The sequence below is a fragment of the Gluconobacter oxydans DSM 3504 genome (assembly GCF_000583855.1).
In the GTDB taxonomy this organism is placed as follows: Bacteria; Pseudomonadota; Alphaproteobacteria; order Acetobacterales; family Acetobacteraceae; genus Gluconobacter; species Gluconobacter oxydans.
Window position 1 is genome coordinate 1,304,087 of sequence record NZ_CP004373.1, and the last position, 55,942, is coordinate 1,360,028.

General features: G+C 60.4%; 54 protein-coding genes, 2 tRNA genes and 2 riboswitches (2 of these 58 cut by a window edge). Of the genes, 30 read left to right on the plus strand and 26 right to left on the minus strand.

Translation table 11 applies throughout. The features are described 5' to 3' along the window. The 3 genes from GLS_RS05810 to GLS_RS05820 form a co-directional block, all read right to left on the minus strand. On the minus strand, positions 1–861 hold the 5' portion of the coding sequence (locus tag GLS_RS05810; protein ID WP_041111546.1) for an alpha-keto acid decarboxylase family protein. Its footprint begins 831 nt before the window's first position; the window shows 861 of its 1,692 coding nt (coding positions 1–861); the start codon lies at positions 859–861; its stop codon lies beyond the left edge, outside the window. 661 nt (positions 862–1,522) lie between these two features. Then, positions 1,523–2,167, minus strand: coding sequence for a hypothetical protein (locus tag GLS_RS05815; protein ID WP_052327489.1), 645 nt, complete (start codon positions 2,165–2,167; stop codon positions 1,523–1,525). Further along, positions 2,164–3,225 carry an A/G-specific adenine glycosylase gene (locus GLS_RS05820; protein ID WP_041111547.1) on the minus strand — a complete coding sequence of 354 codons (1,062 nt, stop codon included), beginning with the start codon at positions 3,223–3,225 and terminating at the stop codon, positions 2,164–2,166. The genes GLS_RS05815 and GLS_RS05820 overlap by 4 nt, the downstream gene beginning before the upstream one ends. Before the next feature lie 10 nt (positions 3,226–3,235). On the opposite strand from GLS_RS05820, the gene GLS_RS05825 reads away from it, so the two are divergent. Together GLS_RS05825 and GLS_RS05830 are read left to right on the plus strand one after the other, a co-directional pair. Beyond that, positions 3,236–3,778, plus strand: coding sequence for a DUF721 domain-containing protein (locus tag GLS_RS05825; protein WP_052327490.1), 543 nt, complete (start codon positions 3,236–3,238; stop codon positions 3,776–3,778). A 112-nt stretch (positions 3,779–3,890) separates the two neighbouring features. Further along, the gene (locus tag GLS_RS05830) at positions 3,891–4,472 is read left to right on the plus strand and encodes a hypothetical protein (protein WP_052327491.1); all 582 of its coding nucleotides are present in this window, start codon (positions 3,891–3,893) and stop codon (positions 4,470–4,472) included. 66 nt (positions 4,473–4,538) lie between these two features. On the opposite strand, the gene serB is transcribed toward GLS_RS05830, so the two are convergent. Beyond that, the gene (gene serB, locus GLS_RS05835; RefSeq protein ID WP_041111548.1) at positions 4,539–5,432 is read right to left on the minus strand and encodes a phosphoserine phosphatase SerB; all 894 of its coding nucleotides are present in this window, start codon (positions 5,430–5,432) and stop codon (positions 4,539–4,541) included. A gap of 42 nt (positions 5,433–5,474) precedes the next feature. Here serB and miaA point away from each other — a divergent pair, with 42 nt between their 5' ends. The 6 genes from miaA (at position 5,475) to speE (ending at position 11,602) form a co-directional block, all read left to right on the plus strand. Further along, on the plus strand, positions 5,475–6,473 hold the full coding sequence (gene miaA / locus GLS_RS05840; protein ID WP_041111549.1) for a tRNA (adenosine(37)-N6)-dimethylallyltransferase MiaA: 999 nt from the start codon (positions 5,475–5,477) through the stop codon (positions 6,471–6,473). 30 nt (positions 6,474–6,503) lie between these two features. Continuing rightward, positions 6,504–8,297 (plus strand): biosynthetic-type acetolactate synthase large subunit, encoded by a 1,794-nt coding sequence (gene ilvB / locus GLS_RS05845; RefSeq protein WP_041111550.1) that lies wholly within the window; start codon positions 6,504–6,506, stop codon positions 8,295–8,297. Continuing rightward, the gene (gene ilvN / locus GLS_RS05850) at positions 8,297–8,824 is read left to right on the plus strand and encodes an acetolactate synthase small subunit (protein WP_011252649.1); all 528 of its coding nucleotides are present in this window, start codon (positions 8,297–8,299) and stop codon (positions 8,822–8,824) included. The genes ilvB and ilvN overlap by 1 nt, the downstream gene beginning before the upstream one ends. After that, positions 8,824–9,843, plus strand: coding sequence for a ketol-acid reductoisomerase (ilvC, locus tag GLS_RS05855; protein WP_011252650.1), 1,020 nt, complete (start codon positions 8,824–8,826; stop codon positions 9,841–9,843). The genes ilvN and ilvC overlap by 1 nt, the downstream gene beginning before the upstream one ends. Before the next feature lie 340 nt (positions 9,844–10,183). Further along, a complete protein-coding gene (gene speD / locus GLS_RS05860; protein WP_011252651.1) occupies positions 10,184–10,663 on the plus strand; it encodes an adenosylmethionine decarboxylase in 480 nt (159 codons plus the stop codon). 66 nt (positions 10,664–10,729) lie between these two features. After that, positions 10,730–11,602, plus strand: coding sequence for a polyamine aminopropyltransferase (speE, locus tag GLS_RS05865; RefSeq protein WP_011252652.1), 873 nt, complete (start codon positions 10,730–10,732; stop codon positions 11,600–11,602). 35 nt (positions 11,603–11,637) lie between these two features. Here speE and GLS_RS05870 read toward each other — a convergent pair whose 3' ends face one another. The 3 genes from GLS_RS05870 to GLS_RS05880 form a co-directional block, all read right to left on the minus strand. Further along, a complete protein-coding gene (locus tag GLS_RS05870; RefSeq protein WP_052327493.1) occupies positions 11,638–12,066 on the minus strand; it encodes a MarR family winged helix-turn-helix transcriptional regulator in 429 nt (142 codons plus the stop codon). Positions 12,067–12,165: 99 nt separating this feature from the next. After that, entirely contained in the window at positions 12,166–12,432 is a 267-nt protein-coding gene (locus GLS_RS05875; protein ID WP_226986652.1) for a putative hemolysin, read from the minus strand. Positions 12,433–12,450: 18 nt separating this feature from the next. Continuing rightward, a complete protein-coding gene (locus tag GLS_RS05880) occupies positions 12,451–12,753 on the minus strand; it encodes a putative quinol monooxygenase (protein WP_011252655.1) in 303 nt (100 codons plus the stop codon). Between the two features lie 91 nt (positions 12,754–12,844). Then, positions 12,845–12,934: riboswitch (glycine riboswitch) on the plus strand. Then, positions 12,935–13,010, plus strand: a riboswitch (glycine riboswitch). Between the two features lie 79 nt (positions 13,011–13,089). Between GLS_RS05880 and gcvT the strand changes: the two genes are divergently transcribed. From gcvT to GLS_RS05905, 5 genes are all read left to right on the plus strand, one after another. Beyond that, positions 13,090–14,223: a glycine cleavage system aminomethyltransferase GcvT gene (gene gcvT, locus GLS_RS05885; protein WP_041111552.1), complete on the plus strand. Its 1,134-nt coding sequence runs from the start codon at positions 13,090–13,092 to the stop codon at positions 14,221–14,223. 36 nt (positions 14,224–14,259) lie between these two features. Beyond that, positions 14,260–14,619: a glycine cleavage system protein GcvH gene (gene gcvH / locus GLS_RS05890; protein WP_041111553.1), complete on the plus strand. Its 360-nt coding sequence runs from the start codon at positions 14,260–14,262 to the stop codon at positions 14,617–14,619. A 63-nt stretch (positions 14,620–14,682) separates the two neighbouring features. Then, complete coding sequence (gene gcvP / locus GLS_RS05895; protein ID WP_041111554.1) at positions 14,683–17,538, plus strand: aminomethyl-transferring glycine dehydrogenase; 2,856 nt, start codon at positions 14,683–14,685, stop codon at positions 17,536–17,538. A gap of 195 nt (positions 17,539–17,733) precedes the next feature. Continuing rightward, positions 17,734–18,045 carry a putative quinol monooxygenase gene (locus tag GLS_RS05900; RefSeq protein WP_052327494.1) on the plus strand — a complete coding sequence of 104 codons (312 nt, stop codon included), beginning with the start codon at positions 17,734–17,736 and terminating at the stop codon, positions 18,043–18,045. An 88-nt stretch (positions 18,046–18,133) separates the two neighbouring features. After that, a complete protein-coding gene (locus GLS_RS05905; protein ID WP_011252660.1) occupies positions 18,134–18,346 on the plus strand; it encodes a heavy-metal-associated domain-containing protein in 213 nt (70 codons plus the stop codon). A gap of 23 nt (positions 18,347–18,369) precedes the next feature. Here GLS_RS05905 and GLS_RS05910 read toward each other — a convergent pair whose 3' ends face one another. Then, on the minus strand, positions 18,370–18,999 hold the full coding sequence (locus GLS_RS05910; RefSeq protein ID WP_041111556.1) for a trimeric intracellular cation channel family protein: 630 nt from the start codon (positions 18,997–18,999) through the stop codon (positions 18,370–18,372). 84 nt (positions 19,000–19,083) lie between these two features. Further along, entirely contained in the window at positions 19,084–20,466 is a 1,383-nt protein-coding gene (glnA, locus tag GLS_RS05915; RefSeq protein WP_041112713.1) for a type I glutamate--ammonia ligase, read from the minus strand. 343 nt (positions 20,467–20,809) lie between these two features. Here glnA and GLS_RS13355 point away from each other — a divergent pair, with 343 nt between their 5' ends. From GLS_RS13355 to GLS_RS05935, 4 genes are all read left to right on the plus strand, one after another. Then, positions 20,810–21,436, plus strand: coding sequence for an HAAS signaling domain-containing protein (locus GLS_RS13355; RefSeq protein ID WP_155721033.1), 627 nt, complete (start codon positions 20,810–20,812; stop codon positions 21,434–21,436). Positions 21,437–21,555: 119 nt separating this feature from the next. Continuing rightward, the gene (locus tag GLS_RS05925; RefSeq protein ID WP_041111558.1) at positions 21,556–22,719 is read left to right on the plus strand and encodes an aminotransferase; all 1,164 of its coding nucleotides are present in this window, start codon (positions 21,556–21,558) and stop codon (positions 22,717–22,719) included. A gap of 76 nt (positions 22,720–22,795) precedes the next feature. Then, positions 22,796–24,259 carry a metalloprotease TldD gene (tldD, locus tag GLS_RS05930; protein WP_041111559.1) on the plus strand — a complete coding sequence of 488 codons (1,464 nt, stop codon included), beginning with the start codon at positions 22,796–22,798 and terminating at the stop codon, positions 24,257–24,259. Positions 24,260–24,301: 42 nt separating this feature from the next. Continuing rightward, on the plus strand, positions 24,302–24,511 hold the full coding sequence (locus GLS_RS05935) for a hypothetical protein (protein WP_041111560.1): 210 nt from the start codon (positions 24,302–24,304) through the stop codon (positions 24,509–24,511). A 7-nt stretch (positions 24,512–24,518) separates the two neighbouring features. On the opposite strand, the gene GLS_RS05940 is transcribed toward GLS_RS05935, so the two are convergent. Next, the gene (locus GLS_RS05940; protein ID WP_041111561.1) at positions 24,519–24,824 is read right to left on the minus strand and encodes a YggT family protein; all 306 of its coding nucleotides are present in this window, start codon (positions 24,822–24,824) and stop codon (positions 24,519–24,521) included. Between the two features lie 142 nt (positions 24,825–24,966). Between GLS_RS05940 and GLS_RS05945 the strand changes: the two genes are divergently transcribed. Both GLS_RS05945 and GLS_RS05950 read left to right on the plus strand, forming a co-directional pair. Continuing rightward, positions 24,967–25,042: transfer RNA gene (locus GLS_RS05945), tRNA-Ala, on the plus strand. 458 nt (positions 25,043–25,500) lie between these two features. Beyond that, positions 25,501–28,008, plus strand: coding sequence for a glycosyltransferase family 2 protein (locus GLS_RS05950; protein WP_041111562.1), 2,508 nt, complete (start codon positions 25,501–25,503; stop codon positions 28,006–28,008). Positions 28,009–28,564: 556 nt separating this feature from the next. Here GLS_RS05950 and GLS_RS05955 read toward each other — a convergent pair. The 8 genes from GLS_RS05955 to GLS_RS05990 form a co-directional block, all read right to left on the minus strand. Beyond that, complete coding sequence (locus GLS_RS05955; protein WP_041111563.1) at positions 28,565–30,217, minus strand: ArnT family glycosyltransferase; 1,653 nt, start codon at positions 30,215–30,217, stop codon at positions 28,565–28,567. 73 nt (positions 30,218–30,290) lie between these two features. Continuing rightward, positions 30,291–31,058: a glycosyltransferase family 2 protein gene (locus tag GLS_RS05960; RefSeq protein WP_011252669.1), complete on the minus strand. Its 768-nt coding sequence runs from the start codon at positions 31,056–31,058 to the stop codon at positions 30,291–30,293. Positions 31,059–31,062: 4 nt separating this feature from the next. Then, complete coding sequence (locus GLS_RS05965) at positions 31,063–31,563, minus strand: F0F1 ATP synthase subunit B family protein (RefSeq protein WP_041111564.1); 501 nt, start codon at positions 31,561–31,563, stop codon at positions 31,063–31,065. 10 nt (positions 31,564–31,573) lie between these two features. Next, entirely contained in the window at positions 31,574–32,134 is a 561-nt protein-coding gene (locus GLS_RS05970; RefSeq protein WP_011252671.1) for a F0F1 ATP synthase subunit B family protein, read from the minus strand. 8 nt (positions 32,135–32,142) lie between these two features. After that, positions 32,143–32,370 (minus strand): ATP synthase subunit C family protein, encoded by a 228-nt coding sequence (locus GLS_RS05975; protein ID WP_024717170.1) that lies wholly within the window; start codon positions 32,368–32,370, stop codon positions 32,143–32,145. An 82-nt stretch (positions 32,371–32,452) separates the two neighbouring features. After that, positions 32,453–33,202, minus strand: a complete 750-nt coding sequence (locus tag GLS_RS05980) for a F0F1 ATP synthase subunit A (protein ID WP_011252673.1) — start codon at positions 33,200–33,202, stop codon at positions 32,453–32,455. Then, complete coding sequence (locus GLS_RS05985) at positions 33,180–33,548, minus strand: AtpZ/AtpI family protein (RefSeq protein WP_024717171.1); 369 nt, start codon at positions 33,546–33,548, stop codon at positions 33,180–33,182. Before GLS_RS05985 ends, GLS_RS05980 begins: the two co-directional genes overlap by 23 nt. 143 nt (positions 33,549–33,691) lie before the next feature. Continuing rightward, positions 33,692–35,215: a TSCPD domain-containing protein gene (locus tag GLS_RS05990; RefSeq protein WP_041111565.1), complete on the minus strand. Its 1,524-nt coding sequence runs from the start codon at positions 35,213–35,215 to the stop codon at positions 33,692–33,694. Positions 35,216–35,413: 198 nt separating this feature from the next. Between GLS_RS05990 and mlaD the strand changes: the two genes are divergently transcribed. The 6 genes from mlaD to GLS_RS06025 are packed head-to-tail and all read left to right on the plus strand — an operon-like array spanning position 35,414 to position 39,479. Next, positions 35,414–35,938: an outer membrane lipid asymmetry maintenance protein MlaD gene (gene mlaD / locus GLS_RS06000; protein WP_011252675.1), complete on the plus strand. Its 525-nt coding sequence runs from the start codon at positions 35,414–35,416 to the stop codon at positions 35,936–35,938. A gap of 3 nt (positions 35,939–35,941) precedes the next feature. Then, positions 35,942–36,184 (plus strand): hypothetical protein, encoded by a 243-nt coding sequence (locus GLS_RS06005; RefSeq protein ID WP_011252676.1) that lies wholly within the window; start codon positions 35,942–35,944, stop codon positions 36,182–36,184. Further along, positions 36,181–36,870, plus strand: coding sequence for a DUF2155 domain-containing protein (locus GLS_RS06010; protein ID WP_052327495.1), 690 nt, complete (start codon positions 36,181–36,183; stop codon positions 36,868–36,870). Before GLS_RS06005 ends, GLS_RS06010 begins: the two co-directional genes overlap by 4 nt. Positions 36,871–36,919: 49 nt before the next feature. Next, positions 36,920–37,642, plus strand: a complete 723-nt coding sequence (gene otsB, locus GLS_RS06015; protein ID WP_041111567.1) for a trehalose-phosphatase — start codon at positions 36,920–36,922, stop codon at positions 37,640–37,642. Further along, the gene (locus GLS_RS06020) at positions 37,630–38,973 is read left to right on the plus strand and encodes an alpha,alpha-trehalose-phosphate synthase (UDP-forming) (protein ID WP_041111568.1); all 1,344 of its coding nucleotides are present in this window, start codon (positions 37,630–37,632) and stop codon (positions 38,971–38,973) included. The genes otsB and GLS_RS06020 overlap by 13 nt, the downstream gene beginning before the upstream one ends. Further along, entirely contained in the window at positions 38,964–39,479 is a 516-nt protein-coding gene (locus GLS_RS06025; protein WP_011252680.1) for a disulfide bond formation protein B, read from the plus strand. Before GLS_RS06020 ends, GLS_RS06025 begins: the two co-directional genes overlap by 10 nt. A gap of 9 nt (positions 39,480–39,488) precedes the next feature. Here the strand turns inward: GLS_RS06025 and GLS_RS13095 are convergent, their stop codons facing one another. Next, positions 39,489–39,665: a DUF1328 domain-containing protein gene (locus GLS_RS13095; RefSeq protein ID WP_024717175.1), complete on the minus strand. Its 177-nt coding sequence runs from the start codon at positions 39,663–39,665 to the stop codon at positions 39,489–39,491. A gap of 192 nt (positions 39,666–39,857) precedes the next feature. Here GLS_RS13095 and GLS_RS06035 point away from each other — a divergent pair, with 192 nt between their 5' ends. Together GLS_RS06035 and GLS_RS06040 are read left to right on the plus strand one after the other, a co-directional pair. Continuing rightward, entirely contained in the window at positions 39,858–41,894 is a 2,037-nt protein-coding gene (locus GLS_RS06035; protein ID WP_041111569.1) for an NAD(+) synthase, read from the plus strand. 92 nt (positions 41,895–41,986) lie between these two features. Then, positions 41,987–43,378 (plus strand): NAD-dependent succinate-semialdehyde dehydrogenase, encoded by a 1,392-nt coding sequence (locus GLS_RS06040; RefSeq protein ID WP_011252682.1) that lies wholly within the window; start codon positions 41,987–41,989, stop codon positions 43,376–43,378. 115 nt (positions 43,379–43,493) lie between these two features. Here GLS_RS06040 and GLS_RS06045 read toward each other — a convergent pair whose 3' ends face one another. Beyond that, positions 43,494–46,289, minus strand: coding sequence for a glycosyltransferase (locus GLS_RS06045; protein WP_226986653.1), 2,796 nt, complete (start codon positions 46,287–46,289; stop codon positions 43,494–43,496). 510 nt (positions 46,290–46,799) lie between these two features. On the opposite strand from GLS_RS06045, the gene GLS_RS06050 reads away from it, so the two are divergent. Then, positions 46,800–48,179, plus strand: coding sequence for a beta strand repeat-containing protein (locus tag GLS_RS06050; protein WP_041111570.1), 1,380 nt, complete (start codon positions 46,800–46,802; stop codon positions 48,177–48,179). Between the two features lie 114 nt (positions 48,180–48,293). Continuing rightward, the gene (locus GLS_RS06055) at positions 48,294–50,999 is read left to right on the plus strand and encodes a glycosyltransferase (RefSeq protein ID WP_041111571.1); all 2,706 of its coding nucleotides are present in this window, start codon (positions 48,294–48,296) and stop codon (positions 50,997–50,999) included. Here the strand turns inward: GLS_RS06055 and GLS_RS06060 are convergent. Then, a complete protein-coding gene (locus GLS_RS06060; RefSeq protein ID WP_041111572.1) occupies positions 50,974–51,864 on the minus strand; it encodes a rhamnan synthesis F family protein in 891 nt (296 codons plus the stop codon). The genes GLS_RS06055 and GLS_RS06060 overlap by 26 nt on opposite strands. A 179-nt stretch (positions 51,865–52,043) precedes the next feature. Between GLS_RS06060 and GLS_RS06065 the strand changes: the two genes are divergently transcribed. Continuing rightward, positions 52,044–52,313, plus strand: a complete 270-nt coding sequence (locus GLS_RS06065; protein WP_011252687.1) for an HU family DNA-binding protein — start codon at positions 52,044–52,046, stop codon at positions 52,311–52,313. 77 nt (positions 52,314–52,390) lie between these two features. Here GLS_RS06065 and GLS_RS12960 read toward each other — a convergent pair whose 3' ends face one another. The 5 genes from GLS_RS12960 to GLS_RS06090 form a co-directional block, all read right to left on the minus strand. Continuing rightward, complete coding sequence (locus GLS_RS12960) at positions 52,391–53,842, minus strand: glycosyltransferase family 2 protein (protein WP_148295896.1); 1,452 nt, start codon at positions 53,840–53,842, stop codon at positions 52,391–52,393. A gap of 137 nt (positions 53,843–53,979) precedes the next feature. Further along, positions 53,980–54,054: transfer RNA gene (locus tag GLS_RS06075), tRNA-Gln, on the minus strand. A gap of 71 nt (positions 54,055–54,125) precedes the next feature. Beyond that, entirely contained in the window at positions 54,126–54,815 is a 690-nt protein-coding gene (locus GLS_RS06080; protein ID WP_041111573.1) for a TetR family transcriptional regulator, read from the minus strand. An 81-nt stretch (positions 54,816–54,896) separates the two neighbouring features. After that, positions 54,897–55,718, minus strand: coding sequence for a pyrroline-5-carboxylate reductase (proC, locus tag GLS_RS06085; protein WP_024717177.1), 822 nt, complete (start codon positions 55,716–55,718; stop codon positions 54,897–54,899). Between the two features lie 2 nt (positions 55,719–55,720). After that, positions 55,721–55,942, minus strand: the 3' end of a protein-coding gene (locus GLS_RS06090) for a type III secretion system chaperone family protein (RefSeq protein ID WP_011252691.1). 285 nt of this gene lie beyond the right edge of the window; only the last 222 of its 507 coding nucleotides appear in the window; its start codon lies off the right edge, out of view — the gene reads right to left on this strand; the stop codon is at positions 55,721–55,723.

The window sequence follows — 55,942 nt, forward strand, 5'->3', positions numbered from 1 at the left end:
CCAGACTGGTGCCAGGCAGATGACGGCATCGGCGCCTTCGATGATTTCCTGGGCGCCCGGGCTGCTGACGTCGCCCCAGTACACGCCACGGAAGCCGGGGTGCGTCTCGGGGAAGTAGCTCTTTGCAGCGGCCATGACCGTAACGGGGCAACCGAGCTTGTCAGCCAGTTCGACCGTTTCCTTGAGGGCTTCGGCTGCGCGCAGCTTGGTGCCGACCAGGATGGCGACCTTGTTGGCCTTGTTGAGGAAGCTCAGGCTCTCGTCCAGAGCGGCCTTCAGGCTGGCTTCGTCCGGACGCGGATGGGCGTGCAGGGACGAGACCGGGCCCGGACGGACGCAGGGTGCGGCCGAGATGTTGCAGGCGATTTCGAGATAGGCCGGCTTCTTCTCACGCAGCATCGTGCGGATGACGTGGTCGATCTTGGCCGGGGCGGTTTCAGCAGAGGTGATGCTTTCGGCGGCACAGGTAACGTGCTTCGCCATTTCCATCTGGTAGCTGTAGTCCGTCGTGCCGATCGTGTGGTGCAGGACGTGGCCCGAACCGTGATCGTTGGAGTTCGGAGCGCCCGAAATCACGAGGATCGGCAGGTTCTCGGCATAGGCGCCGCCGAGGCCGTTCATGGCGGAGATGGCGCCGACGCTGAAGGTGATGACGGCAGCGGCTGCACCGTTGGCGCGGGCATAACCTTCGGCGGCGAAGCTGCAGTTCAGCTCGTTGCAGTCATAGATCTGCTTCGTGCCGCCCTGTTCGATCAGCTGGTCGAGCAGAACGAGGTTGTAGTCGCCGGCAACGGCGAAATGATGCTTCAGGCCGATCTGTGTCAGTCGTTCGGCAAGATAATGTCCGACAGTATAAGTCATGATTTCAGTACCTCAGGAGCCATAGGGACGGTCAGATGACTGGATGATCTGCCTTGCTGACAGGACCATGCAGTCATCTGACCGAAAAAGGCAGGTGACAGGTCACGGGTATCCGGAAGGACCGCGTAGCCATTGGGACAACAGTGGTGTCGGGAAGGAACCTGGACCTGTCCGGGAAAAGCGTATGAGGCCATCCGGAGTTCGGGGGCAGGTGTCTGGAGCAGGACGCTGAAAGGTGACGTGCCGTCAGGGGCGTTGGAAAAACCGGGAACTATAGGTGTGCGATTTTCTGTCGTTAAATAATGGGTAGTATAACAGAAGAGACGGCCCGTTCCGTCATGACGGGCCCCAGAAACGGCAAGAAAAGAACCTCTAGATGACATATCTTCCCATGACAGCCGGAAAACAGACCGGCTTCGTATGAAATACCTGTCTGCTCCAGACACAGGAATGTTTAGAACAAAAATCCCGCATGTGAAGGACATCAATCAAACATTACAATTAATTGAAAAAACCCTTTCTCATGAGGGGGAATTGAATACAGCCGGAAGGCTTCCGTGAAACGGATGAGGACCACAAAGGTCTGGTTCCGGTATTTCAGGCTGGAAATAGCGTCGAGACGTCCCGGATGACTCTTCCGGGACTGGCTGTGTCTCTGGTTTTACAGTGTTTCCGGTGCTGACGTCGGGGCCGTCTGATGGTGAACGGTGACAGCGGTCGGGGCGGTATCGATCTGCCATGTCAGCTCGATTGAGGCGCTTGTGCCGGGCATGATCTGGCCGATCCGGGTCAGGGCATCGGTGTTCAGGAACAGGGGAAGGTTTCTTTCGCCGAACCGGAGGGTCATCTGCTCGTGCAGGGCCGGAGTCGGCAGCTCTTCGCCGGTGTCGTCTTCCAGCTTCAGGGCAGCGGGCGTTACGAGCAGGGAAAGTCCGCGCAGCATTTCCAGAGTCAGGGGAAGAAAGGTTTCCCACTCTTTTTGCGACGGGGAATAGTAATCCACGAGGCCGGAACCAAAAGGAACGCTGATCAGGTAGGTCTCATGCCTGGGCAGGAAGAATGCGACCCGGTTATGGGGCAGTTCCTGCATTTCCATTTCCGGGAAAGCCCGGGGCATGGACACGCGTTTTTCCATGAAGGGGCGGCAGGGGAACTGGAAGGCTGCCGGAACAAGGGCGCAGAGTCCCGGAAGGCGGCCTGGCTGGAAAGGGGTGCGGGTCGGAGCATCTTTCAGTGGATCGTGGTCGAGCATCCAGCCATGCCAGTCCATGAACCACAGGCGCAGTGTCGGGGATGTTTCAGTCATCGTGTCTCCGGGGTCTGCTTGGTGAGGGCCAGGCATTTCTTCATGACGCCGGGCAGGGCGGCGCGCTTTGCTGAGCGGAACGTGCCGAAAGAGGAATCGATCCCTGCATTATGGCTCTGCGGAAGGCAAGCCTCGTAGACCGTGAGGTACAGGGTGAAATGGGTGAAGACATGGCGGATCTCGCCTCTGCGGACCCAGTGGGTCAGGCAGGGGGCGTGGGTGAGGGCTTCTTCGTCCCTCCAGGGCGTGCTGCGCCAGTCGGTTCCGGGGAGCTCGTCCATGCTGCCGAGCAGGCCGGTGGGGGGGCGTGTGCGCAGGAGGATCTGGCCGTAGTTGTCATGCAGGAGGAAATGCGCGCCGTAACGGGTGGGACGAGCCTGTTTGGGCTGTTTGGCCGGGAGTTGTGCTGCGATGCCACGGGCATGGGCGATGCAGGATGTCTGCCAGGGGCAGGTCAGGCAGGCGGGACTGCGCGGAGTGCAGATCGTGGCGCCGAGATCAAACAGGGCCTGTGCGAAATCGGAGGGGCGGCTTTGGGCCACAGGATCGTCATTCAGAAGCGCGGCCTGTCGGGCCAGGAGCGGGCGTGAAGCCGGGAGGGGATCTTCGATGGCGTTCAGGCGGGCTGTGACCCGCTCGACATTGCCGTCAACGGGGACGACGGGGCGGCCGAAGGCGATGGCGGCGATGGCGCGGGCCGTATAGGCGCCAATTCCGGGGAGTGTCAGCAGCTCTTCGACCGTATCGGGGAAACCGCCGCGTTCGGAGACGCGTTTTGCACAGGCATGGAGATTGCGGGCGCGGGCATAATAGCCAAGGCCGGCCCAGAGGTGCAGGACGTCTTCGAGCGGGGCCGCCGCGAGATCCTGAACTGTCGGGTAATGCGTGAGAAAGCGCTCGTAATAGGCTATGACGGCCTTGACGGTTGTCTGCTGGAGCATGATTTCGCTCAGCCAGACGGCGTACGGGTCCGGGCGATGGCCGGGGAGGCTGCGCCACGGCAGGACGCGGCGGTGGTGGTCGTACCAGCGCAGCAGGGCGGATGCATCAGGAGTCACGGGAACGGATATGACGAAGGATTGCGGTTCGGACAAGCGCCCCACACGAAACACGTCCCGAAAGAAGGCCGCACCGGAGCCCGATGGCTGGGTGCCGTCAGACCGGAACTGGAAGCCGCGCCGCTCGGGGGCGAAGCAGATCGGGTCTTTCGTGCAGGCGCTGACGCAGCCGGTCTTCAAGAAGAAGCCGCCCGTTCTGGCGCGACTGATGATGGACTGGGTGGATTTTGTCGGGCCGCGTCTGGCAAAGCAGACCGAGCCGCGCCGTCTTTCTGCGGGGACGCTGACGCTGGCGTGTTCGGGACCGATCGCCATGGAGCTTCAGCATCTGGCGCCACAGATCATCGAACGCATCAATGTCGCCTGCGGGTTGCGGGGGGAATATGGAATCGAGCGTCTGAAGATCGTTCAGGATCTGGTCGCGTTCGAGCGGCCGACGCCGAAGCGTCCGAAACCGCTGCAGATCGAGGTGCCGGATATCGAGGATGAGGAGCTTCGACTGGCGCTGGAGAGCCTTGGTGGACATCTGGGCGCGCGGCGCCGGCGAAGGTGACGGAAATGTTTCACGTGAAACAAGTTGTTTCGTCATGGGAAAGCCACCTTCCCACGCGATCTGATAATGCCGATATGGGAAAATGATCAGGCTTTCCCACAGGAGACTTGCCATGACCTTTGCACACAGACCCGCTGCCGCACTGATGCTGGCCCTGCTGGCGTCCTCGATTTCTCTCCCTGCCTTTGCCCAGCATGGTGGCGGCGGAGGTGGCGGCCATGGCGGTGGTGGAGGCGGTGGCTTCCATGGCGGCGGTGGCATGGGTGGTGGCGGTTTCCATGGAGGGGGACCCGGCGGCATGGGCGGCGGCGGATTCCGTGGTGGTCCCGGTGGTGGCTGGGGTGGCGGTTATGGCGGCGGCCGTCCGGGTTGGGGTTTCCGTGGCGGCGGCTGGGGCGGTGGCTGGGGTGGCCCGCGCTTTGGTGGCTGGGGTTATCCGGGCTGGGGTGGCTGGAACGGATGGGGCGGTCCCGGGTGGTTCGGTTATGGCTGGGGCATGCCGGGCTGGGGCGGCGGCTGGGGCTGGGGCGGTTGGGGCCTTGGCGTCGGTCTTGGCATGGCAGCCGGAATGGCTGTGGCCTCGCCTTATGGCTATGGCGCCTACAGCGGTTATGGATATGCACCGGGCTATGCTCCCGGTTATTACGCCGCACCGTCCTATTCCGGGGTGCCGCCCTACACCTGGGGATACTGATCGAAAAAAGCCGCCGGAGTCCGGGACTTCGGCGGCTTTTTCATATCCGGAGCTTTGACGTTCCGGTCAGTCCGTCACGAAATCCTTCGCGTGATAGCCCTGCGCAAAGAGATGCGCGCGCAGGCTGGCGAAGTTGATCTGCGTGGAAATGATGCGGCGGACATTGGGCTTGGCGTGGAAGGCCAGACCGAGTCCGGCGCTGGCCAGCATCGGAATGTCGTTGGCGCCATCGCCGGTCGTCAGGGCAGCACGAAGCTGCACGCCGCGCTCTGCGGTCAGGCGTTCGAGGTGGTCGCGCTTGGCGTCGGGGCCGAGGATCGGGCCGGCGAGGCGGCCGGTGATTTTGCCATCCTCGATTTCCAGCGCATTGCCGTAATTCTCATCGAAGCCGCAGAGTTCGGCCACGCGTTGGGTGAACCATGTGAAACCGCCCGATACGAGCGCCGTGCGGCCGTTGTGTTTGCGCATGGTCTGCACGAGTTCGCGCGCACCTTCGGTCAGTGTGACGGAAGCCCAGACGTTTTCAAGGACGGAGGCCGGTTTTCCGGCCAGAAGCGCCACGCGCTGCTCAAGGGCTGTTTCGAAATCCAGCTCACCGTTCATCGAGGCACGGGTAATGGCGGCGACGTCTTCGCCACAACCCAGCAGATCCGCCAGTTCGTCGAGCGTCTCGCCCGTGACGATGGTGCTGTCCATGTCGGCGACGAGGACGGCCCGGCGGCGGCCGCGCGTTTTCAGAAGCAGGGCATCGACGCGATAGGGCGCGAGGGTTGCGCGGATGGTGGCGGCGCTGGCCGAGCCGGGACGCGGCGGCGGGCAGGGAATATCCACCGCTTCGCCCGGGGACAGGACGATGGGGGCATTGCCCTTGACGAGCGTCCGGGCCACGTCGATGGCCTCGGGTTTGAGGGGGCCGGATTTCCGGTCAGCGATAAGGGTCAGGACGGCAGGAAGGGACATGGGATCTCGTAACGGTCCGGCACGTGTGGCAGGAGGGGAGGAATGAACGCCCCGAAGACGACAGAAGCAAAAACTGCGATCATTGTGGCTGGACCGACGTGCTCCGGCAAGTCGGCACTGGCGCTCGACCTTGCCCGGACCTTTGGCGGCACGGTCATCAATGCGGATTCCATGCAGGTCTATCGTGATCTGCACATCCTCACAGCCCGGCCCGACGCGGCGGATGAAGCGGCGGTGCCGCATAGGCTTTACGGCGTTCTGGACGCGGCCGTGCCGGGGAGTGTGGCCTGGTGGCGGTCCAAGGCGCTGCGGGAAATGGATGTGGCCTGGGCCGAGGGGCGTATGCCGATCCTGTGTGGCGGGACGGGCATGTATCTGCGGGCGCTGACGGATGGTCTGGTGGAAGTGCCGGACCCTGGCGATGCGGCACGCACCGAAGCGCGGGATCTGGCGGAGGAAATCGGGCCGGAGGCGCTGCATGCGCGGCTGATGCAGGTTGATCCGGAAACGGCATCGGGTCTGCGTCCGAACGATACGCAGCGGATTTCGCGGGCCTGGGAGGTCTGGACGGGGACGGGGCGTGGGCTGGCCTGGTGGCGGTCGCAGCCGGGGCTGCCGCCTGCTCCGTGCCGGTTCGTGTCCGTGCAGCTTGATCCCGAACGGGAAGGGCTGCGCCGGGCGATCGATTCCAGATTCGGGCAGATGCTGGAGGCCGGGGCTCTTGAAGAAGTGTCTTCTTTGCTGGCGCGGGGGCTCGATCCGGTTCTGCCTGCCATGCGTGCGCACGGGGTGCCGGAGCTGGCGGCCGTTCTGCGGGGGGAGGTCCCGCTTGAGGAAGCGCGGAAATCCGCCGTCCTGGCCATTGGACGCTATACGCGGCGGCAGGCGACCTGGTTCCGGCATCATGCGCTGGGAAAGGGTAATGACGGGATGATTTCGTTGCGCAGATATACCCATTCTGCGCAAGAATCGGAAAGTCAGTATGAAAAAATAGAGAACTTTATATCTGAACGAGTTGACGCCGCTGCGCGGGCGTCCTAAATCCCGCCGCTCATACCTTGGGAGGAAACGGTGACGGCTGCTGAAAGAGACGCAGGAACAGGCAACGAGGCGCTGAATGGCGCGGAGGTGCTTCTGCGCGTTCTCGATGAAGAGGGTGTGGAGGTCATATTCGGATATCCGGGTGGGGCTGTCCTTCCGATTTACGATGCTCTCTTCAAGCAGGACCGTATCCGCCATGTGCTTGTCCGCCATGAGCAGGCTGCCGTTCACGCGGCCGAGGCCTATGCGCGTTCGACGGGCAAGGTTGGTGTAGTGCTGGTGACGTCGGGGCCGGGTGCGACCAATGCCGTGACCGGGCTGGTGGATGCGCTGATGGATTCCATCCCGCTCGTCTGCCTGTCGGGTCAGGTGCCGACGAAGCTGATCGGCAATGATGCGTTCCAGGAAGCCGACACCACAGGCATCACGCGGCCTGCAACCAAGCACAACTATCTCGTGCGGGAGCCGGGCACGCTGGCGCAGACCGTGCGTGAGGCGTTCGAGGTTGCGCGTTCGGGCCGTCCGGGGCCGGTTCTGGTGGATCTGCCCAAGGACATCACGGTCGGCAAGGCGCCTCTGACGAAGCCTGCGCTGTCACGCCTGCAGCGTCTGAGCCATCAGGGCGGTCCGGATGCGGAGGCGATCGCGCGGACCGTCGAGGCGATGAAGACGGCCAAGCGCCCGCTTTTCTATACGGGCGGTGGCATCATCAATTCCGGGCCGGAAGCGTCGGAACTGCTGCGTCGTCTGGCGCGCAAGACCGGTTTTCCGGTGACGTCCACGCTGATGGGCCTGGGTGCGTTTCCATCTCCCGATCCGCAGTTCCTCGGCATGCTTGGCATGCACGGCTCGGTTGAGGCGAACATGGCCACGCATGGCTGTGACCTGCTGATCGCGCTGGGCTCACGCTTCGATGACCGTGTGACGGGACGTGTGGATGCGTTCTCGCCCAATTCGTTCAAGGTCCATGCTGATATCGACCCGAGCCAGATCGACAAGATCGTGCCGGTGGATGTGCGGATCGAAGGCGATGTGCGCGATACGCTCGAAGCACTGCTGGAAGCCTGGGGTGATACGCCGGCGCCGGATCTGTCCACCTGGTGGAACCAGATCGCGTCCTGGCGCAGCGTGGATGGCTTCGGCTTCACGCAGGACATGGACCCGTCGGCCATTATCCGTCCGCAGCATGCTATCCGCCGTCTGTATGAGCTGGCCAAGGAGACGGGGCGTGACACGTTCGTGTCCACCGAGGTCGGGCAGCATCAGATGTGGGCAGCCCAGCACTTCCAGTTCGACAAGCCGAATCGCTGGCTGACGTCGGGTGGTCTGGGGACGATGGGCTATGGTCTGCCGGCCGCCGTGGGTGCGCAGGTGGCGCATCCGGATGCGCTGGTGATCGATATCGCCGGTGAGGCGTCCACGCTCATGAACATCCAGGAACTGGGGACGATCGCGCAGTATCGCCTGCCGGTGAAGATCTTCATCCTGAACAACCACTATATGGGCATGGTCCGTCAGTGGCAGGAGCTGCTTCACGGGTCGCGCTATTCGCAGTCCTACAGCGAGGCGCTGCCGGACTTCGTAAAGCTGGCCGAAGCCTTCCATGCGACCGGAATGCGGGCGACGCATGTGGGTGAGCTGGATGACGTGATCCGCCGGATGCTGGAGCATGACGGTCCGGTCGTGGCTGATATCTGCGTGGCGGAAGGCGAGAACTGCTATCCGATGATCCCATCGGGTGCGGCCCATAACCAGATGCTGCTGGGTCCGGATCAGGATTCCGAAGCGGCGGGACTGACCGAAGAAGGAAAGATGCTGGTCTGATGACGGAGACTATCCAACATTCGGTCATCTCGGTTCTGATCGAGGACGAGAGTGGCGCGCTGGCCCGCGTGGTGGGCCTGTTTTCCGGCCGTGGTTACAACATCGAGAGCCTGACGGTGGCGCTGGTGGATGCGGAGCAGAAGCTCTCGCGCATCACGGTCCTGACGTCGGGCACGCCGATGGTGATCCGGCAGATCAAGGCGCAGCTCAAGCGCCTGATCCCGGTGCATGATGTCTGCGACCTGACGGAAGAAGGGCCCTATGTGGGGCGTGAGCTTGCGCTGGTGAAGGTCGTCTCGTCCGGTGATCGCCGGACGGAGGCCCTGCGCATTGCGGATTCGTTCCGTGCGCGGCCCGTGGATACGACGGCCATGAGTTTCGTGTTCGAGCTGACGGGGTCTCCCGAGAAGATCGACGCGTTCATCGAGTTGATGCGCCCCCTTGGCCTGGCCGAGGTTTCGCGCACCGGGATTGCCGCCATCGGGCGCGGTCCTTCAGTGTTTCATCTTAAAAAGGAGCCTGTCTGATGCGGGTGTATTACGATCGCGATGCCGATCTGAATCTGATCAAGAGCAAGAAAGTCGCGATCATTGGCTATGGCAGCCAGGGTCACGCACACGCCAACAACCTCAAGGACAGCGGCGTTTCCGACATCGTCATCGGCCTGCGTCCGACCTCTTCCGCCGTGAAGAAGGCTGAGGAAGCCGGTTTCAAGGTGATGGAGCCGGGTGAGGCTGCGGCCTGGGCCGACGTTGTCATGGTCCTGACCCCTGATGAAGGCCAGGGCGCGCTGTACAAGGAAAGCCTTGAGAAGAACCTGAAGCCGGGCGCTGCCCTGGCTTTCGCTCATGGTCTGTCCATCCACTTCCGCATCATCGAAGCCCGTCCGGATCTGGACGTGTTCCTGATCGCGCCGAAGGGCCCGGGCCACACGGTCCGTTCCGAATACCTGCGTGGTGGTGGCGTGCCGTCCCTCGTGGCCGTGGCACAGAACGCTTCGGGCAATGCGCTTGAGATCGCCCTGTCCTACGCTTCCGCAAACGGTGGTGGCCGTGCAGGCATCATCGAGACGACGTTCAAGGAAGAAGTCGAAACCGATCTGTTCGGTGAGCAGGCTGTCCTGTGCGGTGGTCTCGTTGACCTGATCCGCGCCGGCTTCGAGACGCTGGTCGAAGGCGGTTATGCGCCGGAGATGGCCTATTTCGAGTGCCTGCACGAAATGAAGCTGATCGTGGACCTGATCTACGAAGGCGGCATTGCGAACATGAACTACTCCATCTCCAACACCGCCGAATACGGCGAGTATGTCACGGGTCCGCGCATCATCACGCCGGAAACGAAGGCCGAGATGAAGCGCGTTCTGACGGACATCCAGGACGGCACGTTCGTTCGCAACTTCATCCTTGAGAACCAGTCCGGCGGCGTTGGCTTCAAGGCCATCCGCGCCCGCAACGACGCTCATCCGATCGAGAAGACCGGTGAGAAGCTGCGTGCGATGATGCCGTGGATTGCCAAGGGCAAGCTGGTCGACAAGGCCAAGAACTGATCAGACCAATCCGAAGGGCCGGATTCGGCTCTTCGGAACGGGGAAGCCTCGGCTTCTTTCGGGCGTCGGGATTTCCGGGATTCGTTTCCCGGCGATCCGGCGCCCGAACTGTATTTGCCGTGGGATATTCAGGAAAGTTCCGTGTCTCAGCCCTGTGTGCAGGAAAGGGAAAACCCGTTTCTCATGCAGTGGGAACATGGGCCGGCAGAGATATGTGACATATTGGGGAATTACCCCATAAAGTGCTTGCATCAGGGGGGAGGGGCCGCTAACTAGCGCGCTTCCTGGCCCAAGGGGGCAATTTTGCCCAACAGGCTGTCTACTGGTTTGGGGGTACGTGATGAACGCACTTGCTCAACTGGGGATGGTATCGGAACTCCCGAGAGATATCCAGAACGGCGCAGCTCACCTCGTTGAGGAGGAGCGCAAGGATTACTTCATTGAGCGTGATGGCGAGCGTTATGCTGGCAATCACCTGCTGATCGATTTCTGGGACGCCCGGAATCTCGATGATCCCATGCGGATCGATGAAACGCTGTGCGAAGCTGCGGTGGCGGCTGGCGCAACGATCCTGCACAGCCATTTTCACCACTTCACGCCCAATGGTGGCGTGTCCGGCGTGATCGTGCTGGCGGAAAGCCATATCTCGATCCATACGTGGCCGGAACGGAATTATGCGGCCGTGGACGTGTTCATGTGCGGTGCATGTGACCCGAACCTGTCGATCCCGGTGATGCAGCGCCTGTTCCAGGCCGGCCGGATCGAGGTCGATGCCGTGCGGCGTGGCCGCGTGCAGGACAAGGCCGCGAAAGCAGCCTGAACTGATGAAAGGACCGGGTAAAAACCGGTCCTTTTCCAATACAATCCGACAAGGAAACGATGATCCATGGCTGAAACATGGCTCAACGAGACCCTGTACCCGGACTGGGGACAGCGCTTTCTCGTTACGCGTGAGCTCGCACGGGTAAAATCCGACTTCCAGGATGTGGTGGTGTTTGAAAGCTCCAGCCACGGCCGCGTGCTGGTTCTGGACGGTGTCATCCAGATCACCGAGCGTGACGAGTTCGTCTATCAGGAAATGCTGACGCATGTGCCGCTTCTGGCGCATCCCTGTGCGAAGCGCGTGCTGATCATCGGTGCGGGTGACGGTGGCGTTCTGCGTCGCGTCCTGCAGCATGATACGGTCGAGAAGGCTGTCATGGTCGAGATCGACGGTGCGGTGATCGAGCTGTCCAAGCAGTATCTGCCGGACATTGCCGGGGATGCGTGGAACGACCCGCGGGCCGAAGTCATTGTCGGTGACGGCATCGACTATGTTGCCAAGGCGGCTGATGGTTCGTTCGACGTGATCATCGTCGACAGCACCGATCCGATCGGTGTGGGCGAAGTGCTGTTCACGGACGAGTTCTACAGCAACTGCGCACGCATCCTTTCGGCTGAAGGGCTGATCGTGAACCAGTGCGGCGTGCCGTTCATGCAGGCTGATGAGCTGTATGAGACAAGCCTGCGTCGCGCGAAGTTCTTCCCGCATGTTGGCGCGTATGTGGCCGCTGTTCCGACCTATGTCGGCGGGTTCATGACGCTGGGTGTGGCCTCCAAGGGGCAGGCGCCGAACACGCAGACGGTCGAGCAGATCCGTACCCGTGCGGAAGCCGCGAAGATCCTGGGGACGACGCGTTACTGGACGCCGGAGATCCATGTCGGATCGTTCAACCTGCCGCCCTATATTGCCGAGCATCTTCCGAAAACCGGAAAATGATCGTGTGCCTGCCCCTTCATTAAAGGGGCGGGCCGCTACAGCTGGCTTTTCAGGCTGCTGTTTATCCGTTCCAGAAGTGTTACGAGAATATCGCGTTCGAGGGGTGTGAACCCCTGGAGTGCTGTGCTGGTCAAGTGTTCCATTATCGGAACGATATTCCGGCTTTTCCGCTGGCCGTCCGGTGTCAGCGTGACCAGTGTGCTGCGGCGGTCTGTCGGGTCTGGTTCGCGCCGGATCAGGCCGTCGCGTTCCATCCGGGCGAGAAGTTTTGTCATGCCCGGCTGTTCGATATCTGCAAAATCCGCGAGGGCTTTCTGATTGAGGGTTTTTCCGTCCTGCAAAGCCTGCAGCACGGGGAGCTGACCGCTTCGGAGGCCTGTCTTTTTGAGTTCGCGTTCCAGCAGGAGCGTGAAGAGCCTGTTGTTGCGCGTGGTCAGGGCGCTTAGCTGCGAAGGGGTGGTCATTCGGATTCCGGGGATCATGTGGATGGAATACATAACATGTTATGTATTGAGAAAATGAAAAAACCCGGCTGGCCTTTTCAGGCTGGCCGGGCTGGAAAATCAGGGCGTCATCTTGGCCAGGGGCGCGACGCAGCGGTGCTCGCGATAGAGCGTCCATTCATCGCAGACCTGATTGGGCGGGAAGGTGCAGATACCCGTTTCGCCGCCGGCAGTCCGGACGTCACCGTGGCGGCCGCCCTGCTGCGTGCAGTAGACGCTGGCGGGGTTGGGGATGCCGATCAGGCGCTGGCGCGGATTGTGCTGCGGGTGTGAGGCGCAGGCGGAAACCGTGCCGCACAGAAGAGTGATGGTCAGAAGGCGTTTCATGTTCGACAGATGCATTGTTCAGGGGGCTCTCTTCTTCAGGAAGCGGACACTGCGTTCCTTGATCTCCAGGTCTTTTACAGCTTTTGCAAACACCCCGAAATGCGGGGTCTTGAGGTGCTCTTCGAAGGCGGCGCGGTCGGTATAGACTTCCACGAGGATGACCGTGTCGGCTTCCGTCTCGGGAGAAAGAACCGTGAAGCTGTGGCAGCCGGATTCGTCGGCGACGGAGCGCTCGCTGTCATAGGCGCAGGCTTCGAGGAACTTCTCATAGGTCGCGGGTGTGGTCTCGAATTCGGCAATGACCGTCAGTTCGCCAGCCATGATGTTCTCCTTTGCGTGTTGCAGGGCAAAAGACACAACGCATGAGCGATCGTAACGATTGCGGAGTTTTTCGGAAACTGGCAGGATCGAACTGACCGACACGGGAGAGACCAGCCGTCAGGCTGGCGCCGAAGGAGCAACCGCCCCGGAAACTCTCAGGCCAAAGGACCGAGGCGGTCAGGACATTCTGGAGAGAGGTGCGGTTTCGCATCCGCCGACGGGATAGCGATCTCAGGCGAAAGGACAGAAGGGGCGACGTTTTTCCGGCTGCGTCAGCATGGAGCCGGGGGCGTCTGCATCTTCACGTCTTGAGATAGAATGGACCGGGCTTTCCCCATGAGCGATTCCCTCCAGCGTACTCCCCTTTATGATCTGAATCTGGAACTTGGCGCGAAGATGGTGCCGTTCGCGGGCTTCGAGATGCCGATCCAGTTCCCGGCCGGGCTGATGACCGAGCATCTGCATACGCGCGAAAAGGCCGGTCTGTTTGACGTGTCCCACATGGGGCAGATCCGCATTGCTGCGAAGAGCGGGGACGTGAAGGACGCCGCTGCGGCTCTGGAGACGCTGGTTCCGGCTGATTTCGTCGGACTTGCCGCCGGGCGTCAGCGTTACGGGCTGCTGACCAATGAGAAGGGCGGAATTCTAGATGACCTGATGGTCGCCAATATGGGCAAGGACCTGCTGGTTGTCGTCAATGCGGGCTGCAAGGTTCAGGATGCGGACCGGATCGAGAAGGCGCTGTCCGATCGCTGTGTCGTGACGCGCCAGTTCGACCGTGCGCTCATGGCGCTTCAGGGCCCGGCGGCGGAAGCGGCTCTGGCGCCGCTTTGCCCGGCCGTGAAGAACATGCGCTTCATGGATGTGATCGAGACCGAGCTGGCCGGTGTGCCCGTGACGGTGTCGCGTTCCGGCTATACGGGCGAGGACGGATTTGAGATCGGCTGTGCCGGCGCGGATGCCGAAAAGGTCGCACGCGCGATCCTGGCGCAGCCGGATGTGCTGCCGATCGGTCTGGGCGCGCGGGATTCGCTGCGTCTGGAAGCCGGGCTGTGCCTGTATGGCAATGACATTGATGTCACGACCACGCCGGTTGAGGCGTCGCTGGGCTGGGCGATCCAGAAGGCGCGTCGTGAAGGCGGTGTGCGTGAGGGCGGCTATCCGGGTGCGGATGTTGTGCTGAAGCAGACGCGTGATGGCGTGACGCGCAAGCGCGTCGGGCTGGTTGCGGATGGCCGGGCTCCGGTGCGGGCGGGGGCGAAGCTCTTTGCCGATGCCGAGGGGCAGAAGGAAATCGGGGTGGTCACGTCCGGGGCGTTTGGCCCGAGCGTGAAGGCTCCTGTTGCGATGGGATATGTCACGCCGGATCACGCGGCGGTGGATACGCCCGTCTTTGCAGAACTGCGGGGCAAGTATGTGCCGCTGCATGTGCGGGCGATGCCGTTCGTGGCACCCGGCTTCAAGCGCTGAACTTACAGTTGAACTTCAGATCAGGAAAAAGCAGCAATGACGACCTATTACACGAAGTCCCATGAATGGATCCGCGTCGATGGCGACCAGGGCACTGTCGGCATCACGGCACATGCCTCCGAAGAGCTGGGCGAGCTGGTGTTCGTCGAAGCCAAGGATGAGGGCACGGAAGTTGTCGCCGGTGATGCTGCGGCTGTCGTCGAGTCCGTGAAGGCGGCGTCCGACATCTATGCGCCGGTTGCGGGCACGCTGGCCGGCTTCAATGACGCGCTGTCCGATGATCCGACGCTGGTGGGCAAGGATCCGGAAGGTGAGGGCTGGATCTTCCGCATGACGGTGGCCAACCCGGACGACCTCAAGGGCCTGCTGACGGCCGAACAGTACAAGAGCCTCTGAGGGGATGCGGGGTCTGCGCTGGCAGGCCCCGTTTTTTCTTCAGCCCGCCACTGCTTTCATGAAATGCCAGAGAACCTGCCTGTGACGACCTTGTGGCCTGCCCAGACCGAAGATTTCAGCTCCCGCCATATTGGCCCGCGCCCTTCCGAAATCGGAGAGATGCTGCGTGTCGTAGGGGCTTCCAGCCTTGATGACCTGATCGATAAGACCATTCCGGCCGCCATTCTCGATCGCGGGGATCATGGGATTGGTGCTGCCCTGACCGAGCAGGATGCACTGGCGCGTCTGCGGCAGATCGCCTCGCGCAATCAGATTCTGACGTCCATGATCGGGCAGGGCTATTACGATACGGTGCTGCCGCCGGTTATCCAGCGGAATATCCTGGAAAATCCGGCCTGGTACACGGCTTACACGCCGTATCAGCCCGAAATCAGCCAGGGACGCCTTGAGGCGCTGCTGAACTTCCAGACGCTGGTGGCGGATCTGACGGGACTCGACATCGCCAATGCGTCCCTGCTGGACGAGGGCACGGCCTGTGCGGAAGCCATGGCGCTGGCGCAGCGCGTGGGCAAGTCAAAGGCGACGGCGTTCTTCGTGGATGCCGATACGCACCCGCAGACGATTGCCGTGATCCGCACGCGGGCCGAGCCGCTGGGCTGGGACGTTGTGGTCGGTAATCCGGAAACGGATCTGGATGCGTCCTCCGTGTTTGGAGCGCTCCTGTCCTATCCGGGGTCTTCGGGGCAGGTTCGGGATCCACGCAAGGTGATCGCGGCGCTGCACGAAAAGGGTGCGATTGCGGCTCTGGCCTGTGATCCGCTGGCTCTGGTTCTGCTGGAAAGCCCGGGCGCGCTGGGTGCGGATATCGCGATCGGCTCGATGCAGCGCTATGGCGTGCCGATGGGCGCCGGTGGGCCGCATGCAGCGTTCATGGCGACGCGCGATGCGTTCAAGCGGCATATGCCGGGGCGTCTGGTGGGTGTGTCGCGCGACAGTGCGGGCAAGCCGGCCTATCGTCTGGCGCTTCAGACGCGCGAGCAGCATATCCGCCGCGAGAAGGCGACGTCCAACATCTGCACGGCGCAGGCGCTGCTGGCGATTATCGCGTCCATGTATGCGGTCTATCACGGCCCGGAAGGTCTGAAAGCGATTGCCGCACGCACGCATCGGATGGCGGCGATCCTGTCCGCCGGGCTGAAGGCTCTGGGTGCGACGGTCGAGACGGATGTATTCTTCGACACCATCACCGTTCAGGCGGGCGCGTCCGCGCCGCAGGTTCTGACGCGCGCCGTGGCTTCTGGCATCAATCTGCGCGATGCAGGGGATGGCCGGATCGGCATGTCCTGTGACGAGACCACGACCCCGGAGACGATCCGCGCGGTCTGGGCAGCGTTCGCGGGCGAAGGGGCGGATCTATCGGCCATCGAACAGGCGCTCGATGTGGCTGATGCGCTGCCGGAAGCCCTGTCGCGGACGGCACCGCTGCTGACGCATCCGGTGTTCCATGCGCACCGCTCCGAGACGGATCTGCTGCGCTACATGCGCGCGCTGGCTGACAAGGATCTGGCGCTGGACCGGACGATGATTCCGCTGGGCTCCTGCACGATGAAGCTCAATGCGACGGCGGAGATGATCCCCATCACCTGGCCGGAATTCGCGCGGATTCATCCGTTTGCGCCTGCGGATCAGGTTCAGGGCTATGCCGAACTGTTCACGTATCTGGAGCGCACGCTTTGCGCGATTTCGGGCTATGATGCCGTGTCGCTTCAGCCGAATTCCGGCGCGCAGGGCGAATATGCCGGGCTTCTGGCTATTCGTGGCTATCACCGCGCGCGTGGGGATGAGAACCGCGACGTCTGCCTGATTCCGGCCTCCGCACACGGGACCAATCCGGCGTCGGCCCAGATGGCCGGGATGCGGGTTGTTGTCGTGGCCTGCGATGAGAACGGCAATGTGGATGTCGAGGATCTGAAGGCGAAGATCGCGCAGCATGACGGGCGCGTGGCGGCCATCATGATCACCTATCCGTCTACGCATGGTGTGTTCGAGGAGCGGATCGTCGAGATCTGCGAATTGGTTCACGCTGCGGGTGGGCAGGTCTATCTGGACGGTGCGAACCTCAATGCGCAGGTTGGTCTGGCGCGGCCGGGGCTGTATGGCGCCGATGTCTCGCATTTCAATCTGCACAAGACGTTCTGCATTCCGCATGGCGGCGGCGGGCCGGGCATGGGACCGATCGGTGTGGGCAAGCACCTCGCGCCGTATCTGCCGGGACAGCATGGCATTGCGGTGTCTGCGGCGCCTTTTGGATCGGCGTCCATTCTGCCGATTTCTGCCGCTTACATCATGATGATGGGTGATGAAGGGCTGCGTCAGGCGACCACGATGGCGATCCTGAATGCGAACTACATCGCATCGCGTCTGGGTGAGCACTACCCGGTTCTGTATCGCGGGACGAACGGCTTTACGGCGCATGAATGCATCGTGGATCTGCGGCCGCTGAAGGATGCGGTCGGCGTGACAGTGGACGATATTGCCAAGCGTCTGATCGATCACGGCTTCCATGCGCCAACGGTCAGCTTCCCGGTGGCGGGAACGTTCATGATCGAGCCGACGGAATCCGAAGGGAAGGGCGAACTGGATCGCTTCTGCGATGCGATGATCGCCATCCGTGCGGAAATTGCGGAGGTTGAAGCCGGGCGTGTGGCGATGGAAGAGAGCCCGCTGCGCTTTGCGCCGCATACGACGGCGGATCTGGCGGGGGACTGGGGCCGCTCCTACAGCCGCGAGGCCGGGTGCTTCCCCGGTGGTGTGGATACGGCGAAATACTGGTCGCCGGTCGGGCGTCTGGACAATGCCTGGGGGGACCGGAACCTTGTCTGTTCCTGCCCGGATATTTCGAGCTACGTCGAAGGCTGAACGGGTTTTTCAGTTCGGTGTTTTGGCAAAGGCGTCTTCTTTCGGGGAGGCGCCTTTCTGCTGTCCGGTCCTTTCAGGTCGGATACCCGGCATGGGTTCTTTATCACAAAGGGGTGAGGTATGGTTTCACGTGAAACGCTGTCCGTCGCCTGAAGAGGCTTTAGGGCAGCTTCATTGTTGATGAGGAGTTCCATCATGAGCCAGACGGTTCACATCACGGCCGTTGTCACGGTTCCCGCTGAACATGCGGCAGCGGCAGAGGCGGCTTTTGCGGCCTGTGTCGTGGCATCCCGCAAGGAAGAGGCCTGCCGCCACTATGTGATCAGTAAGGATATCGAGAAGGGCGGGCGCTTCGTGGCCAACGAGGTCTGGGCTTCGGAAGCCGGTTTTGAGGCCCATCTGGCCGCGCCGCATTTCAAGGTTCTGGGGGATGCCCTTGCCAAATGTGGCGCTCAGGCCGAGATCATGAAGGTTCAGCCGCTGGACGACGCTGCCGACGCAGCCTGAAAAAGCGGTTTGCTTTTTTGCCGGAATATGTCCCACTCGGGGATCGACTGCTTTACGGAGCAGCCTCTGGAAGACAGGAGAGTTTCTTATGGTTTCGATGGTGACGTTCAAGGTTGACGGGATGTCGTGCAACGGATGCTCGGGCAAGCTGCAGTCCGCGCTGTCCAGTGTTCCCGGCGTGTCGTCTGCGCAGGTGACGCTCGATCCGGCCCAGGCTGCCATTCAGTATGATGAGCAGAAGGTGACGCCGGTGGCGCTGCGGCATGTGGTGGAAGACGTCGGGTTCGACGTGATCGCTTGAAGCCTACCGGAAAGGCCTGTCACCTAGCGATGGTAATGGGGCAGGCCGATCCCTTTGATGAGTGCTGCTGCACGCAGGCTGAAGCCGGCCAGGACGGCGATGGCTGCCGCGAGCGTGGTGTTCAGACCCAGGGCTGTCAGGGAGACATAGGTTCCTGACGCCAGGGCGACGGCCGTGACATAGAGTTCCGGCCGGATGATGATGGATGGCACACCTGCCAGCACATCCCGGAAAATACCGCCCATGCAGGCGCTGACAATTCCCATGAGAGCCGCGGGGATCAGCGGGATGCCGTAAGCCAGCGCCTTGGCTGAGCCGAACACGCCATAGGCTGCGATCCCGAGACCGTCGAACCATTCCACCGCGCGGGCCGGCCAGAAGCGGGCTGGTGTGAACCAGACGGCAATGGCGGACAGCAGGCAGGCAGCAATCGGAACGGAGGTGTGCATCCAGAAGACGGGCGCGCTGATCAGCAGATCCCGCACGGTGCCTCCGCCGACGCCGGTGATGGCGGCGAAGAACATGAAGGTCACGATGGTCAGGCGTGCGCGTGCGGCTTCGATCGCGCCTGAAATGGCGAAGACGACCGTGCCTGCGATGTCGAGGATCGGCAGGGCGGACGAGGAGAAGGCCTGAAGGGCGGGAGGGATCATCGGGCCGTCTTGAAGTGTGTGTTGAAAACAGAAAAGCCCGGCACGAAGGCCGGGCTTTCCGTAAAGGTGATGTTCTGACCCGGATCAGACCGAGTAGTACATCTCGAACTCTGCCGGATGCGGCGTGTGTTCGAACTTGTAGACTTCCGGCCACTTGATGTCGATGTAGCTTTCGATCTGGTCCTTGGTGAAGACGCCGCCTTCGAGCAGGAAGGCATGGTCTTCCTTGAGGGCTTCGAGAGCTTCACGGAGCGAACCGCAGACCGTCGGGATCTGGGCCAGTTCTTCCTTCGGCAGTTCGTACAGATCCTTGTCCATGGCGTCGCCCGGGTGGATCTTGTTGCGGATGCCGTCGAGGCCGGCCATCAGCATGGCGGCGAAGGCGAGATACGGGTTGGCGGTCGGGTCCGGGAAGCGGACTTCAACGCGCTTGGCCTTCGGGTTGGTCGCATGCGGGATACGGCAGGAGGCCGAACGGTTCGCAGCGGAGTAAGCCAGCAGCACGGGGGCTTCGAAGCCCGGGATCAGGCGCTTGTAGGAGTTGGTGGATGGGTTCGTGAAGGCATTCAGGGCCTTCGCGTGCTTGATGATGCCACCGATATAGTACAGCGCCTCATCGGACAGGTCGGCATACTTATCGCCAGCGAAGGTCGGCTTGCCGTCCTTCCAGATGGACTGGTGGACATGCATGCCCGAACCGTTGTCGCCCGAGATCGGCTTCGGCATGAACGTGGCCGTCTTGCCGTAGGAATGGGCGACGTTGTGCACGCAGTACTTGTAGATCTGCATGAAGTCGGCGGACTTCACGAGCGTGTCGAACTTCGTGCCGAGCTCGTGCTGCGACTGTGCGACTTCGTGGTGATGCTTCTCGATCGGCAGGCCCATTTCGCCCATCGTGGAGAGCATTTCGGCGCGCAGGTCGTTTTCGCTGTCCACGGGCGGGACCGGGAAGTAGCCACCTTTGACGACAGGGCGGTGGCCCATGTTGCCTTCCGGATAGGCTTTCAGGGACGCACCCGGGCCTTCGATGCTGTCGAGCTGGTACATGCCGAAGTTCGGGCCTGTGCCGAACTGCACGTTGTCGAAGATGAAGAACTCTGCTTCCGGACCGAAGAACGCTGTGTCACCGAAGCCGGCTTCCTTGAGGTAGGCTTCTGCGAGCTTGGCGGTCGAGCGCGGGTCGCGGTTGTAGAAGTTGCCCGTCTTCGGATCGATGATGTCGCAGAACAGGATCAGCTGCGGCTTGGCGGAGAACGGGTCCATAACGGCCGTTTCCGGATCCGGAAGCAGGACCATGTCGGACTCGTTGATGGCCTTCCAGCCCTGGATGGACGAGCCGTCGAACATGAAGCCTTCAACAAAGGTATCGTCTTCGATGGTCGAGACCGTCTGGGTCGTGTGGTGCCACTTGCCCTTGGGGTCCGTAAAGCGCAGATCGACGAATTCCGCCGCGTGCTCCTGGATCATCTCGAAGACGCGGGCAACGGCCTGCGGGTTCGGGGCGGGCGGCTTGCCAGCTGCTGCGGGAGCAGCCTTGGGGGCTGCAGCCTTCGAGGTACGGCGCGCGGGAGCGGCCTTCGGTTTCACGGTAGAGGAAGTGGGGGCTTTCTTGGCCATCGATCTGTCGCCTTGCATCGTGTAAACGGCTGCAAAACGATTAAGCGACAAATGCCCGTCTGTCGAGTATGGGAAATTACGCCATTTGGCGGATTTATGATTGAATCTTTCGGAAGCGAACCGGAGTTTTCCACATCTGGTCCGGAACTTGCATGCAAAGAGAGCAGCGAGACTCTTTTTGGGAAATATCCTCATGATGCCTGCTTCCTCATCTCCGGACGGCCTGAAAGACAGCGATCTGCTTTCCCTGCCGCTCGAACGGTACCTGCACGAATTCCGGGGCGGCCTGCTCAGCCTGCCTGAAAGCGAACGGGATGTGATTGTCGCTGAAGTGCGGGCCCAGGTCGCGGCGCAGGCCCGGCTGGGGGAAGGGGCGGCGCTGGCTCTGCTGGAAAGACTGGGAAAGCCGGACAGGCTCGCGGCACGCTTTACGATCCGGCATGAACTGTCCGTCGGTGTGCAGCAGTCGAATCCCTTTGGTCTGTTCTGGGTTCTTCTGCGGCTGGCGGCGGGGAGTCTGCTGGCGTTTGTCGGCGGATTTGTCGTGATTGCGCTTGGGCTGATGGGGCTTCTTCTGGCAGCGATGCCCGTGCTGCGGCTCTTTGTTCCGCAGGATATTTTCGTGGTGGACGACAACCCGTTCTCGATCACTGTTACGACGGATGGTGTGCCCGGGAATGGCATCCCGCTTTCCTGGGGATATGCGATCCTCTGCTGCGGTATCGGAATCGTCCTTGTCGTGCTGGCGATGCTTCTTTTGCGGGGACTGGGGCAGCTCCTGTTGCGGGACATGCGCCGCAAAACGCAGGGGCTGGACTGAGGGGCGGGAGAGGGGATTTCCATTATGGAACGGAAGGGGAGTGCGAAAGGCTTTTCAGCGCTCCTTCAGCCTGCGATGGTGCAGGGCTTTCTGTTTTCCGTCAGTTCTGGAATCCGTTGATGAAAACGCCCAATCAGTATCTTGCGAGCCTTCCGACAACCATCTTCACGATTATGTCACAGCTTGCCGTGAAGCATGGGGCGATCAATCTCGGGCAGGGGTTTCCGGATACGGAGGGGCCGCAGGATATCATTCAGGTCGCGGCGGATGCGCTGCGCGGCGGGCGCAACCAGTATGCGCCGCTGACGGGCCTGCCGGAACTGCGTGAGGCCGTGGCGGCGTCCAACCAGCGTTTTTATGGGCTTGAGGTCGACCCTGCGACGGAAGTTGTCGTGACGTCTGGCGCGACGGAGGCTCTGGCGGCGTGTCTGATGGCGGTCGTGGAGCCGGGGGATGAGGTGGTGGTGATCGAGCCTCTTTATGACACCTATCTGCCGGCTCTGAAGCTTCTGGGGGCGGTGCCACGTTGTGTGCGGCTTGCGCCGCCGCACTGGTCCGTACCGGAGGCGGAGCTTCGGGCTGCGTTTGGTCCGAAGACCAAGGCGATCATGCTCAATTCACCGATGAACCCGTCCGGGAAGGTGTTTGTCCGCGAGGAGCTTGAGCTGATTGCGGATCTGGTGCGGGAACATGATGCCTATGCGATCTGTGACGAGGTTTACGAGCATCTGACGTTTCACGTGAAACACATTCCGCTGATGACATTGCCGGGGATGCGCGAGCGGTGCATGCGGATCGGGAGTGCGGGCAAGAGCTTTTCCCTGACGGGATGGAAAGTCGGCTATGTGACGGCACCGGCGGCGCTGGCATCCGTGGTGGCGAAGGCGCATCAGGTTCTGGTGTTCGCAACGGCCCCGAACCTTCAGCGGGCCGTGGCTTACGGGCTGAACAAGGATGACAGCTATTACGAAGGACTGTCAGCGCAGATGGAAATACAGCGGGATCTGCTGCGGGATGGTCTGCACCGGCTGGGGTTTGAGACGCTGCCGGCGGATGGCAGTTATTTCATCGTGGCGGATATTTCGCGACATGCGGCCGGACGGGGCGATGTTGAATTCGCGCGCTGGCTGGTGGAACATGCGGGTGTGGCCACGATCCCGGTTTCGGCTTTCTATGACCCGCAGGGGGATGCCCCACCGCAGAATCTGATCCGGTTTGCGTTCTGCAAAAAGCCGGAGATCCTGCGGGAGGCCTTGAAACGGCTGGAAAAGGCCCTTTCTTAAAAGTCCTGCGTCGTGCTCCGCTCTGTGTTCAATCTGTCTGCCGGAAAAGCCGGTCTGTTCTGTCTGGAGATTTCTCATGTCTGTTGCTGCTGATGCTCTGGGCGCTCTTGCGACGACCGATGCCCTGTTTTTCGGGCGACCCGATTCAAAGCTGACCCGTGACGATGCCCGGGCGCTCGTCAATCGTGGGCTTGATGGTGTGGATGATGGCGAGCTGTTCCTGGAATACCGGGAAAACGAAAGCATCAGTCTGGATGACGGGACGATCCGTTCGGCGAGCTTCAACACGTCTTCAGGGTTCGGGCTGCGGGCTGTTCTGGGAACGGAGACGGCTTTTGCGCATGCAGACGATATCAGCCGGGATGCTCTGGAGCGGGCTGTCAGTACGGTGGGTGCCGTGCGGCAGGGACGCAGCGGCATCATGGCGCCGGGACCGCAGGCGACGAACCAGCGGCTTTATGGCGACTCCCGCCCGCTTGAAGGAACGGATTTTGCAGCGCGTGCAGCAGTTCTGAGCGAGATCGATGCCTATGCGCGGGGGCTGGATTCCCGGGTGGTGCAGGTCAGTGCCGTACTGAGTTCCGAATGGCAGGCCGTGCAGATCATGCGGCGCGCGGACTCCGGCGGCGATGTGGCGGACCTGCGGCCGCTGGTGCGCATGAACGTGTCTGTCGTTGTGGAAAAGGACGGTCAGCGTGAGAGCGGAAGCTGTGGTCTGGGGGGGCGCTATGAACTGGACCGTCTGCTGGCGCCGGAAACGTGGCGCGATGCCGTCGACAAGGCCCTGAAACAGGCTCTGATCACACTGGAAGCCGCACCGGCGCCTGCAGGGGAAATGGATGTGGTGCTTGGTCCGGGATGGCCGGGCATTCTGCTGCATGAGGCCGTTGGGCACGGGCTGGAAGGCGATTTCAACCGCAAGGGGACCTCGTCCTTCTCGGGGATGATCGGCAAGCGTGTGGCGTCTCCAGGCGTGACTGTGGTCGATGATGGAACGCTTCCGGAGCGTCGTGGGTCGCTGAGTGTTGATGATGAAGGAACGCCGACGTCCCGGACCGTTCTGATCGAGGATGGGATCTTGACCGGTTATCTCCAGGACCGGCTGAATGCTCGTCTGATGGGAACGAAATCCACCGGGAATGGACGCCGGGAATCCTATGCACATGCTCCGATGCCGCGCATGACCAATACGCTCATGCTGGAAGGAGGCGCGACCACCGATGAGATGATCCGCTCGATGAAGCGGGGGCTTTATGCCGTGAACTTCGGGGGAGGCCAGGTGGATATCACGTCGGGCAAGTTCGTGTTTGCGGCTTCGGAAGCCTATCTGGTCGAGGACGGGAAAATCATCCGTCCGGTGAAGGGCGCCACGCTGATCGGCAATGGGGCGGATGCGATGAACCAGATTTCCATGATCGGGTCCGATGTGGCGCTGGATCCTGGCATCGGAACCTGCGGCAAGGCTGGTCAGGGCGTGCCGGTGGGTGTCGGGCAGCCGACGCTGAAGATTTCGGGTCTGACGGTGGGTGGTACGGCCTGATCCGGGGACGCCGGGCCGTTCGAGAGACGAAAGCTATTCGTGATGGGTCATAATTACGCCAAACCCCTGACGGCTGAAGCCCGGATGGAGCGGGTTTTCTCCCGTCTGCCAGCGGACTGGGCTGTGAAAATGGAGCGTCAGCCGGGAACGGGATGGTCGGTCTGGATGCAGCGCCCGGATGGGACGCTGCATCAGGAGACGCGGGATACGCTGGTTGAAGCGCTGGAAGAGGTGTGGCGCGCCCTGAGATAGGCCGTTTTCAGAAGCTGTTATGCGTCGCGAGCATGAAGAAGATCCTGTTGACGGCCGGGTAGACCAGAAACTGGATCAGCAGCAGGACGACCATTGGCGCAAAATCCATGCCGCCCGTATTGGGAAGGATGCTGCGGATCGGAGCCATGACAGGTTCGACGATCCGGGCCAGCGTGTTGAAAATGGAATAGAAAAACCGGTTGCGGATATCCAGGATCCCGAAACCCAGCAGCATCGACAGGATGCAGTACGCCAGCAGAATCCACACAAAAGCCTGGATCAGCATCAGGATAATGGCATGCAGGGCAACCATATAAAACCTCGTCGAATGTCGGGAAGGGCAGCCGGAAGGCTGGTTGAGGAACGCTTGTAGCCATAGCGATAGCACAGAACAACGTCTTGCGTGCAGGGCTGCTTGACAGTCTGCGAGAAGAAGAGAACTATTGTTCTGCCGTGGGGCTGTAGCTCAGATGGGAGAGCGCCTCGTTCGCAATGAGGAGGTCAGGGGTTCGATTCCCCTCAGCTCCACCACGGTTTTCGTTTGTCTTAAAATATAGATAAGACTGAATTGTTTCTCCTGTAGTAATGGAGAGATCAATACTGGATTTTTAGGGTTATCATCTCCTAGGGGAAGCTGGGTGTGTTCTGGTTTGTCTGTTTTGCGGGCAATAGAACATATCACTGAAGATATTACCGCAATCAGAGAGTTTGTGTAGCGCAAATTCCTAATAATTTAAAGTAAACCTGCATAATTCAATTTTTCAATTTTACTACATGATGTTAAATCCGCTTTAAAATCACTCGAATATCATATTATTGGAATATTTAATGCGTATAAGGGATTGTCTAGTCTCTTCTCCCCTTATAGAGTTCTGATGTAGTGTGTTTTAATTGGGTAAATTTTTCTATTCACGGGAAAGTGCTCGCAGGATACTTTGCTCTTCGGTAGAGATGCCCTTGACTGATTTTTGTAAGGTGGATGCGTTAGAATGTCTAAATCGGTAGAAACTCGAACAGCCTTAGTTCAGTTCCAAGGACATTTTGACGGTCTGGAAGATGGTGCCGTCCGAGGGTGGGCGACATGTAATCTGGAAAAATTTTCTCCTGTAAGAATTCACATAATCATTGATGGGCAGGAAGTCGGAATGGCGATTGCCGATTTGCCCCGTGAAGACGTTCAGGCAACGTTTTCACTTCCGACCGCCAATCTGGGTTTCAGGTTCCAAATACCATCAAGTTACTTTAACGGTGAAAAACATACGCTTTCCTTGCGTCTGGATGACCGTTCCGCTCTGCCACTTTCATCCGATGGCATGACCTCGATCATATTTTCCGGCCATCGCAAGCCTTCTTATAAAAGTCATGTTGACGGCGTGAAACAGGGGGCACTTCGCGGTTGGGTGCTTCGCAAGTTGCGAGATGGCGAAGAGACTGGTGGTGTGGTGCTATCAATTCTCGTTGATGGTATTCGGATCGGACAGACACGCGCAAACCGTTATCGTGGAGATGTTGCTGCCGTCTTGGGGTGTGATCCCAATTGCGGGTTTGAGTTCCCCATTCCACAAGCGCTAAGAGGAAGTGGCCAGCATACAATCAAGGTCTTGGCACAACCGGATGATATAGAGCTTGATGGCTGTCCAATAGTAACGTCCTTTGCGGATGATGCATTTGAAAGCCGGATCATCGACGTCACCAACGAACTCGATGAAATTTACAGACGTATGGCGAAGCTGCGGCAGGAGCTTCGTGATCTCGTTCCCAAGCGTTCCTATACGTTGGGAGACTATGATCGATGGGCACGCAAATATTATGCTCTTCTGGACAAACGAGTGGCTGAACAGCGTGTGCGTGAAGAAAAAAATAGCGCATTCACGCCGCTTGTCTCAATTCTTTGTCCTGTCTATCGCCCGCTTGAAAGTGACTTCAAGGCAGCTGTCCAGTCTGTTCTTGATCAGACTTATCAGAATTGGGAGCTTATCCTCGTTGATGATGCGGGTAAAAGTCGCGAAACAACGGAAATCATCAATAATTTCGCCAAAATCGATCCGCGCATCAAATGCATTACCCTAAAAAAGAATGTGGGGATTGCTGGCGCTACAAATGTAGCAATGGATGCTGCCAAAGGGCAGTATGTTGCCTTCTTTGATCACGATGATCTTCTGGTAGATGTCGCTATTGAAGTCATGGTTCGAGCGGCCCATGAAACCGGCGCCAAGATCCTTTATTCGGATGAGGATAAAATCGATCAGGCCGGGTATTATCTGGAGCCCAATCTCAAACCTGATTTCAACTATCGTTATCTTCTTGGTTGCAATTATATATGTCATTTAACGATGGTAGATGCTGCGACAATGCGGAAGATTGGGCATCTCAACTCCGATTACAACGGAGCGCAGGACCATGATTTCGTACTGAAAGCAACGGAAGTTCTTAGTCCATCAGAAATTTTCCATGTGCCTGAAATTCTTTATCACTGGCGCAAAACCCCCAATTCCACAGCTGTTGATGTGAGCCAGAAAACTTACGCGATCAATGCCGGCGTAAAATGTGTGGCCGACCATCTCAAGCGACAGAAAATAGCTTCCAAGGTTTCGTCCATCCGCGGACTGACGCTTTATGGTGTAGAATGGACCTCGCGTACCCAGCCGTCAGTGACCATCATCATCCCCTTTAAAGATCAGCTGGATACGACGCTTACCTGCGTCGAAAATATCCTTAAGCATACGGTTTACAAGAACTACAATATTATTTTGATCGACAATTGGTCGGTGCGTGATGAGACACTGGATTTCATCAAAAAAATTCAGAAACATAAAAATGTTTCTGTCATAACGGTAGAGGAACCATTTAATTTTTCTCGCCTTAACAATATCGCTGTAGCTCAGGCTACATCTGATTATGTCGTATTCATGAATAACGACGTATTTGTGGAAGATCCAAAGTGGTTACAGCGCATGGTTGGAGAAGCTCAGGCATTTAAAGATGTCGGAGCTGTTGGTGCCAAGCTGCTTTACCCTAATGATACGATTCAACATGCCGGTGTAGTTGTGGGGCCGGCTGGTGTGGCAGCTCATGTACATCGGGGTGATCCGCTATCAGAATATGGATATATCGGCCGCACCATGCTTTCGCACGAAGTAACAGCCGTTACTGCGGCGCTTATGCTGGTCAGACGTACTGTTTTTGATGAAGTCGGCGGATTTGATGAAGAAGCGTTGAAAGTCGCTTTTAATGATGTTGATCTATGTTTGAAAATTCGTCGGGCGGGGTATCGGATTATCTTTAGTGCAGAGACGATTGCTTATCATCACGAGAGTCTGTCTCGTGGAACTGATGACAAACCCGAACATGAAACGCGTTTCTTCCTGGAAACTCAGACTATGCTCGAACGCTGGAGTTCAGATCCGCTATTTGAACGCGACCCATCTTATCCGCGCTATTTTACTGTCGACCAGCAGACATTCTTTAATCTGGTAGATCCTGAAGACCTTCCCTGATCTCACAGAGTTATATGGGTTGCCTTTAGAAATGACGTAGCTTGGAAACAGCTCGCTTCTCTCTTCGGGACGGAGTTTTGTCTCAGGCTCTGTGAGGAGCTGTGAGATTAGCGAGCTGTGCTGACTGACGACCAGATGGATTATCAGTCGCTCTTTTTTCGAAGAGTTGGAAGCTCCCGGGGCGAGAGGATTACTGTACGTTAAGAGGTGTCATTTTTGCGTATCAGTAATGATCTATGCTGGCGTGATACTTTCGAAAGATTATGGCATCACACCCGATGCTGTATAATTGTTGAAAGTGTTGGGCCATCATGATTGATGAGACTTAGGTCAACAGACGTATCCTGCCGAACGGTTTCAAGTCTGCAGGAGAGGGAAATGCGGATGTTCGTCTAACTATTCTTCATGATAGCGGGTCAGCTCAGTGGCAACCTGATCTGGAAAACATTTCCATAGCATCATGAAGGCCGTGTGATGGGCACTAAAATCTCCAGAAGTTAGAGTTCGTTATGGTTGGAACATAAAACTACACGTAGGATCATATTAAATGGAAGGGTCATAGGGGAGCAAACAGCTCTAAATTAAGGTGGTGCCCATTTGAATAATTCAGGCCTTCTATTTTATTATACTCGACAACATTTATTCCAAATTTCTTCAAGGCAGACATAAAGATGTTTTTGTCTTTGAAGTCGATCAGCGCCAGGCTGCACTGGGGATGGTCGTGCAGATATGCGGCTGCGGCTGCGGGGCCGATGAGCTGTGTATTGGGGCCGACGAGAAAGACCAGGCTCGGCTCGGAATAGGATGACGATATCAAAACACTGTCATTGCAGGGGCGGACGTCTTCGAAGAGGTCTGCAATCCGGGGGCTGAGACGGATGGTCTGGAGATTGGGGATCACGCTCAGGAACAGCCCGGCATGAGCAATGACGGCTGCGCCCATGGCGCAGAAGGCTGCCTGTCGCCGCTGCTGCTTCAGGAGCATCATGATGGCGCCGAGCATCAGGGGGAGGGATCCTCCCAGCGCGATCAGGGCGGAGAGTGAGAATGTGTGCTCAAGCTTGTATAGAGCGATGCTGCCCGCAAGGCAGAAGCCGATGCCGATGACCGCCCACAGAACGCCATAGACCCCGAGAAGAGCCTTTGCCCATCGTGAGAGTGTGGGAGGGCGCCATGCCATGAGGCTTGCGGCAGTGAGGATGGCAATCGCCGGATAGGTTGGCAGGACGTAATGCGGGAGTTTGGTGGCGATCAGTTCGAATACCAGCCAGTGCGGGACGATCCAGCTGAGGAGGAAGCGGACCTGCGGGAGTTTGCGGTTTTTCCAGACTGCCGGAATGGCCATGGCGGCAAACAGCGAGCCAGGCCAGAAGGCCAGTCCGAAAACCAGCAGATGGAAGCCGGGAGGAAGGCCGTGAGCTTCCTGACCATGGGCGACCTTGCCCAGGAAGTTGCGCCCAACCGCGCGGGCAAAGAAGTCCCCGCCGCTGATGATCTCGATGGCGACGCACCATGGAACGACCAGGGCAATCATGAGCAGCCAGCCCCAGCGCGGGCGCAGGCGCGACCACCATGAGCGGTCTTTTTCCAGAAACCACAGGGCCAGGGGCGTGCCGAAGCCTGGAATGAGGACGACCGGTCCCTTGAGCATGAGGCCGACCCCGAGGGCAAGCCAGTAGGCGACTGCTACACGTAGATGAGTGGGGCGGTTTTTTCGCCGATCCGTGAGCGCACAGAGAAGGGCGGCTTCGATGCACAGGATGTCCAGCAGCAGGACCGTGTCGATGGTCGCCATGTGGCTTTCGGCGACGAACAGGGTTGAGACCATCAGCAGCCCTGCCGCCATCAGGCCCGTTGCGCCACCGAAGAGAGTTGCGCCGATCCAGGCCGTCAGGGGGACGATGATGGTTGCGGCAAGGAGGCTTGGAATCCGGTAGGGCCATGTCTTGCGCAGAACCGAGGGACCGAAGATCTTTTCGGCCGCGGCAGTCGAGGCTGCTTCCAGCCAGTAGATGCCGGCCGGCTGGAGATAGCGTGGTTTGTCCTGGAAGCGGACGTCGATGAAGTTGTGGGAGAGAAGCATCTGTTCGGATGCTTCCATGTAGCGGGGCTCGTCCCGATCGAGGGGTGGAAGCGTCATACGGCCGGGGAGCGCGAGCAGAAAGGCCAGCAGCCCGAGAAGAGCATAATGCCGGAGGTTCAGGGTCATGGGGACTCTCCGCGCCGTTCTGTCAGGCCGGGCATGCGGCAGGATCCCGGAAGGTCCGGATCCGGTGACGGCTTCAGTGTTCGGTCAGATGATCGGGCAGGTGCGTGCGGTTCTGAAGCCACATGACGCCCAGAAGGTCACGGATTCCCACGAGGGCCCGGTTGAAATTCGTATATTTCGAGCTGCCGTGCAGTCGCGCCCGGTGCTGGACCTCGATGCAGATCAGCGGTGCGCCGTAATGCCCCAGCAGGGCAGGCAGGAAACGATGGACGCCTTCGAACTGCGGGATCTTTAAGAAGAGGTCGCGGGAGAACAGCTTGAGCGGTGCGCCGGTATCGGGGCAGCCGTCGTTCAGAAGGCGGCGACGCAGGCCGTTGGCAAGGCGTGTGGCGATCCGGCGGGACAGGCGGTCATTGCGCTTGCGCCGTACGCCGACAACGAGGGGGGCTGTGCCCGGAGCCGATGTCGCCTGGTCCAGCATTTTCAGGATGGCGGACGGGTCGTCCTGACCATCGCCATCAATGGTGGCGATCCACTGACCTTTCGCAGCTGTAATGCCGGTGCGGAGTGCTGCGGATTTTCCGAGCCGCTTTGGATGGCTGATGATGCGCAGGCGGGGCAGGAGCGTCTGCCGGGCTTCCAGAAGTTTTTTGACGGTGGCGTCGGTGCTGCCGTCATCGATCGCAAGGATTTCTACGGAAGGGTCGGCGCCGAAGGTGTCCGCCAGTTCCTGACAGACCGGCAGAATGTTTTCCGCCTCGTTCAGAACGGCCATGACGACGGAGAGCCTTGTGGGCTGTCCGTCGTCATGGGAGGAACCTTGCACCGTGGAGGTGGGCATCGGATCAGGCAGCGGAGCGCCGAAGGGCTTCCGGCAGGCTGTCGATGCCCTTGTCGATCAGGGTTGCGGCGATGTCGGGGCTCTCCGTCAGACGGGTCGACACGACGTCGCGGGCTGCGGCAACGGCGATCTGGGCAGCGCGATCCTGGATCTCACGGATGGCCGAACGTTCGGCTGCGTGAATGCGATCCTGCGCCATCTTTTCATAACGGGCTGCGGCGGCTTCGGCATCCTTGCGGGCGCGTTCTGCCAGACCGGCGGCCTCGGCTTCGGAGCGTGCAAGCATGGCCTGTGTTTCGGCCAAGGTCTTTTCACGCTCGCGGGTGGCATCTTCCAGCATCTGCTCGGCTTCGCGACGCAGACGGGCAGCTTCGTCGAGATCGTGGCGGACGCTGTCGGCGCGCGCATCCAGGTGGCCGGTGATGGCGACCCAGAGCTTGCGCCCGAAAATGACGAAGAACAGGACGAAGGCGAGGGCGGTCCAGAACCGGGGATCGTGGAACATCTTCGTCTCCTTAGGCGCTGACGCGTTTGACGGCGCTGGCGACAGTCTGTTCGTCCTGCGTGCCGATCAGACGCGAAACCAGATCCTGGGTGGTGCTGGTGGCGATCTCGGACAGGCTGGACAGGGCCTGTTCACGGGACTGGGTGATTCGGGTCTCGGCGCTGGCGATCTCGGCTTCGAGGCGCTTGGCCGTTTCCGCAGCGTGAGCTTCCGCGTTGGCGCGGGCTTCGCTCTGGATCCGCTCCACATGGGCGCGGGCCTGCTCGGCTGCTTCATGACGGGCGCTGAGGAGTTCCGCGCTGGCGCGGTCGGCTTCAGCCTTGGCCTTGCGGGCAACATCCAGATCGTTCTGGATCCGGGTCCGACGGTTGGTCAGCACCCGTTCGACACGCGGCAGTGCGAAGCGGCTCAGGGCGAGATAGAAGCCGCCGAAGATGACGGCTCCCCAGACGACCTGTCCGATCAGCAGCGGATCGTGGAAGTTCAGCTGTGGCATGCCCGCAGCCACGGCACGGCCCGGCACGGCCGCAAGCGGAGCGGCGAACAGGAAGAGGCGTGGCGTACGGTACATGTTCGACCTCAGGCGAACAGGATCAGGAAGGCGATCAGCAGGGCGAACAGCGCGACGGCTTCCGTCAGCGCGAAGCCCAGCATGCCGATGCCGAAGACATGCGGACGCGAGGCCGGGTTGCGGGCAACCGAGCTGATCAGCGTCGAGAAGATGTTGCCGAGACCCATGCCGACACCGGCGAGGGCGAAAACGGCAATACCGGCACCGAGGTCACGGGCGGCCTGGGCGATGCTGATGCCGAATTCGTGAGCGGCTTGAACGTCCATTGTCAGGTTCCTTGTTGGGTCGATTAAAGGGTTAGTGCGAAGCTGGTGTGGCTCAGTGAGCGACGGCCTCACGCAGATAGATGCAGGTGAGGATGGCGAACACATAGGCCTGCAGCACACCCACCAGCAGTTCGAGGGCCGTCAGCGCGATGTTGATCGCGATCGGGGCGATGGCCAGCACATGGCCGAATGCGCCCAGACCGGCGAGCATGATCGTGAAGCCGGCAAACACTTCCAGAAGCACGTGACCCGCCACCATGTTGGCGAAAAGTCGGATCGACAGGCTGACCGGACGCGAAAGGAAAGAGATGATCTCGATCGGCACCAGCAGCGGAGCAAGCCAGACAGGCGTTCCAGCGGGCAGGAAGTGCTTGAGGAAGCCGACACCCTGAAAACGGATGGAGGCAAGGATCGAGATGATGAACACCATGATGGCCAGGCCGAAAGTCACGGCGATATGGCTGGTGTACGTGAAGGAGAAGGGCAGCAGGCCGAGATAGTTGCCGGCCAGGATGAAGAAGAAGATCGCGAAGACGAACGGGAAGAACGTTGCGCCGTTTTCACCGATCGTGCTGACGGCGAGGTCATGGACGAAATCGTAGCTGATTTCGGCGGCGGCCTGAAGGCGGCCCGGCACGACGGCGGCGGGGCGCATCCCGACATACAGGAAGACCAGAACGACGGCAGCGGCGATCAGCATGAACAGTGGCGACTGCGAGAACCGCAGGGCTTCTCCCAGATGTCCAAGAACCGGATGGAGCTCGAACTGTCCGAGCGCGTCAATCGTCGATCCGGCTGCCACGCTGGCTTCTCCCGTCATCTTTCGGTCCGGACACCATGTCCGAATCCTTCAAAACCCGCCAGACATTCAACATGCCGGCACCACATCCTGCCAGGGCGAAAACGGACAGGAACAGAGCCCTGTACCCGAACCAGTGACCCAGCGCGTAGCCTATGGCTACACCGACCGCGAGCCCGGCCACAAGGTCCGTTCCCACGCGGATCGCCAGTCCAAGGGATGACATGGAACTGTCACCATTGCCCTCGTCGGTTACGGCGAATTCCCCTGAGCGGGGATCGAGCTTCTGACGGGCACGCCTCAGGCGTTCGTCGAAGTTTCCGTCGTCACCGGCAGGGGCGTGTCCCATGAGGTCTGATCCCTTACCCTGTACGCATCCTTTTTACCCGGTCGTTTAACCGGATTCCTTCTCAGCGCAGGCGCTAGCTACCGGCGAGTCCGTTGACTGTCAATGTATTCTGCTCGCCGGAGCCATCGAAACCTGTTTTCGCCCTAGCTGACCAGTTTCAGGCGGCGCCCGCGGTCCTTCCATTCCGGGCTTTCGCCGGAGCCGCGTCCGAAGGGCAGCATGGGGGCTGGATCTTCCGAACTGGGTTCGACGCGGGGGGCGTCCGGCATGTGCTCGCCCAGATAGGCTTCCGACAGGGTGCGGAAGGCATAATCGAGCATGGAGGTCGCGTAAGCCGTGGACGGATCGCCCTCAACAGTGCCTGCGGGTCCGAACCGCGTATAGGCGAATCGTTCCACAAAGGCCTCCAGCGGAGCGCCATATTGCAAGCCGATGCTGACGGCGTGGCCGAGGCAGTCCATCAGGCCGCGGGCCATTGGGCTCTCGCGGGGCGGGGTGAGGCTGATCTCGCCGAGCGTGCCGTCCTCGAACTCGCTGGTGCGCATGAAAAGACTGTGACCGCCCACGGCCGCGCGCTGGGTGAACCCGGTCTGGCGCATGGGGAGCGGGCGGCGCACGCCACGGGCCAGCTTGGCCTGAAGGTCGGCCAGATCGGGTTCCGGCACCGCCGGCAGGAAGTCCACGACGTTCTTCACGGCGGCGTGCATGGCCGCCTGAGCCTGCGGACGAACGGGCGGCAGCGGGGTCTCGCCAGCCAGTGCAAGCGCCAGGGCGGATTCGGGCGTCAGGCCACGGCAAGCCAGCCGGGCCAGCGTGGACGCACGCAGATGTCCATCTTCGCGCAGGGGCGAGAAGGCCGGGGCGAGGCCGCAGGTTTCGACGCCCAGCAGGCCTTCGGTCGGGGCCGGGGAGGAAAATCCGGTTTCGATCGGGCAGAAATGCCGTCCCTCTTCGGCAGCACAGACAGAGGATGCGAGGGTTCGCAGCCCTGACAGGGGCGATTCCGGAATGGAAGGCGGGGGCAGCTTCGTTCCGGCGCGGGCTACGGTGGTGGTGAGCGCGGCCATGGCGCAGGCGGCATTGCGGGCGTCGTCACTGTCATAGTCGAGACCGAGTGCTGCCAGGCAGGCATCGAGATCGGTCAGGAGAACGAGTCCTGCGGCTTCGTCTTCCGGTTTCGCGGGGAGATCGAACAGGGGCAGCTCACCTGTGCGTTCGATCCGGGTCGCGGCGTGAAGGCGTCGCAGGGCGTCGCAGGCCAGACGGAGGCAGGCGACGAAATGCTCGGCGGCGAATCCGGTCTCCTGCACGAAGCTGGACAGGCGGATGGTGAAGCCAGGCGTCTGGTCGGGCTGGCACTGCCACAGCGCGGTATTGGGCGCCATCTGCTGCATCAGCAGAAGATAGGACAGGCTCCGGCCCGGCGACGGCGTGTTGGCCGGGGTGCCGGGGAGGGGCGGGCACGCATCGATCGTGTCCACCCAGCGGGCTGCCTCCGCGGCAAGTCTGACCGGCCCACCGTTCAGGGTGATCTGGGCGAGGGCCTGCGCGGCCTCGTCATCCCAGGCGGCAGGAAGGGTGACTGAGCGCAGGGCGCTGTCGTCGGGGTCGGTCATGACCTGAAGCGTCCTCATGCGAACGCCGGTCCAGTGAAGGCGAGCTGTCATGCTGCGAATCTACGCCCTGCGCCCGTGGGCCCGTAAGCCGGAAAAGGGTCTCCGGAAGGCCGCTAATGGGCGGGAACATGGGGATATGGGGGATAACATTTTCCCAGGGCCTGCCGAGGGACGATTTCTGCGGGAGGATTGGACGCGCGAAGCGGAGTCGGGTAGTGCTGGAAGGATGATTTTCACGAGGGTATCGTCATGAGCGCTGTCACGGTCCGTCATGACCGGCTGGAGCTTCTGGCCGGGTTCGCTGTCCTTGCCTGCCTTGCGGGTCTTCTGGTCGCGGCAATGGTCGGGCACCATCAGAGCGATGACGGGGGCTACCCTGTCCATGCGTCCTTCAGCCAGATCGACGGCCTGACGGTCGGTTCCGATGTGCGGCTTGCTGGCATTACGGTGGGGCATGTGACCGGCGCCGTGGTCGATCCTAAGAGTTTTCAGGCTCAGGTGACGTTTACGCTCGCGCCCGATGTGAAGCTGCCGACGGATTCTGCTGCGATTGTGACGTCTGACAGTCTGCTGGGCGGGAAGTATATCGCGCTGTCTCCGGGGGGAGCGGATTCGGTGGTGAAGCCGGGCGGTGTCATGACCGAGACGCAGGGCTCCATCAGTCTGGAACAGCTTCTGAGCAAGTTCATTTTCTCCGTGACGGATTCGCTCCAGAAGAGCCAGAAGGCCGCTGCGGGAAAGCCGGCGGCGGGCAGTCTGGCGGATGAGCCCTGAGTCATGACGGATGCGCAGAAAAATGCGTTTCTGTGGGTCGACCACGAGGGCAATCCCGTGTCCTGTGTGGAGAAGGTCCAGATCCTGCGGGAAAACGATGCCGAGCTGCGTCAGGCCCTTCAGGATGCATTTGATGACGGGGTTCTGATGGGGGTTGCGCCTCAGGCGATGCTGCAGACGTTTCAGGCCATGCTGTCCGATCTGAAGAGCCCGCTCCAGGGTGGGGCTCAGGAGAAAGAGTCATGATGAAACTCTGGTCGGACCGGGTTCTGCCATGCGGGGCTGCCGGAATGATTCTGCTGGCCGGGATTTCAGGCGCGCGGGCCGCGACAGGTGTGGCGCCTCCGGCGATGTATCCGGCTGCAACCTGGCAGGGACAGTCGCAGGCCGTGGTGCGTGTGCTGGACAGGCTGGACGCCCATCTGGAGCTTCTTACGATTCCCGTGGGCGGGAGCGCGACCTATCACGGTCTTTCCGTGGGTGTTGAAGCCTGTGTCAGCCGGCCGCAGACGCTGGCGTCGGATGCCGGAGCCCTGCTGCATCTGAAGGACAGCAGCGATCCGCAGCGGCCGCCTTTTGATGGCTGGATGCTGGCTCAGGAGCCTTCTGTCGCAACTTATGGCAGCCCTTTGTACGATGTGCGCGTTGTTTCCTGTGCGGGAGCGCCGACGGCACCTCAGGCGGGGCCTCTGCCTGTGGTGAAGGCACCCGTGCTCGCCAGTGCGGAGGTTCCGGTGGAAGAGGGGGGCGATGCTCCGGCATCCCAGCCCGGTTCTGCCTCAGGCGGTCCTGTACCGCTTGCTCCGGATAGTCATAATCCCATTCCGCTCGCGCCTCCCAGCGGTGCGGCGCCGTCCCTTGCTCCGGCCATGCCAGCGCAGTCTTCGGGGCAGCCCCTGTCACCTCCCGAGGCTGATCCCGGCCTCGAATAAAGGTGGGATGGGGCGGAATGACCCAGAAACAGGAAGAAATGACAGCTTCATGATTCAGGTTCCCTTTCCCCCGTCCCGGGCAGCCCTGCTGCTTGATTTCGATGGAACGCTTGTCGATATCGCGCCTACTCCGGAAAGTGTCCGGGTGCCGGAAGGGCTCGCGGCGGATCTGCTGCGTCTTCGGGATATGCTCGATGGCGCGCTTGCGATCATTACCGGCCGGCCCATTGCTCAGATCGATCATTTCCTGCCCGATATCCCCCATGCTGTGGCCGGCGAGCATGGCGTGATGATGCGCCACGCGCCCGGCCAGGCATTACGGGAGCGGGAACTGCCCGTTGTGCCCGACGAATGGGTGCAGGCTGTTGAAAAGGCTGCGGCAGATCATCCCGGCGCCAGTGTTGAACACAAAAAAGCTGGAATGGTGCTGCATTACCGTCGTGCGCCCGAAGCGGAATCCGCTTTTCGGGAGCTGGCGTCGGCCTGGCCGGTGGAAAACCGGGGGTTTCACCTTCAGGATGCCCAGATGGCCATCGAACTCCGGCCACTGGGGATCGACAAGGGCAAGGCGCTGCGGGAACTGATGGCGGAGCCGCCTTTTGCCGGGCGGCTTCCGGTTTTTGCCGGTGATGACGTCACGGACCGCGACGGGGTGAGGGCTGCGCGCCAGATGGGGGGCGCAGGCTGGCTCATTCCCGATGATTTTCCAGATGCGGCCACGTTCCGGCGCTGGCTGCATGATCTGTCGGAGGGACACGGATGGGGCGCCTGATCATTGTTTCCAACCGGACGCCTGCCCCCGGGGAGCGTACGCAGCCTGCCGGGGGGCTGACGGTTGGTCTGTATGATGCGGTACAGACGCAGGAGACCCTGTGGTTCGGGTGGTCGGGCCATCAGCATGCGGATGCGGCCGACCGGCCGGTCCAGAGCGAGCAGGTGGGGAACGTCAATTACGTGACGTTCGACCTGACGCAGAGGCAGTATGACCGGTTCTATCTGAACTTTTCCAACGGCGTCCTGTGGCCCCTGTGCCATTACCGGACCAACCTGATCCGCTACACCCGTGAGGACTGCGACGCCTATTATGAGGCGAACGAGGTCTTCGCGGATCGTCTGGTCGGGCTTCTGGAGCCGGATGATACGGTCTGGATCCATGACTATCACCTGTTTCCGCTGGGCAAGATGCTGCGGGACCGGGGGGTTACGGGGCGGATCGGGTTCTTCCTGCATATTCCGTTCCCGCCCTGGAGCGTGGCGCGTCTGCTGCCCAGGCTCGACATGCTGCTGAGCGGCCTGGCGGCCTGTGACCTGATCGGGGTGCAGACGCCTGAGGACGCGACCAATCTCAAAGGATGTTTCGAGGTCTATGGCCTGAAAGCAGCGGTCGAGGCCGTGCCGATCGGGATCGATCCCGTCAGCTTCCGTCAGCAGGCGATCGAAAGCGCTTCCTCCGACGAGGTGGTGAAGATCATGGATACGCTGGAGGGGACGCGCCTGATCATGGGGGTGGACCGGCTGGATTATTCCAAGGGTCTGCCCGAGCGGATGAAGGGCTTCGAGGCTCTGCTGAAGAACTATCCCGAGCATCGCGGGCAGGTGACGTTCCTTCAGGTTACTCCGGTGTCACGGGGGGGCGTGGAGAGCTATCGCCTGCTCAAGGAAGAGCTGGACGGGCTGGTCGGGACGATCAACGGCGCCTATGGCACGCCGGACTGGGTGCCGATCCGGTACACGACCTGGCCGATCGGGCGGCATATTCTCGCCGGGCTTTACCGGATGGCGGATGTGGGGTTTGTCACGCCGCTGCGGGATGGCATGAACCTTGTGGCCAAGGAGTTCATCGCGGCGCAGGACGAGGACGATCCTGGCGTGCTGGTGCTGTCGCGGTTTGCGGGGGCGGCTCCGGAAATGCCCGAGGCGCTTCTGATCAATCCGCTGGATGCGGAAGGGATGGCCGATGCGCTTCATATCGGCCTGACCATGGACGTGCACGCCCGTCATGCGGCATGGTCCGCGATGTATGACGAGGTTTCCCGCAATACGGCGGGGAGCTGGTCCAAGCAGTTTCTTGATAGCCTGGAGGCGATCCGTCCGTGCCACTGAACAGAACATACCGCCCCGTTTCAACGTCTGCGCTGGGTGGTCTGTATGTTCTGGCGGGGCTGGTGGCGCTCGGGGTCGTCTGGTTTGCTGAACACTGGCTGAAGCTTGCGCCCTGCGAGTTGTGCCTGTGGGAGCGGCGTCCGTGGTGGGTGCTGATCGGGCTTGGGATTGTCACGATCGTGCTGCCGAAGCGCTATGCCCGGTACGGGATTTTCTTCGGGCTTCTGTGCCTGATGACCAGTATCGGGCTGGCGGTTCTGCATGCGGGCGTGGAGCACAAGTTCTGGCCCAGCCCGGCACCCGAATGCAGGGCGCCGGTCTTTCACGGGGGCAACTTCAAGGACTGGATGTCGGCGATGCCCGCACGGCCGAACAAGCCGTGTGATTCGCCGGATTACCTGTTCGGTCTGCCCGTCTCCATGACGGAGCTGGGCGGTCTGTATGCGGTTGTGGTGTTCGTGGTGGCTCTGGTCGGGAGCTTCCGCATGGGCCGCTCCCGACGCTGAGAGGCCGTATCAGAGGCGCGTGCCGCGTCCGCGCCCGAAGACAAGGCTGATGATCAGCAGCACCAGGAAGATGAAGAAAAGGATCTTGCCGATATAGGCAAAATCTGCCGAAATTCCGCCAAAGCCCAGCACCGCAGCACATAAGGCGAGGATAAGGAAGGCAATGGTCCAGCGTAGCAGGTCCATGGGACTGTCTCCTTTGTCAGTAGCGCCCTCTGAGGGAGAGGCGGGGTGTGAGAAGGCTGAACGGCGGCGGAGTGAACAGGTTCATTTTCGCAACGTCCGTTTTATTCGGGGGCTGAGTCTGGGAAGCCCCTTTTCGATATTTCCATGGGTCGGATGCCTGTGTTCGGCCATCCTGCCTGCCGGAGGACCATCATGACCCTGTTCCGCTCCCTGTATCATCAGGGGTTCGCCCGGATCGCCGCCTGCACGCTGCCGGTGACGCTTGCCGATCCGCTGAAGAATGGTGAGCGGGTTCTGGGGGTTCTGCGCGACTGTGACCGGCAGGGTGTGGCGGCGGTGGTGTTTCCGGAGCTGGGGCTGACGGGCTACACGCTGGATGATCTGCGGTTTCAGGACGTGGTGCTCGACGGGGCGGTCGAGGCGCTCCGGCGGGTGGTCGCGGGGTCTCGGGATCTGCTGTCCGTCGTGGTTGTGGGGCTGCCGCTGGTGCGGGGGGGCCTGCTCTATAACTGTGCGGCGGTGGTGCATTGCGGGCGCGTGCTGGGTGTGGTGCCGAAATCGCATCTGCCGCGTTACCGGGAATTCTACGAGCCACGGTATTTTACGTCTGGGCTTCAGACATCCGGGACGATCCGCCTGTTTGGCGAAGACGTGCCGTTCGGGGCGGATCTGCTGTTCCAGGCCGAGGATATGCGCGGGCTGACGCTGGGCGTGGAGATCTGTGAAGATCTGTGGGTCGCGTCTCCGCCGAGCGGGAAGCTGGCGGAAGCGGGGGCGACCGTCATTCTCAATCCGTCGGCGTCTCCGGTCACGATCGGGCGGACGGATGACCGGTCGCTTCTGTGTCAGGCGCAGTCCATGCGGACGCTGACAGCCTATGCCTATGCGGCGGCGGGTGAAGGGGAGTCCACGACCGATCTGGCCTGGGACGGGCAGGTCTCGATCCATGAGGCCGGGCGGCTTCTGGCGCAATCGGACCGTTTTCCGCAGGGCGAGCGGCTGGTGGTGGCGGATGTGGATCTGGATCTGCTGCGGCAGGAGCGGATGCGGACGGGCCAGTTCGGGCAGCCGGGCCAAGCGTTCCGGACCGTCGGGTTCACGCTTGCTCCGCCCATGACGGATCTGGGGCTGAAACGGGAGGTCGTGCGGTTTCCGTTCGTGCCGTCCGATGCGCGGACGCTGGCGCGGGACTGCTATGAAGGCTGGACCATTCAGGTCAGCGCCCTGCGCCGGCGGTTGCTGGCGAGCGGGGCGCAGCGAGCCGTGATCGGGGTTTCAGGCGGTCTGGACAGCACGCTGGCGCTGCTTGTGGCGGTGCGGGCGGCGGATGAGCTTGGCTGGCCGCGAACGCATGTCCTTGCCTACACGATGCCCGGTTTTGCGACGGGAACGGAGAGCCGCTCGCTGGCCCATGCGCTCATGGAGGCGCTCGGCGTTGAAGTGAACGAGCTGGATATCCGGCCGACGGCGCAGACGATGCTGGCGGGGATCGGTCATCCTTTTGCCGAAGGGCAGCCTGTTCATGACATTACGTTCGAGAATGTGCAGGCGGGTCTGCGGACGGATTTCCTGTTCCGGATCGCCAATTACCGCAATGGAATCGTCATCGGGACAGGGGATCTGTCGGAACTGGCGTTGGGCTGGTGCACCTATGGGGTGGGGGACCAGATGTCCCATTACAACGTCAATGCCGGGATGCCGAAGACGCTGATCCAGCATGTCATCCGCTGGCTGGCGCGGGATGGAAAACTGGGTGACGGTGTAGTGGGTGCGGTTCTGGAGCGGATCGTCAATGCGGAGATCACGCCGGAGCTGGTGCCCGATACCGGACAGGGCGTTCAGAGCACGGAACAGACGATCGGACCCTACCCGCTTCAGGATTTCACACTTTATCATATTCTGCGTCACGGCTTCAGGCCGTCGCGGATCGCGTTTCTGGCGGAGGTGGCCTGGAGCGATGCGTCCCGCGGAACATGGCCCGAGCATTATCCACAGGACCGGAAGATTGCCTACAACCTGGGCGAGATCCGGCATTGGCTGGAAGTGTTTCTGCGGCGGTTTTTCGGGACGAGCCAGTTCAAACGCTCCGCCATGCCCAATGGTCCGAAGCTGGTTTCCGGCGGCTCTCTTTCGCCGCGCGGAGACTGGCGGGCGCCGTCTGATGGCACGGCAACGGCATGGCTTGCGGAACTTTGTGATAATGTGCCTGAAACGAACACACATCCGTGAAGTTTTGGTGTGCAGGAGTGTGGGGGGTTTTGTCTGCCCGCATCCGTGCCAATATGTTGGAAACCCGTCACCACATAGGAACATGACTCGTCATGGCTTACGCTACGATCAACCCTTATACCGGTGAGACGCTCAAGACCTTCCCGGAAGCAACCGACCAGGAAGTCCAGACCGCGCTGACCGAAGCCTATGATGCGTTCAAGAGCTGGCGCCACACGCCGTTCGCCGAGCGCGCAAAGATTATGACGGCAGCGGCGAACATCCTTCGCCGTGATATCGACAAGTATTCCAAGCTTCTGACGCTCGAGATGGGCAAGATCTATGCCGAAGCCAAGGCAGAGACGATCCTGTCCGCCGAGATTTTCGAATATTACGCCAAGAATGCTGAAGAGCTGCTGAAAGCCGAGAAGCTGCCGGTTGCGGATCCGAAGGAAGGCGAGGCCGTCCTGATCCATCAGCCGCAGGGCATCGTGTTCGCGATCGAGCCGTGGAACTTCCCGTTCTACCAGATCGCCCGCATTATCGCGCCGCAGCTTTCCGCCGGTAACACGGTCATTCTCAAGCACGCCTCCAACGTGCCGCAGTGTGCTGCCGCGTTCGATGACCTGATGAAGGAAGCCGGTCTGCCGAAGGGTGGATTCCGCAACCTGTATGCCGCCCGTCATCACACCGAGACGATCCTCAAGGACCCGCGCGTCTGTGGCGTGGCCCTGACGGGTTCGGAAGGTGCGGGCGCTGTTGTGGCCGGGATTGCGGCACAGGCGCTGAAAAAGTCCACGATGGAGCTCGGTGGTTCCGATGCGTTCCTCGTTCTGGACGATGCGGATCTGGAAAAGACCGCGAAGTGGGCTGCTTTCGGCCGTCACTGGAATGCCGGTCAGGTCTGCGTGTCTGCAAAGCGTCTGATCGTGGCGGATGCCGTGTATGACCGCTTTGTCGAGCTGTACAAGGCTGAAGTCGCCAAGCTGATTCCGGGTGATCCGATGGACCCGAAGACCACGCTGGCTCCGCTCTCCTCGCAGAAGGCTGCTGATGATCTGAAGGCTCAGGTCGAGGAAGCCAAGAAGCATGGTGCCGTTGTTGAGGCCATTGGCCCGTCCGTGCCGGAGAAGGGCGCCTTCTTCCAGCCGCTGCTGATGACCAACCTGCACGAGAACAATGAAGCTCGTCTGTGGGAGTTCTTCGGTCCGGTGACGCAGCTCTATCGCGCCAAGGACGATGCGGACGCCATCCGTATCGCCAATGACTCGCCGTTTGGTCTGGGTGGTTCGGTCTTCACGAAGGACACCCAGCGTGGCGTGAAGGTTGCCGAGCAGATCTATACGGGCATGGTCTATATCAACCATCCGACGATGGTGAAGGCTGATCTGCCGTTCGGTGGCGTGGCCCGTTCGGGTTATGGCCGTGAGCTGATCGGTCTGGGCATCAAGGAATTCGTCAATCACAAGCTGATCGACGTTGTTGATATCGACGCACCGTTCTGATTGAGGCGTATCGGGCTTCTTCGTGAAGTCCGGTTCGATCTTCCAGATCATGAAAAACCCGCTTCCGGATCTGTCCGAGAGCGGGTTTTTTCTTGGGCGGTCTGGGAAAAGGGTCTCAGCTTTTCCGGGGGGTGGCCCGTTCGGCGCTAAGGCGGATCCAGGGGTGTCTGACCTGAACGAACGCCACGACCCGGGCCTTGTGGGCCTCCTTTTCGGTCGAGGCGTTCGTCATGGATGTCTCATGCTGGCGGTAATCGGCCAGGATCTGCGGGACGTGGTGGCCGGGAAGGCCGCGTTCCGCCAGTGAGCACCACAGATCGAAGTCCTCCCAGCCCATTGCTTCACGTGAAACATAATAGCCACCCACCGCAGCCCAGGCCCATTTGGTGACCATGGCCATGGCGTCGATCCTGTTGCCGGAGACGAGGGAAAGCGGATTGAACGGCAGGTCTCCCAGAAGCTCTGGCGTACCTGGCTGGTGATGGGTGTCTGCGCTCATATCCATCAGCACAGGGCCGTGCTCGTTGAAGCAGGCGATGAGCGGATAGGCGTAGGCTGTGCCGTCACTCATGGAGCCCAGAAGCGTTTCGCAGGCTTCGGGGCGCAGGATGTTGTCGGCATCCAGTTGCATGACATGCACGGTCTCGGCCGCGTCCATTCCGATGTTGCGCGCGCCTCCCAGACCCGCATTGGCGATGGACTGGCGCAGAATTAGGCGGTTGAAGCGGTCGCAGTGCCGCTCCATCCAGGTGCGGGCCAGAGCGACCGAGCCATCCGATGACCCGTCATCAACGACGATCAGATCCAGGACGGGAAGGGTCTGCGCCGCAACAGATTCCAGTGCGTCCAGAAGATGTGTTTCGTAATTATAGGACGTGATAACGACAGTGACGGGAGCTTCGCCCAGTGCGTCGTGATGGAAAAGGGTACGGCTGGGCGGGATGACGGGCACGGGAGGTGGAGTGAGACGGTCTCTGGCAAGGCGCGTTTCCCCTGCAAGGGCTGCAGCTTCGTCACCGCACATGGACGTCAGGACGAGCTTCATGCGCCGGGCCTGCGCCTGCGGGCCGAAGGGCCACAGGACGGAATGATAGGCGTCCCGTGCCATGCGAACGCGGCGTTCCGGGTTGTCGATCAGTTCGATCAGGGCGTCGTACCAGTCTGTCGGGCTGTCAGCCAGAAAACCGGTTTCGCCGTGGCGGATAACGCGCTGGAACGGCCCGGTAGGGGAAGCGATCGTTACCGCGCCCGACAATGCAGCTTCGAAGAACTTGATCTCGCTTTTGGCTTCACAGAAGACGTTTCCTGTCTCCAGCGGCGCGATGGAGATGTCGAACCGCGCGAACTCGTCCTGCAGTTCCTCGAGGGGGACCATGTCCCGCCACTCGATCTGGTCCTGCACGGGGATCAGGCTGGGAAATTCTTCCATCAGCAGGACCGGGCGATGCGTGACGGGTTCGCGGAACAGGACGAGGCGCGCTTCGGGACGCTGGCGCAGGACTTCCGCGATGGTGGGGCAGACGGGGGCGAAGTCCCGCTGATGGGTCCGGGAGCCTGTGGCGTAACCGATGCGAACCAGATCGTCACCGGCGCTGACGCGGCCTGGCTCTCCACGCATGCGAAGTGCCATGCGCGCCCGTTTTAGGGTGGATATGTCATAGACGTTCGGAAGCAGGTGAACGACGGGGCGCAGGCTGTGCATGGCAAAGACCAGCTCGGCCGTGGTCGTCGATCCCTGATCGCAGCGCAGGAAGGTGCGGCGCATTTCCGAGAAGCAGCGCTCGATACGCTCTTCCGTGGCGCCAATCGAACGGATGCCGTCGATCATGTCCACGCGAGCATAATGGGGAACGAAGACAATATCGTCCGCATCGAAGACGGTAATGACGTTTTCCGCTTCGGCCAGATCGAAGATTGTACTGACATGGCCACTGTATTCGACCCGCCAGAACACCATGACATCCGCCCAGTGGATATCGTCATACCCGACCGCAGCGCAGGGCTGGACCCTGGCTTCAAAGCCGGCCTCCCGGGCCGCCGCGGCATTGCGGTAGCAGCGGTACAGAACGCCAGGCGTGTCGGGCTCTCCCGCAACGAACAGCACACGGCGTACGGAGAAAGGCGTGGGATTTGATGCCGGTTCTGGCTCCGGTTCGGGAGCCGGGACCAGAGCGGCCTCGGGGCTGCTCTCCTCCGTGTCGGGTTCTTCCTGAACCGGGAGGACGGAGTGGGATGGATGGGGGCGGAGAATGCGTTTGAGGCGTCGTGCCGCCCGGAACCAGAGCGGAGGTGTCGGAAGCGGATCAGGAACGGGGTCTTCAGGTGGTAGAGACACGACCGTCGGCGGAGCGGGTGGCTCTGTCTGTTCGGGCAGCGGGGGCTCGGGGGGCAATGGCGCATTTCTGGCGGAAAGCATCCGCAGAGAGACCCGGAGTTCCTGGATGGTCTGCGTTTTTTCAAGCGATGCCTGCTGTATCGCCTGCGTCTGGGATATCAGAAGACGGGTTTTCCGACTGTCATCTAGAAGCAGTCGGATGTTGCGTCGGAGGCCGAGGCTTTCCGCGGTTTCGGACATCAGGACACGCAGAAAGGGTGAATCGCCTGCATTCGTCAGGGCGCTTTCCGGGGCCAGGGTAACGGAGCCTGTGGGGTGATCCGGCCCGAACTGGAGAACAGGTAATGAAGAAGGGCTCTGGGGCGCCTCTTCCGTAATCTGGCACAGCAGGGGAAGAGCGGTCCCATCGTTCCGGGATGTCTGGGAGACGATCCGGATGTCCCTGTCCGGCAGGTGTGTTTCCAGCATTGCACGGAGAGCGTGACGAATCTGGGCATAGACGCGGGGTGAACATTCAATCCGGGCAGAGGAAAGGCCTTTTTCCCCGGTCAGGATCATTGTCAGCCAGACAGTCAAGAAAAGGTGATCCTGCAGATCGGGAGGAGTATCGGCCTCTGACCTTTCCGATGCCAGCAGGAGTGCCAGACATGCCAGGTGATGGTCCGCCCCCGGAAGGGGCAGTGAAGGGGGGATGGAGAAATTCACGAGTGGGCCTGTCGGGATCTAAGTGTCTGTGAAGGATAGATTGTTTCAGAAAAGGCGCAGGCGGGTCGGGGCTGGCTTGACGCAGTAGTGGTAATATTTATTTCTTGTGAAATTAACATTGACGGAACTTTTTTGATATAAAAGGATTTGACTGAAGAGCTGGATCCCCCGCTCTTTCCCGTTTCCATATAATGAAAACGGAAAATTCTTTGTCGGCATGGCTGTTCCAATCTCCAAATGATGGATCTTGATTCCTTGTATCGTGTCCGAAGTGGATTGCTTTTGATAATCTGGCTCTGATATATGCAAGACTCGTCGCTCGATCATTTGGGTGGTCCGAGGGCCGCCGGTGCGAGGCAACCTTTTTAGGAGTGCATGGTAATGGCTAACATTACTACAGTAGTTGGCGCCTCCGGCCAGACCTTTGCGGTCACGGTCAGTGGTGGGCAGACCCAGCTGCTGGCGCAGCAGTATCAGACTGCTGTTTCCACCCTCCACGCGAGTGGTGGGCTTGATTCTTACGATCTGGTTCCGGGCAGTAATGGCGCTACGGGTACTACGACGGGTCAGGGCCTGATCAGCCAGGGTGGTGATTACACCGTTTCTGGCGGTACCACGCAGTATATTGCTGTTGGCAGCTATTCCACGACCGGCGAAGACTCCCTGAATTCTGCTGTCAGCCTGGATCTCTCCGGCAGCACGGTCAAGAACGTCAGCGTTCTTGCCGGTGACTTCGCCGGTGTGTCCGTGACGGCCGGTAACCAGGATGGCACGTTCATTGGCGGCGTTGGCAACAACACGTTCAATGGCGCCAATTCCACCGGGAACTGGACCATCGCCACGGGTGACGGCAACGACACCGTGACGGGCACCAATGGTAACGACACCATCAGCACGGGTGAAGGCAACAACCTCATCAAGCTGGGAACCGGCACGAATGTTGTCCGTTCCGAAGGTCAGGACACCATCGACGGCACGACCGGTACCGATACGGTCACGCTGCTCGGCGGCAGCTCCGTGGTCACGCTGGGTGCCAACGCAACGGTTTACGACACGACGTCGCACAACACCGTTTCGGGTGGCAACAACAGCTTCATCACGGGCGGCAGCTCCAGCACCTACTTCTCGACCGGCAACCTCAGCACGGTCTCGGGTGGTCTGAACGACACGATCTCGGCTTCCGCCGATATCTGGCAGATCCGTGGTACGGCCAACTCGATCACTGCTTCGGGAGCCCTGACGTTCCTGAACGGTACGGGTGCAACGACCGTTTCCGCCGGTACGTCCACGCTGTTCGGTGCTTCGGGTCTTGACCTGATGCTGGTCGGTGGCTCTGCAAGCTCCGCCAACCTGTTCGTTGGTGGCGATGGCAGCGAGACCGTTTCGGCTGCTTCTTCCAACGGCACGCTGCATGCTTTCGCAGGCACGGGCGACGAGACCATCATCGGTGGTTCCGCTGCTGATACGCTGGTTGGCGGTTCGGGCGCGGCTACCCTTACGGGTGGTTCGGGCGCGGCAAACCTGTTCGCTCTGAACAAGGGTTCTGCTGGCGGTGACTACACGATCACCGACTTCGGCAGCGCAGCCGGTAACCTGATGGCTCTGTACCAGTACGGCCTTCAGAACAACGACGGTCTGGCAAGTGTTCTATCGAACGCTACGGTTGCTGGTGGTAACACCACGATCGAACTGTCCGACAACTCCAAGATCACGTTCGTTGGTATCACCGACCTGAACGCGTCTAACTTCACCCTGAGCTAATGACGGCATCTGTCTTCTGACAGACTGGCATTGTTCAGGAAGGCCGGATCCGGAAGGGTCCGGCCTTTCGTGTTTCTGAAGTCTTTTTATCTCCTTTTGTGAAAGCCTGACAGAATGCGGGACGACCCGCGTGAAACCCTGACTGAAAGCTATCGCAGTGCGGCCCGCCTGAATGGCTTGAGAGCCGAACAGCTGCAGAAGGAAAATCAGAAGCTTCGGCGGCAGCTGTTCCTGATTCAGACGTCCCTGTCCTGGCGTGTGACGCTTCCCCTGCGTGCTGTGCGGGCTCTGACGTTTGGCAGGCTGCTTTCCGGCCGCCCCGTGAGCGAACTTCCGGAGCGGTTTCTGCGTCTCTGGGGACGGGAAGGGCTGTCGGGGATCAGGAAAACCATTATCCACCGTATCCGCCGCCTGAAGCGGATGCATGGTGACCGGCAGAAGGTTTCGACGCTATCCACCGCTGATACCGGGGAGCTTCATCCTTACAAAGCCACGCCCGAGTGTGGAACCGCGAGACTGAAGCCTCAGGTTCTCATCATTGCGGAACTCAGCCTGAGGCAGTGTGCCAAGTATCGTGTCTGGCAGAAGCGGGATTTCCTGAAGATGCTGGGCTGGTCAGTTCAGGTCGTGGACTGGCGGGATCTTGCCGAAGCCCAGTCTGCCCTTCAGCTTTGCACGTATGTCATTTTCTATCGGGTTCCGGGCTTCGACGATGTCATGAAGCTGGTGGAGGAAGCGCATCGGCTGGGACTGGCTCCGCGCTGGGAAGTGGATGATCTCATCTTTGATGAAGGGGAGTACCGGCAGAACGGGAATATCAACACGCTTCCTGCGGTTGAACGTGACCTTCTGCTCTCCGGGGTGGCGTTGTTCCGCCGGTGTATGTTGGCCTGTGGTCGGGGCATTGCCTCAACGGCAGCTCTTGCGGGCGCCATGCGAGAGGCGGGGCTGACGGATGTCGCTGTTCTGGAAAATGCCCTGGACGCACAGACGCTTGGAATTGCAGAAGCTCTTCCTGCTCCTGTGTCCTCAGACCGGATCTGGGTTTCGTATGGGTCAGGCACCAATACTCATGATGCCGATTTCAGGCAGGCCGAGGCAGGGCTGCTGGCAGCGATGGATGAGGAGCCGCGGCTTTGCCTGAGGGTTATCGGGCAGTTGCAGCTGTCTTCGGCGTTCAGCCGGTTCGGGGACCGGGTCGAGCGTCTGACGGAACTGACCTATCCGGAATATCTGAAGGCCCTGTCCCAGACGGATATCGCGATCGCTCCGCTGGAAAAGACGCTGTTCAACGACTGTAAAAGCAACATCAAGTTTCTTGAGGCGGCGATTGTCCGGGTCGCGGCCATCTGTTCTCCCTGTGCCGCGTTCCTGACAGTTATGCGCGACGGTAAGAACGGCCTCCTTGCCGCAGATACCGCAGCGTGGCGAAACGGGTTCCTAGCCCTGGCGCGGGATGGGGATTACCGGAAACGTCTGGCGGAAGCGGCTTATGAGGACGTGATGGCGCGGTATGCCCCTGAGGCGATGGCGCAGACACAGGCCCGGGCGTTGTTTGGTCTTCCGCTCCGTCGCGAAGCCGAAGGCCTCAGGGTCCTGATGGCGAATGTCTATTTCGCGCCACGCTCTTTTGGCGGTGCTACGATTGTGGCCGAAGAGATGGGGCGTCGCCTGGTCCGGCAAGGGGCTGAGGTCAGCGTCATGACGTCCAGACCGCCTGACGTGAATATCCCTGATGGGGACGTTCGTTATGACGTGGACGGCATGATGGTCTTTGCCTCCGTGTTGCCTGACGGTCTGGACGGGGTGGGGCATCTGGATAATCCGGCAATGGCTTCCCGGTTTGCGGAGGTGCTTGAAGCCTGTCAGCCGGATGTCGTGCATGTTCATGCCGCGCAGGGATTGGGAACGGGGCTCCTGCGGATCTGTCAGGAGAGGAGAATTCCTTACGTTCTCACGCTGCACGATGCCTGGTGGCTTTGCGAGCGGCAGTTCATGGTCAAGGGGGACGGACGGTACTGTTTCCAGACGACCATTAATCCTGCGGTCTGTCAGGCCTGTGTACCCGGTGTGCGGCATCTTGCGGATCGGGCTGTCGTGATGCGGCAGGCGCTGGCGGGTGCGGCCCTTCTGATCAGTCCGTCGCAGGCGCATCGCGAACTCTATCTTGCGAACGGGATTGCACCTGAACGGATCGTGGTCAATCGCAACGGTTTCTGTTGGCCCAAGCGTGCGCGCAAGCCGCGGCCCCCCGGGGCACCGCTGCGATTTGGATTTGTTGGCGGGACGGAAGCCGTCAAGGGATATGGCCTGCTGAAAGAGGCCATGCAGTCCCTGGCTCGAAGTGACTGGGAGCTTGTCGTTGTCGATAACAAGCTCAACCTCGGATTTCAGTCGATATTTCCGGAAGACTGGACCGTTCGTGGGAAGCTCCGGGTTGTGCCGGCCTATACACAGGCCGGGCTCGATGACTTCTATGACCAGATCGATGTTCTGCTGTTTCCGTCGCAATGGAAGGAAAGTTACGGTCTGACGGTGCGTGAAGCGCTGGCGCGGGATGTCTGGGTCGTCACGACGTCTCCGGGGGGGCAATCAGAAGACGTTGTGGACGGGGTAAACGGGACGTGGCTGCCGCTGGACGGTAAACCACAGACACTTGTCCAGGCTGTCTCCGCGCTTCTGGATGCGCCGGAACGCTTTGAGGGGCACGTCAACCCGTGCAAGGAACGGCTTGCGACATACGACATGCAGGCGGAAGAACTTTACGGCTTCCTGAAGCAGGCCGCAGGGCAGTCTAGTGGCCGAGGAGCAGGGCTATAAGGGCGTGTCGCCGGTCTTCGCTGGCCAGGGCCTGGATCAGTCTGGCCCGGAAGCCTGCGCGTTTGGAACGGTTGCGGGGCGGTGTTGCCGCAAGATAACGGGCGATCCAGTCGGGGCTGAAGAAGGCGGGATCGGGGATTTCCTGCCGCCACAGATGGGTGGACGCGATTCCGCTCGGGTTGTCGCGCAGGAGTTCGGTCTTGATGAAGGGGGCGTGGCCTGATCGCAGGACGGCGCGCCAGTCCGTGTGCATGGGGTTGAGTGCCAGAAGACGGGCGAGACCTCGGGGATTGCTCCAGGCAGCTCCGCAAGACAGTCCGGCCGCCTTGATGGCGAGGCCGAGGCCAAGCTCTCCGTGCAGGACGATCTCGTCCTTGCTCATGTCGCTGAAGGGTTGGTTGAAGATCCGCTGGATTGCGGGATGATCCAGGACTTCGCGGGTCATGCACAGGAACCAGGATTGCAGATGGGGTACTACGGCTTCCGAGCGGACCATGCCCCAGATCTGCAGGTTCTGAGCCCGCATGCGCTCCACGATGGGAGTGAGCGGGAGGAGCGGGCCGAAGACGCTGTCATTGGCGAACAGGATTTCGTCTGCGTCCTTGTCGCAGCCACGGGAGAGCAGGAATTGCCAGGCTCCGAAGTCCAGCCCGGTATTGGGGCGGGCGTGGACGGTTGCCGAAACCGGAGGTGTGCCGCTGGCGAGGTCATCGTGCAGCGATTGGGCTTGTGTTTCCGACAGGCCGGAGGCGGCGATGTGGATCGTGAAGCCGCAGGACGCGATCTGGCAGAGCAGATGGCGTGTGTGAGGGGGGAGCCCCGCTTCTGTACTGTAATATGCGAACAGGCAGACAGGGGCTGACACGGACCGTCCTGTTGAAGAAAGAAACGTTAAATTCATGATATATGGTTGTTTCTAGGGCGGTTCTATAGGAAACACTATGGCATTCTGAGGCGATAGACAATCCGCCCTTCAGTTCGCATTAGCGGCATTTCTGTACCGGCAAGATGCGATCTGCACTGAGTAAATCCGGAGTTTTATTCATGAGCAAAGCTTTTCTTGCCGCAGTTCTGCAGGATTCCATGAACTGCACAGGGGTTGTTGCCCAGCGGGCGGTCAATGACATGATTGACGCCATTATTGAGGAGCTGCGCGAAGAAGGTGGCTTTACGCTGCCATCTTTCGGGACGTTCACGGTCTGTGAAACCAAGGCAAGGCAGGCCGTCAATCCGCGGACCGGCGAGCCTGTCGAGGTTTCAGCGGGGCGGACCGTCAGGTTCAAGGCCAGTCCGGGACTGAAGCAGCTCGTCTGAAGGATCGTGAGCGCTCCGACAGGGGAACTGTCGGAGCGCTCGGTGCAACGTGTTTGTGACTGCTCTCAAAGGGGCTGTCAGATAATGGACATGATCTGAGGCCCGAGAAGCGATTTCAGATTCATCCTGTCATTACTTTCGAGTGTGGATGATTTCAGCAGGAATTCTTCATACGGAAAAGATCCTGCAGAATTGAGCATGTAATATATCAGGTCCGAAGCCGGTCCCTCATTGTCTCCAACGAATGTCAGCTCAGAGACCTTTTCTCCGAAGTAAAACTTTTCCCAGTCTGAAGCCTCTTCCCGTGAAAATTCCACGCTTCCACCATGACTTGCGGGAATGCAGGTCAGGTATTTTTGGGTTTTCGGAGATTTTATGAAGATGGAGCCATCCGATTCATTGGAATCGAATTCAAATTCATAGCAGTAATTGCTTTGAGCTGAGTGGGTGATGTGGAATCGAACATTTGAAGAATACGCAACAGGATTCCGGAAAAGCCAGATTTTGTTGCTGTCGTAGGGGATGGCCGCCAGAATGCGCTCAAATCCCTCTCCCTGAAAGAGATGTCCATCAATGTTGTTCAGGGAAAGATGTTCGCCATGAATGCTCTTGAGATGGAAGACATCCACTTTTCGGTGGGGAGCCAGGCTGTTTTCCGTGTTTTCCAGAGCGTTTCCTTTCTCGAGGAAATTCTTCATCGAATACTGGAAAACTGATTTCTTGATAGTGTTGTAAACGGTATTTGCCGCATTGATGCGTGCCTGATCCTGGGGATCATAGACATCATTACGATCAAAATGAGACCAGTAGACCGTACTGTTCGACAGATCGGATCCCAGACGTCTTTTGATGCGGTCGATGAAATGCTCCATGGAGCGGCAGATATAATGATTGATTCTGGCGCCTTCCCACAGGATGTTTTTCGTGGCCCCGGGACGCCATTCTACGGGCTGGCCGGCAGCGTCCGCGTAATTCCCGTAGGACAGGTTGAACTTGTGGGGGTTCTCATACACGAAGCTGACAGCTTCCGGTCTGACGAAGCTTTTTACGAGCGTATTGTCATTAAGCTCGGGCGTCGATCTGTGGTTGAAGACCTGATAGGTCGGGACCTTGTCTTTCAGGACCCTGCTGGAACTTCCGTATATGCACCAGCTTAGGGCAATCCCCGTGTCGTCTTTACTGAACTTGTCCAGAAATCCGTTTATGTCCTGGGTGCCGTCGATGCTGACATATTCGTCACCATCCAGCATGGCGATCCACTCATAGTGATCGATGGACTTCTTGATGGCATCAAAATAGCTGTCGCGTTGTCTGTAGTAAAAATTGCCTTCAAGCATGGAAGTCCTGCAAACCTCCACGTTGTAAATGCCTTCACAGGATTTGGCTATTTCATAGGTCCCGTCGGTCGAGTGGTCGTCATATACAAATATTTTATCGAACCCGAGGGAAATATGCCATGATAGCCATGCCATGATGTCATGGGCTTCGTCTTTAACGAAAAGCACTATTGCAGATTTTTCTTTTTTCACGACGAAGACCCTGATTGATGTCGGAAGTATGTCCTTCCAGATTACATCCTTGATCGAGATTAGCCAAATCAGTTGACGGGCATTGTCCTGAAACGCGGCATACCCGTTGGGGAAAGCATTTTCCGGTTTTTGGAGGCTGGCTGGGGTGGGAGGATTCGAACCTCCGCATGGCGGAATCAAAATCCGCTGCCTTACCGCTTGGCTACACCCCAAATGATGCGCCCTTCAGAGCGCATGCTTCCGGCCTTCTAATCTGAACCGGCTGCCTTCGTAAAGTGCGAAGTCAGGATTCCAGTTCAAGATCGTGATCGGGCAGGCCGGTATTGTTCAGGGCCTCGTCCATTTTGCGTCGGGCGGACGGCTTGAGAATTCCGTAGCGCTCGGCGCGGTCCAGGGCGGTATCGAGGGCCGCCATGGTGGCTGCGAGGTCAGGACTTTCGTCCTTTTCCCAGGCCCGCATGGCATGGGCCCAGACTGCGGCCAGGGCATTGATGCGCATCACGCCGCCAAAGCCCGTGCAGTCGATCCCGGCGGCTTCCGCCAGCCATTTCATGGAATCAAGGGTGGTGCCGGCCAGAAAAGCCGCCAGAGCCGGGTCGTAGGGCACGGCCTGCAGGACGGCGCGCACGCCTTCACGATATTCCTGGAAGATATCGAAGCGGCGCATGATCAGGTCGAAGAGGTATTCGCGCAGCGTGCCGCCGTCACCGTCGTCACGCAGGGCGCTGGCATCGGCAAGGCGTCCGAGCTGGAGCAGCAGCAGCGCCTTGACCGGATAGCGCCTGCGGACGGTTTCGACGGGAAGACCGGCTTCGCGGGCTGCGTCCACGAGGGAAAAGCGGTGCCATCCCTCGTTTCCGGCGAGCGACAGGGCGGACTGGAGAAGGGCGGCGTCGAAGGCTTCCTGCGCCATGTCTGGCGGACCGCTCAGCGCCATGTCGTCGGATTCAAAGGGGTCCTGCCGTCCGTCCATACGGGTCTCCTGTCGAAAGCTTCTGGTTTCATGGTGGGAGCATTGCGGTCTGCCGACAAGCTCTCTCCCATAAAGAAACCGTCAGCCTGCGAGTTCGTCGGCCCGTTTTGTAGCAGCGTCAATAGCTTTTGGAACAGTCTCTGGCCAGGCGTCGGATTTCATGAGGACGGCCAGGGCTGCTGCTGTGGTGCCATTGGGGCTGGTGACGGCCTTGCGCAGGTCTTCGGCGCTGTCGGGCAGATCATCGAGCATGCGCCCGGCGCCGTAGATCGTTCCACGCGCCAGACGGCGGGCGATGGTCGGGGACAGACCGTGCTGCTGGCCCGCTTTTTCCAGAAGCTCCGCCAGCAGGAAAACATAGGCGGGGCCGGAGCCGGAGATGGCGGTGACGACGGACAGATCGGCTTCCTTCTCCACCGGAACGACGTCTCCGACGGCAAACAGCAGATCGTGACAGATGGATTTCTGCTCCGGCGTGGCGGAGGGGGCAGCGTAGAGGCCACTGATTCCGGCGCCCACGGCGGAAGGCGTATTGGGCATGGCGCGCAGGACGGGAATGTCCGCGCCAGCCAGCCGGGCCGCGTCCGAAAGGGCGGCGCAGGTGCGGCCGGCCATGACGGAGAGAATGGCGGCGTTGCTCATGCGGGGGCCAAGCGCCTTGCCGATCGCGTCGATCATGATTTCGGCAGCGGCTGGCTTGACGGCAAGAACGATGATGTCGGGCTTGAAACCGGCGGGGATTTCGGCGGCGGTACGGACGACGGTGATGGCGTCGTCCGAGCCGGTTCGGTGTCGGTCAAGAATGACGAGCCGGGGCGGTGTGGGGGAGGCGAGCCAGCCGTCGAGCAGCGCGCCTCCCATCTTTCCGCACCCTGCGAGAAGAACCGAAGGGACGGATGGCACGGTCAGGCGTCTCCTGCGCAGTCGAGCATTGCGGCGTCTATGGCGTCCTGCGGTGATTTTCCGCCCCAGAGTGCGAACTGGAAGGCGGGGTAGAACCGCTCGCATTCGGACATGGCGATGTCCACCAGGTCTTCCATGCTTTCACCGGGAAGGGTCTGCACGCCACGCAGCAGCAGCGTATGTCGGTAAGAGGGGGTTCCGGTATCGGGATCGACGGCGAAATG

What these genes read in the sequence shown, in the direction of transcription:
- GLS_RS13095 (WP_024717175.1), bottom strand. Translation starts at nt 39,665, where the DNA reads ATGGACCTGCTACGCTGGACCATTGCCTTCCTTATCCTCGCCTTATGT.
- GLS_RS05910 (WP_041111556.1), bottom strand. Translation starts at nt 18,999, where the DNA reads ATGATCCCTCCCGCCCTTCAGGCCTTCTCCTCGTCCGCCCTGCCGATC.
- GLS_RS05870 (WP_052327493.1), bottom strand. Translation starts at nt 12,066, where the DNA reads ATGACCACCCCTTCGCAGCTAAGCGCCCTGACCACGCGCAACAACAGG.
- GLS_RS05815 (WP_052327489.1), bottom strand. Translation starts at nt 2,167, where the DNA reads ATGACTGAAACATCCCCGACACTGCGCCTGTGGTTCATGGACTGGCAT.
- GLS_RS05830 (WP_052327491.1), top strand. Translation starts at nt 3,891, where the DNA reads ATGACCTTTGCACACAGACCCGCTGCCGCACTGATGCTGGCCCTGCTG.
- GLS_RS06055 (WP_041111571.1), top strand. Translation starts at nt 48,294, where the DNA reads ATGCGGGACGACCCGCGTGAAACCCTGACTGAAAGCTATCGCAGTGCG.
- miaA (WP_041111549.1), top strand. Translation starts at nt 5,475, where the DNA reads ATGAACGCCCCGAAGACGACAGAAGCAAAAACTGCGATCATTGTGGCT.
- GLS_RS06035 (WP_041111569.1), top strand. Translation starts at nt 39,858, where the DNA reads ATGACCCTGTTCCGCTCCCTGTATCATCAGGGGTTCGCCCGGATCGCC.
- mlaD (WP_011252675.1), top strand. Translation starts at nt 35,414, where the DNA reads ATGAGCGCTGTCACGGTCCGTCATGACCGGCTGGAGCTTCTGGCCGGG.
- GLS_RS05970 (WP_011252671.1), bottom strand. Translation starts at nt 32,134, where the DNA reads ATGTACCGTACGCCACGCCTCTTCCTGTTCGCCGCTCCGCTTGCGGCC.
- GLS_RS06005 (WP_011252676.1), top strand. Translation starts at nt 35,942, where the DNA reads ATGACGGATGCGCAGAAAAATGCGTTTCTGTGGGTCGACCACGAGGGC.
- GLS_RS06080 (WP_041111573.1), bottom strand. Translation starts at nt 54,815, where the DNA reads ATGGACGGACGGCAGGACCCCTTTGAATCCGACGACATGGCGCTGAGC.
- GLS_RS05905 (WP_011252660.1), top strand. Translation starts at nt 18,134, where the DNA reads ATGGTTTCGATGGTGACGTTCAAGGTTGACGGGATGTCGTGCAACGGA.
- GLS_RS05955 (WP_041111563.1), bottom strand. Translation starts at nt 30,217, where the DNA reads ATGACCCTGAACCTCCGGCATTATGCTCTTCTCGGGCTGCTGGCCTTT.
- tldD (WP_041111559.1), top strand. Translation starts at nt 22,796, where the DNA reads ATGTCTGTTGCTGCTGATGCTCTGGGCGCTCTTGCGACGACCGATGCC.
- GLS_RS05925 (WP_041111558.1), top strand. Translation starts at nt 21,556, where the DNA reads ATGAAAACGCCCAATCAGTATCTTGCGAGCCTTCCGACAACCATCTTC.
- glnA (WP_041112713.1), bottom strand. Translation starts at nt 20,466, where the DNA reads ATGATCCAGGAGCACGCGGCGGAATTCGTCGATCTGCGCTTTACGGAC.
- GLS_RS13355 (WP_155721033.1), top strand. Translation starts at nt 20,810, where the DNA reads ATGATGCCTGCTTCCTCATCTCCGGACGGCCTGAAAGACAGCGATCTG.
- GLS_RS05950 (WP_041111562.1), top strand. Translation starts at nt 25,501, where the DNA reads ATGTCTAAATCGGTAGAAACTCGAACAGCCTTAGTTCAGTTCCAAGGA.
- GLS_RS06010 (WP_052327495.1), top strand. Translation starts at nt 36,181, where the DNA reads ATGATGAAACTCTGGTCGGACCGGGTTCTGCCATGCGGGGCTGCCGGA.
- GLS_RS05985 (WP_024717171.1), bottom strand. Translation starts at nt 33,548, where the DNA reads ATGGGACACGCCCCTGCCGGTGACGACGGAAACTTCGACGAACGCCTG.
- otsB (WP_041111567.1), top strand. Translation starts at nt 36,920, where the DNA reads ATGATTCAGGTTCCCTTTCCCCCGTCCCGGGCAGCCCTGCTGCTTGAT.
- speD (WP_011252651.1), top strand. Translation starts at nt 10,184, where the DNA reads ATGAACGCACTTGCTCAACTGGGGATGGTATCGGAACTCCCGAGAGAT.
- GLS_RS05900 (WP_052327494.1), top strand. Translation starts at nt 17,734, where the DNA reads ATGAGCCAGACGGTTCACATCACGGCCGTTGTCACGGTTCCCGCTGAA.
- gcvP (WP_041111554.1), top strand. Translation starts at nt 14,683, where the DNA reads ATGCCAGAGAACCTGCCTGTGACGACCTTGTGGCCTGCCCAGACCGAA.
- GLS_RS05965 (WP_041111564.1), bottom strand. Translation starts at nt 31,563, where the DNA reads ATGTTCCACGATCCCCGGTTCTGGACCGCCCTCGCCTTCGTCCTGTTC.
- gcvT (WP_041111552.1), top strand. Translation starts at nt 13,090, where the DNA reads ATGAGCGATTCCCTCCAGCGTACTCCCCTTTATGATCTGAATCTGGAA.
- GLS_RS06020 (WP_041111568.1), top strand. Translation starts at nt 37,630, where the DNA reads ATGGGGCGCCTGATCATTGTTTCCAACCGGACGCCTGCCCCCGGGGAG.
- speE (WP_011252652.1), top strand. Translation starts at nt 10,730, where the DNA reads ATGGCTGAAACATGGCTCAACGAGACCCTGTACCCGGACTGGGGACAG.
- GLS_RS05990 (WP_041111565.1), bottom strand. Translation starts at nt 35,215, where the DNA reads ATGACAGCTCGCCTTCACTGGACCGGCGTTCGCATGAGGACGCTTCAG.
- GLS_RS05825 (WP_052327490.1), top strand. Translation starts at nt 3,236, where the DNA reads ATGACGAAGGATTGCGGTTCGGACAAGCGCCCCACACGAAACACGTCC.
- GLS_RS05940 (WP_041111561.1), bottom strand. Translation starts at nt 24,824, where the DNA reads ATGGTTGCCCTGCATGCCATTATCCTGATGCTGATCCAGGCTTTTGTG.
- GLS_RS06065 (WP_011252687.1), top strand. Translation starts at nt 52,044, where the DNA reads ATGAGCAAAGCTTTTCTTGCCGCAGTTCTGCAGGATTCCATGAACTGC.
- GLS_RS05960 (WP_011252669.1), bottom strand. Translation starts at nt 31,058, where the DNA reads ATGCCCACCTCCACGGTGCAAGGTTCCTCCCATGACGACGGACAGCCC.
- GLS_RS06040 (WP_011252682.1), top strand. Translation starts at nt 41,987, where the DNA reads ATGGCTTACGCTACGATCAACCCTTATACCGGTGAGACGCTCAAGACC.
- serB (WP_041111548.1), bottom strand. Translation starts at nt 5,432, where the DNA reads ATGTCCCTTCCTGCCGTCCTGACCCTTATCGCTGACCGGAAATCCGGC.
- GLS_RS05935 (WP_041111560.1), top strand. Translation starts at nt 24,302, where the DNA reads ATGGGTCATAATTACGCCAAACCCCTGACGGCTGAAGCCCGGATGGAG.
- ilvC (WP_011252650.1), top strand. Translation starts at nt 8,824, where the DNA reads ATGCGGGTGTATTACGATCGCGATGCCGATCTGAATCTGATCAAGAGC.
- ilvN (WP_011252649.1), top strand. Translation starts at nt 8,297, where the DNA reads ATGACGGAGACTATCCAACATTCGGTCATCTCGGTTCTGATCGAGGAC.
- GLS_RS05875 (WP_226986652.1), bottom strand. Translation starts at nt 12,432, where the DNA reads ATGAAACGCCTTCTGACCATCACTCTTCTGTGCGGCACGGTTTCCGCC.
- GLS_RS05880 (WP_011252655.1), bottom strand. Translation starts at nt 12,753, where the DNA reads ATGGCTGGCGAACTGACGGTCATTGCCGAATTCGAGACCACACCCGCG.
- gcvH (WP_041111553.1), top strand. Translation starts at nt 14,260, where the DNA reads ATGACGACCTATTACACGAAGTCCCATGAATGGATCCGCGTCGATGGC.
- GLS_RS06050 (WP_041111570.1), top strand. Translation starts at nt 46,800, where the DNA reads ATGGCTAACATTACTACAGTAGTTGGCGCCTCCGGCCAGACCTTTGCG.